This window comes from Gottfriedia sp. OAE603, from assembly GCF_040543965.1.
Lineage (GTDB): Bacteria > Bacillota > Bacilli > Bacillales > Bacillaceae_G > Gottfriedia > Gottfriedia solisilvae.
Map to the genome: position 1 here is coordinate 3,466,413 of NZ_JBEUNN010000001.1, position 57,671 is coordinate 3,524,083.

At 33.7% G+C, this 57,671-nt stretch carries 50 protein-coding genes, 1 rRNA gene and 1 pseudogene (1 of these 52 only partly in view); 16 read left to right on the forward strand and 36 right to left on the reverse strand.

The features are described 5' to 3' along the window. Window positions 1-132: 132 nt before the first annotated feature. Window positions 133-1,682, reverse strand: a 16S ribosomal RNA gene (locus ABID96_RS17720). A gap of 659 nt (window positions 1,683-2,341) precedes the next feature. On the opposite strand from ABID96_RS17720, the gene ABID96_RS17725 reads away from it, so the two are divergent. Then, complete coding sequence (locus ABID96_RS17725; protein ID WP_088002393.1) at window positions 2,342-2,704, forward strand: YgzB family protein; 363 nt, start codon at window positions 2,342-2,344, stop codon at window positions 2,702-2,704. Between the two features lie 34 nt (window positions 2,705-2,738). On the opposite strand, the gene ABID96_RS17730 is transcribed toward ABID96_RS17725, so the two are convergent. The 6 genes from ABID96_RS17730 to ABID96_RS17755 form a co-directional block, all read right to left on the reverse strand. Further along, window positions 2,739-3,176: a Fur family transcriptional regulator gene (locus tag ABID96_RS17730; RefSeq protein ID WP_088002391.1), complete on the reverse strand. Its 438-nt coding sequence runs from the start codon at window positions 3,174-3,176 to the stop codon at window positions 2,739-2,741. A gap of 541 nt (window positions 3,177-3,717) precedes the next feature. Beyond that, the gene (gene bcp, locus ABID96_RS17735; RefSeq protein WP_192603972.1) at window positions 3,718-4,179 is read right to left on the reverse strand and encodes a thioredoxin-dependent thiol peroxidase; all 462 of its coding nucleotides are present in this window, start codon (window positions 4,177-4,179) and stop codon (window positions 3,718-3,720) included. Window positions 4,180-4,205: 26 nt separating this feature from the next. After that, window positions 4,206-4,613, reverse strand: coding sequence for a potassium channel family protein (locus ABID96_RS17740; protein ID WP_192603971.1), 408 nt, complete (start codon window positions 4,611-4,613; stop codon window positions 4,206-4,208). A gap of 54 nt (window positions 4,614-4,667) precedes the next feature. After that, entirely contained in the window at window positions 4,668-5,453 is a 786-nt protein-coding gene (locus ABID96_RS17745; RefSeq protein ID WP_088002385.1) for an ABC transporter permease, read from the reverse strand. Window positions 5,454-5,456: 3 nt separating this feature from the next. After that, window positions 5,457-6,248 (reverse strand): ABC transporter permease, encoded by a 792-nt coding sequence (locus tag ABID96_RS17750; protein WP_192603970.1) that lies wholly within the window; start codon window positions 6,246-6,248, stop codon window positions 5,457-5,459. After that, window positions 6,241-7,254: an ABC transporter ATP-binding protein gene (locus tag ABID96_RS17755; protein ID WP_192603969.1), complete on the reverse strand. Its 1,014-nt coding sequence runs from the start codon at window positions 7,252-7,254 to the stop codon at window positions 6,241-6,243. Before ABID96_RS17755 ends, ABID96_RS17750 begins: the two co-directional genes overlap by 8 nt. A gap of 267 nt (window positions 7,255-7,521) precedes the next feature. On the opposite strand from ABID96_RS17755, the gene ABID96_RS17760 reads away from it, so the two are divergent. The 3 genes from ABID96_RS17760 to ABID96_RS17770 all read left to right on the forward strand — a co-directional run bounded on the left by ABID96_RS17760 (window position 7,522) and on the right by ABID96_RS17770 (window position 14,721). Further along, window positions 7,522-8,823, forward strand: coding sequence for a glutamate-1-semialdehyde 2,1-aminomutase (locus tag ABID96_RS17760; protein ID WP_192603968.1), 1,302 nt, complete (start codon window positions 7,522-7,524; stop codon window positions 8,821-8,823). Window positions 8,824-8,922: 99 nt separating this feature from the next. Next, entirely contained in the window at window positions 8,923-13,323 is a 4,401-nt protein-coding gene (locus tag ABID96_RS17765; RefSeq protein WP_192603967.1) for a glutamate synthase-related protein, read from the forward strand. A 300-nt stretch (window positions 13,324-13,623) separates the two neighbouring features. Beyond that, window positions 13,624-14,721 carry an FUSC family protein gene (locus tag ABID96_RS17770; RefSeq protein WP_192603966.1) on the forward strand — a complete coding sequence of 366 codons (1,098 nt, stop codon included), beginning with the start codon at window positions 13,624-13,626 and terminating at the stop codon, window positions 14,719-14,721. Between the two features lie 39 nt (window positions 14,722-14,760). Here ABID96_RS17770 and ABID96_RS17775 read toward each other — a convergent pair whose 3' ends face one another. From ABID96_RS17775 to ABID96_RS17790, 4 genes and pseudogenes are all read right to left on the reverse strand, one after another. After that, window positions 14,761-16,515 (reverse strand): ABC transporter ATP-binding protein, encoded by a 1,755-nt coding sequence (locus tag ABID96_RS17775; protein ID WP_192603965.1) that lies wholly within the window; start codon window positions 16,513-16,515, stop codon window positions 14,761-14,763. A gap of 96 nt (window positions 16,516-16,611) precedes the next feature. Beyond that, window positions 16,612-17,143 (reverse strand): annotated as a pseudogene (gene ntdP / locus ABID96_RS17780) (nucleoside tri-diphosphate phosphatase). 128 nt (window positions 17,144-17,271) lie between these two features. Then, window positions 17,272-17,529, reverse strand: coding sequence for a YgaB family protein (locus ABID96_RS17785; RefSeq protein ID WP_192603964.1), 258 nt, complete (start codon window positions 17,527-17,529; stop codon window positions 17,272-17,274). A 960-nt stretch (window positions 17,530-18,489) separates the two neighbouring features. Beyond that, window positions 18,490-18,639: a hypothetical protein gene (locus tag ABID96_RS17790; RefSeq protein WP_377897091.1), complete on the reverse strand. Its 150-nt coding sequence runs from the start codon at window positions 18,637-18,639 to the stop codon at window positions 18,490-18,492. Between the two features lie 183 nt (window positions 18,640-18,822). Between ABID96_RS17790 and ABID96_RS17795 the strand changes: the two genes are divergently transcribed. Beyond that, window positions 18,823-19,047, forward strand: a complete 225-nt coding sequence (locus ABID96_RS17795) for a hypothetical protein (protein ID WP_192603962.1) — start codon at window positions 18,823-18,825, stop codon at window positions 19,045-19,047. 18 nt (window positions 19,048-19,065) lie between these two features. Here the strand turns inward: ABID96_RS17795 and mutY are convergent, their stop codons facing one another. Further along, window positions 19,066-20,166 (reverse strand): A/G-specific adenine glycosylase, encoded by a 1,101-nt coding sequence (mutY, locus tag ABID96_RS17800; RefSeq protein ID WP_192603961.1) that lies wholly within the window; start codon window positions 20,164-20,166, stop codon window positions 19,066-19,068. An 88-nt stretch (window positions 20,167-20,254) separates the two neighbouring features. On the opposite strand from mutY, the gene ABID96_RS17805 reads away from it, so the two are divergent. After that, the gene (locus ABID96_RS17805) at window positions 20,255-21,229 is read left to right on the forward strand and encodes a metal-dependent hydrolase (protein ID WP_192603960.1); all 975 of its coding nucleotides are present in this window, start codon (window positions 20,255-20,257) and stop codon (window positions 21,227-21,229) included. 95 nt (window positions 21,230-21,324) lie between these two features. Here ABID96_RS17805 and ABID96_RS17810 read toward each other — a convergent pair whose 3' ends face one another. Next, the gene (locus ABID96_RS17810) at window positions 21,325-21,597 is read right to left on the reverse strand and encodes a YfhJ family protein (RefSeq protein WP_088002355.1); all 273 of its coding nucleotides are present in this window, start codon (window positions 21,595-21,597) and stop codon (window positions 21,325-21,327) included. 119 nt (window positions 21,598-21,716) lie between these two features. On the opposite strand from ABID96_RS17810, the gene sspK reads away from it, so the two are divergent. Continuing rightward, window positions 21,717-21,869 (forward strand): small acid-soluble spore protein K, encoded by a 153-nt coding sequence (gene sspK, locus ABID96_RS17815; protein ID WP_192603959.1) that lies wholly within the window; start codon window positions 21,717-21,719, stop codon window positions 21,867-21,869. A 41-nt stretch (window positions 21,870-21,910) separates the two neighbouring features. Here the strand turns inward: sspK and ABID96_RS17820 are convergent, their stop codons facing one another. Further along, complete coding sequence (locus ABID96_RS17820) at window positions 21,911-22,237, reverse strand: YfhH family protein (RefSeq protein ID WP_192603958.1); 327 nt, start codon at window positions 22,235-22,237, stop codon at window positions 21,911-21,913. Between the two features lie 118 nt (window positions 22,238-22,355). Continuing rightward, window positions 22,356-23,171 (reverse strand): recombination regulator RecX, encoded by an 816-nt coding sequence (gene recX, locus ABID96_RS17825; protein ID WP_192603957.1) that lies wholly within the window; start codon window positions 23,169-23,171, stop codon window positions 22,356-22,358. Between the two features lie 79 nt (window positions 23,172-23,250). Between recX and ABID96_RS17830 the strand changes: the two genes are divergently transcribed. The 4 genes from ABID96_RS17830 (at window position 23,251) to ABID96_RS17845 (ending at window position 26,367) form a co-directional block, all read left to right on the forward strand. After that, window positions 23,251-24,147 carry a TIGR01777 family oxidoreductase gene (locus tag ABID96_RS17830; RefSeq protein WP_192603956.1) on the forward strand — a complete coding sequence of 299 codons (897 nt, stop codon included), beginning with the start codon at window positions 23,251-23,253 and terminating at the stop codon, window positions 24,145-24,147. 16 nt (window positions 24,148-24,163) lie between these two features. Next, entirely contained in the window at window positions 24,164-25,297 is a 1,134-nt protein-coding gene (locus ABID96_RS17835) for an amidohydrolase (protein WP_483301376.1), read from the forward strand. Window positions 25,298-25,609: 312 nt separating this feature from the next. Then, the gene (locus tag ABID96_RS17840) at window positions 25,610-26,170 is read left to right on the forward strand and encodes a GNAT family N-acetyltransferase (protein WP_192603954.1); all 561 of its coding nucleotides are present in this window, start codon (window positions 25,610-25,612) and stop codon (window positions 26,168-26,170) included. 71 nt (window positions 26,171-26,241) lie between these two features. Further along, window positions 26,242-26,367, forward strand: a complete 126-nt coding sequence (locus ABID96_RS17845) for a YfhE family protein (RefSeq protein ID WP_088002340.1) — start codon at window positions 26,242-26,244, stop codon at window positions 26,365-26,367. A 220-nt stretch (window positions 26,368-26,587) separates the two neighbouring features. Here the strand turns inward: ABID96_RS17845 and ABID96_RS17850 are convergent, their stop codons facing one another. The 3 genes from ABID96_RS17850 to pflB form a co-directional block, all read right to left on the reverse strand. Further along, on the reverse strand, window positions 26,588-26,776 hold the full coding sequence (locus ABID96_RS17850; protein ID WP_192603953.1) for a hypothetical protein: 189 nt from the start codon (window positions 26,774-26,776) through the stop codon (window positions 26,588-26,590). A gap of 165 nt (window positions 26,777-26,941) precedes the next feature. Further along, the gene (gene pflA / locus ABID96_RS17855; RefSeq protein ID WP_192603952.1) at window positions 26,942-27,664 is read right to left on the reverse strand and encodes a pyruvate formate-lyase-activating protein; all 723 of its coding nucleotides are present in this window, start codon (window positions 27,662-27,664) and stop codon (window positions 26,942-26,944) included. Between the two features lie 90 nt (window positions 27,665-27,754). Continuing rightward, entirely contained in the window at window positions 27,755-29,980 is a 2,226-nt protein-coding gene (pflB, locus tag ABID96_RS17860; RefSeq protein WP_192603951.1) for a formate C-acetyltransferase, read from the reverse strand. 417 nt (window positions 29,981-30,397) lie between these two features. On the opposite strand from pflB, the gene ABID96_RS17865 reads away from it, so the two are divergent. From ABID96_RS17865 to ABID96_RS17880, 4 genes are all read left to right on the forward strand, one after another. Beyond that, window positions 30,398-31,291 (forward strand): ATP-binding protein, encoded by an 894-nt coding sequence (locus ABID96_RS17865; RefSeq protein ID WP_192603950.1) that lies wholly within the window; start codon window positions 30,398-30,400, stop codon window positions 31,289-31,291. Between the two features lie 15 nt (window positions 31,292-31,306). Further along, window positions 31,307-33,187, forward strand: coding sequence for a vWA domain-containing protein (locus ABID96_RS17870; RefSeq protein WP_192603949.1), 1,881 nt, complete (start codon window positions 31,307-31,309; stop codon window positions 33,185-33,187). A gap of 241 nt (window positions 33,188-33,428) precedes the next feature. Further along, window positions 33,429-35,351, forward strand: a complete 1,923-nt coding sequence (locus ABID96_RS17875) for an LTA synthase family protein (protein ID WP_192603948.1) — start codon at window positions 33,429-33,431, stop codon at window positions 35,349-35,351. A 112-nt stretch (window positions 35,352-35,463) separates the two neighbouring features. Beyond that, window positions 35,464-36,624 (forward strand): AI-2E family transporter, encoded by a 1,161-nt coding sequence (locus tag ABID96_RS17880; RefSeq protein WP_192603947.1) that lies wholly within the window; start codon window positions 35,464-35,466, stop codon window positions 36,622-36,624. A gap of 64 nt (window positions 36,625-36,688) precedes the next feature. Here the strand turns inward: ABID96_RS17880 and ABID96_RS17885 are convergent, their stop codons facing one another. The 12 genes from ABID96_RS17885 to ABID96_RS17940 all read right to left on the reverse strand — a co-directional run bounded on the left by ABID96_RS17885 (window position 36,689) and on the right by ABID96_RS17940 (window position 50,765). Then, complete coding sequence (locus tag ABID96_RS17885) at window positions 36,689-37,153, reverse strand: methylated-DNA--[protein]-cysteine S-methyltransferase (RefSeq protein ID WP_192603946.1); 465 nt, start codon at window positions 37,151-37,153, stop codon at window positions 36,689-36,691. Window positions 37,154-37,349: 196 nt separating this feature from the next. Further along, window positions 37,350-37,841, reverse strand: coding sequence for a DinB family protein (locus ABID96_RS17890; RefSeq protein WP_192603945.1), 492 nt, complete (start codon window positions 37,839-37,841; stop codon window positions 37,350-37,352). A 64-nt stretch (window positions 37,842-37,905) separates the two neighbouring features. Beyond that, entirely contained in the window at window positions 37,906-38,868 is a 963-nt protein-coding gene (locus ABID96_RS17895; protein WP_192603944.1) for a nucleoside hydrolase, read from the reverse strand. 179 nt (window positions 38,869-39,047) lie between these two features. Next, window positions 39,048-39,797: a sulfite exporter TauE/SafE family protein gene (locus ABID96_RS17900; RefSeq protein WP_192603943.1), complete on the reverse strand. Its 750-nt coding sequence runs from the start codon at window positions 39,795-39,797 to the stop codon at window positions 39,048-39,050. 289 nt (window positions 39,798-40,086) lie between these two features. After that, window positions 40,087-41,001, reverse strand: coding sequence for a glutaminase A (glsA, locus tag ABID96_RS17905; protein WP_192603992.1), 915 nt, complete (start codon window positions 40,999-41,001; stop codon window positions 40,087-40,089). Window positions 41,002-41,125: 124 nt separating this feature from the next. Further along, window positions 41,126-42,592 carry a DEAD/DEAH box helicase gene (locus ABID96_RS17910; protein WP_192603942.1) on the reverse strand — a complete coding sequence of 489 codons (1,467 nt, stop codon included), beginning with the start codon at window positions 42,590-42,592 and terminating at the stop codon, window positions 41,126-41,128. A 216-nt stretch (window positions 42,593-42,808) separates the two neighbouring features. Beyond that, window positions 42,809-44,440, reverse strand: a complete 1,632-nt coding sequence (locus ABID96_RS17915) for an N-acetylmuramoyl-L-alanine amidase family protein (protein ID WP_192603941.1) — start codon at window positions 44,438-44,440, stop codon at window positions 42,809-42,811. A gap of 276 nt (window positions 44,441-44,716) precedes the next feature. Continuing rightward, on the reverse strand, window positions 44,717-46,189 hold the full coding sequence (locus tag ABID96_RS17920) for a flavin monoamine oxidase family protein (protein ID WP_192603991.1): 1,473 nt from the start codon (window positions 46,187-46,189) through the stop codon (window positions 44,717-44,719). 196 nt (window positions 46,190-46,385) lie between these two features. Beyond that, entirely contained in the window at window positions 46,386-46,655 is a 270-nt protein-coding gene (locus tag ABID96_RS17925; RefSeq protein ID WP_192603940.1) for a hypothetical protein, read from the reverse strand. Between the two features lie 236 nt (window positions 46,656-46,891). Beyond that, window positions 46,892-48,319, reverse strand: a complete 1,428-nt coding sequence (locus ABID96_RS17930) for an MBOAT family O-acyltransferase (RefSeq protein WP_192603939.1) — start codon at window positions 48,317-48,319, stop codon at window positions 46,892-46,894. A gap of 31 nt (window positions 48,320-48,350) precedes the next feature. Beyond that, entirely contained in the window at window positions 48,351-49,559 is a 1,209-nt protein-coding gene (locus ABID96_RS17935; RefSeq protein ID WP_192603938.1) for a DHHW family protein, read from the reverse strand. A 264-nt stretch (window positions 49,560-49,823) separates the two neighbouring features. Continuing rightward, on the reverse strand, window positions 49,824-50,765 hold the full coding sequence (locus ABID96_RS17940) for a DMT family transporter (RefSeq protein ID WP_192603937.1): 942 nt from the start codon (window positions 50,763-50,765) through the stop codon (window positions 49,824-49,826). 138 nt (window positions 50,766-50,903) lie between these two features. Between ABID96_RS17940 and pdxR the strand changes: the two genes are divergently transcribed. Beyond that, window positions 50,904-52,337: a MocR-like pyridoxine biosynthesis transcription factor PdxR gene (gene pdxR / locus ABID96_RS17945; RefSeq protein ID WP_192603936.1), complete on the forward strand. Its 1,434-nt coding sequence runs from the start codon at window positions 50,904-50,906 to the stop codon at window positions 52,335-52,337. A gap of 91 nt (window positions 52,338-52,428) precedes the next feature. On the opposite strand, the gene ABID96_RS17950 is transcribed toward pdxR, so the two are convergent. The 6 genes from ABID96_RS17950 to ABID96_RS17975 all read right to left on the reverse strand — a co-directional run. Next, window positions 52,429-53,292 (reverse strand): pentapeptide repeat-containing protein, encoded by an 864-nt coding sequence (locus ABID96_RS17950; RefSeq protein WP_192603935.1) that lies wholly within the window; start codon window positions 53,290-53,292, stop codon window positions 52,429-52,431. 140 nt (window positions 53,293-53,432) lie between these two features. Next, complete coding sequence (locus ABID96_RS17955) at window positions 53,433-53,723, reverse strand: LPXTG cell wall anchor domain-containing protein (RefSeq protein WP_192603934.1); 291 nt, start codon at window positions 53,721-53,723, stop codon at window positions 53,433-53,435. Window positions 53,724-53,764: 41 nt separating this feature from the next. Then, complete coding sequence (locus ABID96_RS17960; RefSeq protein WP_192603933.1) at window positions 53,765-55,591, reverse strand: adenylate/guanylate cyclase domain-containing protein; 1,827 nt, start codon at window positions 55,589-55,591, stop codon at window positions 53,765-53,767. A gap of 10 nt (window positions 55,592-55,601) precedes the next feature. Then, entirely contained in the window at window positions 55,602-55,946 is a 345-nt protein-coding gene (locus ABID96_RS17965) for a DUF3307 domain-containing protein (RefSeq protein ID WP_192603932.1), read from the reverse strand. Further along, window positions 55,933-57,090: an HD domain-containing phosphohydrolase gene (locus ABID96_RS17970; protein ID WP_192603931.1), complete on the reverse strand. Its 1,158-nt coding sequence runs from the start codon at window positions 57,088-57,090 to the stop codon at window positions 55,933-55,935. Before ABID96_RS17970 ends, ABID96_RS17965 begins: the two co-directional genes overlap by 14 nt. Before the next feature lie 399 nt (window positions 57,091-57,489). Beyond that, window positions 57,490-57,671: the 3' end of a GNAT family N-acetyltransferase gene (locus ABID96_RS17975; RefSeq protein WP_192603930.1), read on the reverse strand. Its footprint extends 496 nt past the window's final position; the window shows 182 of its 678 coding nt (coding positions 497-678); its start codon lies off the right edge, out of view — the gene reads right to left on this strand; it ends in the stop codon at window positions 57,490-57,492.

The following is a 57,671-nucleotide window of genomic DNA, read 5'->3' on the forward strand; positions in this document are numbered from 1 at the left end:
AACTTACGCAGTTTAATGAATGACATTATCTAGTTTTCAAGGTGCAAATTGAGAGTGAACTCTCAAAACTAAACAAAACAATGAAGAAACATCTTTTCATGCATGAACCAACGGTTCATGATGTCTCCATAGAAAGGAGGTGATCCAGCCGCACCTTCCGATACGGCTACCTTGTTACGACTTCACCCCAATCATCTGTCCCACCTTAGGCGGCTGGCCCCTAAAAGGTTACCCCACCGACTTCGGGTGTTACAAACTCTCGTGGTGTGACGGGCGGTGTGTACAAGGCCCGGGAACGTATTCACCGCGGCATGCTGATCCGCGATTACTAGTGATTCCGGCTTCATGTAGGCGAGTTGCAGCCTACAATCCGAACTGAGAATAGTTTTATGGGATTAGCTCCACCTCGCGGTCTTGCAACCCTTTGTACTATCCATTGTAGCACGTGTGTAGCCCAGGTCATAAGGGGCATGATGATTTGACGTCATCCCCACCTTCCTCCGGTTTGTCACCGGCAGTCACCTTAGAGTGCCCAACTAAATGCTGGCAACTAAGATCAAGGGTTGCGCTCGTTGCGGGACTTAACCCAACATCTCACGACACGAGCTGACGACAACCATGCACCACCTGTCACTCTGTCCCCGAAGGGAACGCCCTATCTCTAGGGTTGTCAGAGGATGTCAAGACCTGGTAAGGTTCTTCGCGTTGCTTCGAATTAAACCACATGCTCCACCACTTGTGCGGGCCCCCGTCAATTCCTTTGAGTTTCAGTCTTGCGACCGTACTCCCCAGGCGGAGTGCTTAATGCGTTAACTTCAGCACTAAAGGGCGGAAACCCTCTAACACTTAGCACTCATCGTTTACAGCGTGGACTACCAGGGTATCTAATCCTGTTTGCTCCCCACGCTTTCGCGCCTCAGCGTCAGTTACAGACCAGAAAGTCGCCTTCGCCACTGGTGTTCCTCCAAATCTCTACGCATTTCACCGCTACACTTGGAATTCCACTTTCCTCTTCTGCACTCAAGTTTCCCAGTTTCCAATGACCCTCCCCGGTTGAGCCGGGGGCTTTCACATCAGACTTAAGAAACCGCCTGCGCGCGCTTTACGCCCAATAATTCCGGACAACGCTTGCCACCTACGTATTACCGCGGCTGCTGGCACGTAGTTAGCCGTGGCTTTCTGGTTAGGTACCGTCAAGGTGCCAGCTTATTTAACTAGCACTTGTTCTTCCCTAACAACAGAACTTTACGACCCGAAGGCCTTCATCGTTCACGCGGCGTTGCTCCGTCAGACTTTCGTCCATTGCGGAAGATTCCCTACTGCTGCCTCCCGTAGGAGTCTGGGCCGTGTCTCAGTCCCAGTGTGGCCGATCACCCTCTCAGGTCGGCTACGCATCGTCGCCTTGGTGAGCCGTTACCTCACCAACTAGCTAATGCGCCGCGGGCCCATCTGTAAGTGATAGCCGAAGCCATCTTTCAATAAAGGAACAGGAGTTCCTTTATGTCATCCGGTATTAGCTCCGGTTTCCCGAAGTTATCCCAGTCTTACAGGTAGGTTGCCCACGTGTTACTCACCCGTCCGCCGCTAACCTGCAGGAGCAAGCTCCTACAAGTCCGCTCGACTTGCATGTATTAGGCACGCCGCCAGCGTTCGTCCTGAGCCAGGATCAAACTCTCCATAATAGTTAAGTTTAAATCTTGTATTGCTCAAAAAACTAATAATTGACGTTTTACTTCATGTTTTGTTTAGTTTTCAAAGTTCACTTTATCGCTCGTAAGCGACTTTTTTATATTAACATTTATCAAAAAACATGTCAATATTTTGTTTAATATTTATTGTTACTTTTTCCCGTTTGTCACCGACTTGTTTTGGCGACATAAATTAATATAACACCACACCCCGTTTCGGTCAACAACTTTTTTGATATTTTTTTAAAAAAGATTTCTTTTAAAATAATAACTTGTACTTTCCCATGTGAATGCATTTCAAATTTGATGTAGCGATTCATGTTACTTCTTATTATATCTTTTATATTCCAATTACAGAAACTGCAACCATTTACTAGAAAATATTAAACCACTAAGCTTCTATAATAAGAAAGGTTAATACAATATAGAAATCACGTCCTGTCGTAACGCATGCATAATCCACATCGTATGGGCCCAGGAGACTCAGCCCCGCCCCATGGAATGCGAGCACCTGAAGTGGAATTCAACACTCTTCTTTAATAAAGAACATTTTACATAAAACTGTATTAGTAAATAAAAATGAAATTCATATTAGTTAGACTACCAGTTCAAATCCCATTTATGCTATATTTACATTGAATGGGGTGGAACTATTGGCAAAAAAGAAAAGTAGTAAAATTAATAATATAAGAACGTTTGCACTTTCATTATTATTTATTGGATTCATCATTATGTATGGCGGTGTCTTCTTCAGAGAGCATAAAATTGTTATGACATTGTTTATGCTTGTTGGATTTTTAGCTATTATTGGAAGTACTGTTGTATACTTTTGGATTGGGATGCTATCAACTAAAACCATTCAAGTTGTCTGTCCAACATGTAATAAAACGACAAAAATGCTTGGGAAAGTAGATATTTGTATGTATTGTAATGAACCACTAACATTAGATGCTTCATTAGAAGGCAAAGAATTCGATGAAAAATACAATAGCAAACGAGAAACAAAAAGAACGTAATAAAAAAAGCACATTACATATGTAATGTGCTTTTTTATGATAAGTTTTTTTCTTTACAATTAGGACAAATACCGTACACTTCCATCCTATGATTTGTTACTTCAAATCCTGTTACGTTCTCAACAAATTGATTGATACCCTCTAATCCATCATAATGAAAATCATTCATATCTCCGCATTTTTCACAAATAATATGATAATGATCTGTAGTTATATAATCAAATCGACTAGAAGAATCACCGAAGTTTAACTCTTTAACCATTCCAACTTCACGTAAAACTCTGAGATTATTGTAAACAGTTGCAACACTCATATTTGGAAATTTACCCTCAAGTGCTTTATAGATTTCATCAGCAGTTGGATGTGTTCCACTTTCAATTAAAAATTCTATAATTGCATGTCGTTGAGGTGTAATACGTACGCCGCTATTCTTTAAATGTGAAATTGCATCTTGAATATTCTCTTTATGCAACGCCGCTCTCCCCGTTTCTTTAAATTAATTCTAAACAACATTCTTATTATTAGTTTATTCAACTCTAAGAATATTTGTCAACTTTTTGAGAATTTCCTAAAAGAATTTATTCTAATGAATAAATTGGGATAGTTGATTACATAAAAAAACGTGCGAGAAATTCTCGCACTTCAATATGCTATCATCTGAGGAGGTATGCCCTATACTTATATATATTCCCTTTAGAAGAAGGCGTATAGACGAAAAGCTCGATTAAGTTGATAAACATTTACTAAATTTCATCCAAATCATAATTGCAAAGTTAAAACGATATAAAGTAGACACTATATTAGTTCGAAAAGGTAAATAAAAAGACGTATTTGAAGTATTACAAAAAATTCAGTGGAATTTATATTTCTATATTAAGGAGAATGATTAGCTAATAGGGTTGGATTTTAATCTCTATTCACTATATAAGGTACATCCAAAAGTTCATGTACTATTTCATCTAAAAATAAAGCTAGTACAAGTCAGAAGCTTATACTAGCTTTACATTATTTCTTTATTGATTTAGAACACTAAATACATTTTCAACATGATTTTTGACTCTTACTTTTTGCCAAACTTTTTCAATCATACCTTCCTCATTTATTAAGAAGGTTGTCCGCTCTATTCCCATGTATTCTTTACCAAAATTCTTTTTTAGTTTCCAGACATCGTATAATTTAGCAACTTCAGTTGTTTCATCTGATAATAAGATGAAAGGTAGGTCGTACTTCTCCACAAACTTTTGGTGTTTTTGAATCGGGTCTGGACTAATTCCAAGTATCGTTGCACCTGCATTTATAAATTTTTCGTACGAATCACGAAAATCACATGCTTCAGTTGTACAACCAGGAGTCATATCTTTTGGATAAAAATATAAAACAACTTTTCTTCCACGATAATTTGATAATGATACTTCCTCCCCATTATTTGCAGGTAATGTAAAGTCAGGTGCTTTAACACCAATATCAACAGTCATTATATATCTCCTTCATTTAAATAATTTTATCGATCTTCTCTAAACACTTGTAATACAAAGGCTGCAGGCATTGTATACCCAATTAGTGCTTCAATCATGGCAACCCATCTTCCTAAACCAACAGGAACAATATCACCATAACCTACAGATAAAAGTGTGATAGCACTAAAATATAAACATAATTCCATTATATGATAATTCGAACCGTCTACAGGAATAGTATGCTCAAGTAATATCGGATGAGGACCTCTTTCAAGTATAAAATAAACTGCACTAAATCCAATTAAAACTGTTCCGTATATTAAAAACAACAAAATGTAATTATTAATTGAAATAAATCCTTTATTCACTTTAGTTGTTGTTGAACTCCATAGATACATTAAACTATATAATATAGAAAAAATGGCAATAAAGAAGAAAAAAGCAGTTCCCATTTCAATCACCTCATTTCAATTTATGAAACAAGCTATCGAAATAGAATAACATGCTTAGTTCCCCGCACCTCTATATTTTTTGACACCAATATTCCAAATACAAACAGCTACTATAAACACAATTAGTCCCATTACTGGTGTGAAAAATGAATACAAATACCATTCGCTTCTACGCAGAAAATAAGCTGCAGGATATACACCTACAAAAGCAAATGGTAAAACCCAGGTTAATACAAATCGAATAATCGGATGATAAATATTAATCGGGTATCTCCCATAATTACCAATATTGTACATTAAAGGCATAATTGACGTTCGTGCATCTGACCAAAAACCAATACTAGCTAAAATAATAAAGATACCTGCGTATACAAGCATTCCACCTAAAGCCATTAAAATAAATAGAATAGGATCATACCACGTTAGTGAAAGACCTAAGTTTGAACCTGCATAAATCATAATGATGAATCCGGTAATTGCGCCTAATAAAGACTCTAATTCCATTTTCTCCAATACTACTTGGAAAAGACTATGAATCGGACGGGTTAAAATGCGATCAAACTCCCCTTTTACAATATAGCGATCATTAAAATCCCATATATTAAAGAATGAAACAAATAATGCAAATGGAACTAAAAAGAAACCATATATAAACACTATTTCATCACGATTCCATCCTTCTATTAAAGAAGTGTGATTAAAAACTAGTAAAATAAAAATTAAATTAACAGCCTGAGCCATTAAATCAGATACAAATGATAAAAAGAAATTTGCTCTATATTGAAATTTTGTTTTTAAATATTGACCTGTGTATTGAAAAAATAAATCTAAATAAAACATTCTTTAACCTCCTTGCACAACAAGCTGTTTTTTAGCCTTGTACCATATAACCGTTATAGGAATACATAGTAAGATGACCCAACCGACTTGAAATAAAAGTGCGTTAAAAAGGGCATCACCTTTAATACCTTCTGCAAAAATCATACTTGGTATATAACTAATTCCTTGGAATGGCAGATACTTCATAACATCTTGTGCCCAAATCGGAAAAAATGTAATAGGTATAGTTAACCCTGAGAACAAATCAATAATAACTCGTTTTGCTTGTATAAACCCCATATTATCGTGAAGAAAGAACGCCATTAAACCAGTTAATATATTAAGCTGTGTGTTGATTGCAAAGCTAAAGATCGATGCTAATAAAAATAATCCCAATGTTGTTATATCAAATGATACTTTTAATTGAAAAATCAACGCAACGATGATAAATCCTGGGATTGAAAAGAAAAAGAATCGAAAAATCCCTTCTCCTAACCCCTGCATAACTTTAGTAAGTAAATAGTTGTAAGGTCTAATCAGTTCAATTGCTACTTTACCTTCTCTTATTTCCTCTGCAATTTCTCTATCTAAATTATTAAAATAAAATGCTCGAGCCATCCAAGCAATTGCAACATAAGTTGTCATTTGAGTAACTGATACACCTTGTATAGAACCTTGACTACCATAAATAGCTTTCCACAAGAAGAAATATGCACCTATATTAATTGTATAAATCACAATCCCAGTGTAGTAATTTGTACGATAAGCGAGCATCATTAAAAAACGGATACGAATGATTTCTAGATACTTACCCATTGCTCATACCCTCTTGATAAATATTTCGAATAATTTCTTCAGTAGAAATCTCTAACATCTTCATATCTTTGACTGGATGTGACTGTACAACTTTTGCAATGATCATAGAAATGGTAGTCTCATCATTTGGAAGAGATACTGTCCAAACATTCTCTCCTTCATCTTTATTCCACTTCACATCTGTTCGACCAACAAGCTCCACCAAGTCTTTTTGTTCGACGTGTTTAATAAATTGAAATTGAATTTCTTTTTCTTCTCCCCATTGACCTTTTAGTTCTTCAAGCTTACCATCATAGATGATTTTTCCTTCATCTAACATGACAACTCGATCACATAATGCCTCAATATCAGAAATATCGTGTGTCGTTAATAGAATCGTCGTACCATATCTTTCATTTAATTCCTTCAAAAACTCTCTGATTTTTAACTTCACTAAAACATCTAAACCAATAGTAGGTTCATCTAAAAACAATAGCGGTGGATTATGAATTAAAGCAGCTGCTAATTCACATCTCATTCTTTGACCAAGAGATAATTTTCTTACTGGCTGATCTAATAATGGTTCTAAATCTAATGTTTTAATGATATAGCCCATATGTTCATCGTATTGTTCATCTGAAACTTGATATACTTTTTTTAATAATCGAAACGATTCTTGAACTGCTATATCCCACCATAGCTGAGACCGCTGCCCAAATACAACTCCGATTGATCTAACAAATTTTTCACGTTCTTTTTGAGGATGAAAACCGTTAACTTTTACATTACCTGCAGTAGGTGTTAAAATTCCTGTTAACATTTTTATTGTTGTAGATTTACCAGCTCCATTCTCGCCGATATACGCCATCATTTCACCTTTTTTTACGGAAAAACTTATATTATTAACTGCTGTTTTAATTTTATAATTCCTTGTGAATAAATCTCTAAATGCTCCTTTTACACCTGAGCGACTAGAGAATGTTTTAAACTCTTTGTGAAGATTTTGAACTTCAATCATATTTTCCATCTAATTGCCTCCATTTTTTATTCCGTCGCTAAGTGTATTTGAAATGCTATATAAGTACAATCAAAAAGTCTTAAGAATATATTTCCAATCCTTAATTTTTCATGATTTACTAATAGATTCTCCAAATGTTCAAATTTCTTTTGAAAATGAAAAGGTTTACATTTACCACGCACAAAAAATTCGTGCTAGAATGTTATTTAACGACATAAATAATGTAAAGATGCAGGTTAAAACTTCTATTTTAATCGCGAATATAGGAGGAACTTCATGAACAATCAAAAATCAATCGAAATACATAATGAAGCTTTAGAGCACATTGTTGGTGGAGTTAATAGTCCATCTAGATCATTTAAAGCCGTTGGTGGCGGCGCTCCAGTTACGATGAAACGTGCTAAAGGAGCTTACTTTTGGGATGTAGATGGAAATCAATATATTGATTATCTAGCTGCTTATGGTCCTATTATTACAGGTCATGCACATCCACATATTACTGCTGCAATTACAAAAGCTGCAGAAAACGGTGTACTATATGGCACACCACATGAACTTGAATTACAATTTGCTAAAATGTTAAAAGAAGCAATCCCTAGTATGGATAAGGTTCGATTTACAAATTCTGGTACTGAATCTGTTATGACAACAATTCGGGTTGCAAGAGCATATACAAATCGTACAAAAATTGTTAAGTTCGCCGGATGCTATCACGGTCATTCAGATTTAGTTTTAGTAGCAGCTGGTTCTGGTCCGTCTACACTTGGAACTCCTGATTCAGCTGGTGTTCCGCAAAGTATTGCAAACGAAGTGATTACTGTTCCATTTAATGATATTGATGCATATGCTGAGACAATGGAAAAATGGGGTCATGAAATTGCAGGTGTTCTTGTTGAACCAATTGTTGGAAACTTCGGTATTGTAGAACCAAAAGAAGGATTCTTAGAAGCTGTTAATGACATTACTCACAACTATGGCGCATTAGTCATTTATGATGAAGTAATTACTGCTTTCCGTTTTATGTACGGTGGCGCACAAAACTTATTAGGCATTGAACCTGACTTAACTGCTTTAGGCAAAATTATTGGCGGCGGTTTACCAATTGGAGCTTATGGTGGTAAGAAAGAAATTATGGAAACTGTGGCACCATTAGGTCCTGCGTATCAAGCTGGTACAATGGCTGGTAACCCAGCATCAATCGCAGCTGGTATTGCTTGTCTTGAAGTTTTAAAACAAGACGGTGTATATGAAGAATTAGATCGATTAGGTACAATACTTGAAGCTGGTATTCAAGAAAAAGCTAACGAGCATAACATTCATATTAAAATTAACCGTCTAAAAGGCGCATTAACTGTTTACTTTAATGTAGATGAAGTAACAAACTATGAAGAAGCTAAACTTTCAGATGGTGAAGTATTTGGTCGATTCTTTAAGCTTTTATTAGAAGAAGGAATTAATCTAGCTCCTTCTAAATATGAAGCATGGTTTTTAACAACTGCCCACACTGAAGATGATGTAAAGCAAACAATTAAAGCAGTTGGAAATGCATTCCAGAAATTAGCTACAATTAAACAATAAACATAATAGAGGTCACTACGAATTACTGAAGTGGCCTCTATTCTTACATAAGTAATTCAGAATAATCAAAATTCTTTATTGTAAATAGGAGGTAATTTCATGAAAAATCAAGCTAAAACACCGTGGTCACCAAGTACATTTAGAGAGTTCCACAATCATGAGCATGACGCTTGTGGGATTGTTGCTTTTGTTAATCGATCTTTATCTCAGACGAGAGAAACTGTAGAAATTGCCGCTGAGAGCCTTAGAAAGATGAATCATCGCGCCGGATTTACAAATGGAGAAGGTGATGGCGTTGGATTACAGACAGATATCCCTACTCTACTTTGGGAAGAAAAACTTGCAAGTGTAGGGATCAGTTCAGAGGTTGTCTCTCACCCATCATTTACAGTTGGACATTTCTTTTTTAATGATAAATCAGATGAACATAAACAAACATTACTTCACCTATTTGAAGAAAATGGTTACGAAACGCTCTATCATAGTCATCATCAAACAAACTCTTTGTCTCTAGGTCCAATTGCAAAAGCCGTAGAACCTGAATTTTTACAAGTAGCATTACTTCCAATTTCTAATCGTACTAATACTTCCCTTTTTGATCTATCAAATATCATTCATGAACAACTGTCTCACGTTACTGTCGTTTCATTAAGCCAATCTACATGCGTTTATAAAGTAATGGGTACAATTGATACATTAATAGCTTATTATTCTGATTTACAACATCCTAATTTCAAATCATCTGTAGTAGTTGGGCATAACCGTTATTCCACAAATACAACATCTTCATTTTCTAGGGTTCAGCCTTTTAGCATACTAGCTCACAATGGAGAAATTAACACAATTGAACAATTGAGAGTAGAAGCTAAACAAATTGGTGCAAGCATAACAATCGGGAATAGCGACTCACAAGATGTGAATATCACGTTGGAAACACTTATTCACAAGCATGGGTATTCATTAAAAGAATCAATGGAATTGTTATTTCCACCAGTACCTGCCGAATTCGAAGCAGACGAAGAATACGCTAAAATTTATCATAAAATCAGAAGCGCTTTTGGACCATATTGCCAAGGACCTGCTGGTGTATTGACAAGAGAAGGTAATGAATTCGTTGCTAGTGTTGATGCATTAGGATTGCGACCTGTTTGGCTATTAGAAACAGAAGATCACTATGTATTTTCATCTGAACAAGGGATTCTTTCTCCTGAATCATTTATAGCTGAACCACACGCACTTTCACCTGGTGAAAAAATTGGAATTAACCTTACTGATCAAACAGCTCAGCTATTAACTCACCAAGAACTTGTAAAGATAGTTACAGAAAAATTAAACGACAAATTAAATTTGAACCTTTCAAATAGCCTTGCGAATATAAACGAAGCTACCCAGGAAGCTCCCCCATCAATTCAACCTTTTGAATATGGTGCTTTTGGTTGGCATAGAGAACAAATACAATTGGTCGAGCAAATGGCTGAAAAAGGCGCTGAGCCAATCCGCTCATTAGGTCACGATGCTCCTTTAGCTTGTTTAGACGAAGGCAGAAGAAATTTAGCCGACTATATGAAAGAAACTGTAGCAGTTGTAACGAATCCAGCAATTGATAGAGACCGAGAAACTGAGCACTTTTCAACTTCTGTATTATTAGGAAAAAGGCCATCTATTATTGAAAAACAATCTGGCTTGGTTCTTCAACTTCCATCTCCAATTATTGGTGATGGTTTCGTAGGTACCACATTAAAGTCAAAACGTAATCAGATTTCATACGAAGAAATTATGAGTCTATATCAATCAAATGCCAAACTTTCGATTATTCATAGTACATTTTCTCATTTACCTTTAGAAGAGACTTTGTCGCAATATAAATTCGAGGCAATTGAAGCCGTTAAAAATGGCGTAGAATGTATTATCATTACCGATGAAGAAGCCCATAAAAATAATCAGTATTGGATTGATCCTGCATTAATTACTAGTACGATTCACAATGGATTAGTTAACGCTCGATTAAGAAGAGACTGCTCGATTGTGTTAAAAACCGCTTCGGTTCGTAATCTACATGATTTAATGGTGATGAAAGGTTTAGGGGCAGATGCGATTAATCCTTACTTCCTATTCGGTACTGTTTCTGAATTAGACGCACCTGAAAAAATTGTAAGTCTTTATGATGTATTAAATAAAGGGATTGAAAAAGTTATATCTACAATTGGTATGCATGAATTAAGAGGCTACGCGAGAATGTTTAGTAGTATTGGATTACACGAGGATGTTGCATCAGCACTTGGAATTGTTAACTTCTTTGGAGATCAAGATACTGCTGGATTTAACACATTAGAAATAGATTCAAAGAAACGTTACGATGATTACACATCGAATAGCTCAGTATTGCATAAACCTTTTCACGTTTTCCCTCGTATTTGGAAAGCAATTGGTGAAACAGCGCAAACTGGAAGCTATGAAAATTATCGACAAAAATTAAATCAAATTGAAGAAGATCGTCCGACGGCAGTACGTCATGCATTGTCTTTCGTTGAAAGTAACCATCCAATTCATTCTGAGCAAGTTTCACTAGAAGTTGGGTCGCATTCATTGCCTTTTATCATTAGTTCGATGTCGTTTGGATCTCAGAATGAAGTCGCATTCCGAGCATACGCTGAAGGTGCAAATCGTCTAAACATGATTAGCTTAAATGGTGAAGGTGGAGAAATCCAAGATATGATTGGTAAATATCCAAACACACGAGGTCAACAAGTTGCTTCAGGTAGATTTGGTGTAAATGCGCATTTGCTTCACTCTTCAAATTTAATAGAGATAAAAATTGGGCAAGGTGCAAAGCCTGGTGAAGGCGGACATCTCCCAGCTTCAAAAGTAACCAAAAAGATTGCAGAAACTAGACATGCAACACTTGGTTCAGATTTAATTTCACCTTCAAATAATCATGATATTTATTCAATTGAAGATTTAGCTCAAATGATTAGTGAAATTAAAGCTGTTAATCCTAATGCCAAAGTAGCTGTAAAAGTTCCTGTTGTGCCAAACATCGGAACAATTGCAGTAGGCATTGCAAAAGCAGGTGCAAATTTTATTAATATTAGTGGCTTTGATGGTGGAACAGGAGCTGCCAGAGTACACGCAATTCAAAACGTAGGTCTCCCAGTCGAAATTGGTGTACGCGCTGCTCACAACGCCCTTTTAGAATCTGGACTTCGTAGCTCCGTAGAAATTTGGGCAGATGGTGGAATGAAAAGTGTAAACGATGTAGTTAAAATGATGATTTTAGGTGCTAACCGCATCGGTTTTGGAACTTTATCTATGATTGCAATTGGATGTACTACTTGTCGTGGCTGTCATTTAGATACATGTCATGTTGGTATTGCTACACAAATTGAGTCAGAAATTGAAGCTGTACGTCATGGTCTTCGAAAATTTACGCCAAGACAATTAGAAACTGCTGTTTCAAATTTAGTACAGTTCTTCACCGCTTTTAAAGATGAGCTAAAAGAAATTGTAGGTGCTTTAGGGGTTAGTAAAGCACAAGACCTTGTAGGAAAAACTGAATATTTAAAACAAACTAGATTTGTCGATACACTAAACTTGAACAATCTTTTATCAACAGTCCAAATTGAAGATAAAGAATATGTTCTGTCGGATGGTGAATCTGCTAAGTCACTACAAAGTAATGGTATTGGTGCATATGCAAAAGTCGATAATGAATATCGTCATGCAGGCAGCTTACTAATTCATGATTTAGTCATTCAAAAACAAACAAATGGTAATACATCACCAGTTGAGCTTAGCTTTGAAGATCAATCGATCCCTGGAAATGGCTTAGGTACTTACACTGTAGAAGATTATTCAGTCTATGTTCAAGGTGGAGCACAAGATGGTGTTGCAAAAACTGCTTTTGGAGGTAAAATTTTTATCAGCAAAGCAAAAGGTGCAAATGGTCAATATTTTGGTGGCTCCGTTGGTAAATGCTTTGCTTATGGTGCTCAAAAAGGACAATTTTTCATCCAAGGAAATGCCGACTCACGAGCTGGTATTCGCCTATCGGGTGCAGATGTAATAATCGGTGGCCGTCATCACGATACTGTATCACCATCTAAAAAAGTAAGACTTGGAGCAAATGCAAACATTAACGGATTCGCATTTGAATATATGACTGGTGGGCGTGCAATAGTGCTTGGAGATCCAGGTCCATGGATGTGTGCTGGTATGACTGGTGGTGTTATCTACGTAAGGAATGCTCCAGAATTAGGACTTACAAAAGAAGCATACCTTAATCGTATGGCGAAAGGTGCAAGTGTAAGTGTCTTATCAATTGATGAAAATAGTAAAAAAGATATTAATGAATTACTTGAACAATATAAAACTCTGCTATCGCAACATAACCAAAGTCATGAAGCACAATTTGTTGAATCATTACTAGAAGATATCTCTCAAAACTTTTTACGAATCGTTCCTAAAAAAGAGCAAGCAGATCCATCTGTTTCAACTGAGTAATACGAAATAAAAAAAGAAGCGTTTATTACTAACGCTTCTTTTCTGTTTGCATAATATTTGTTATTTTTCGCCTTCAAATAAATAACACATTTACTGATAAATTTCTATTGATAAAGCTTATAGTTCATTGTATAGTAACAAGAGCTTACTTTTATGAGAATAAATTCTTTTAATAAAATCAATATATTTTCAGGAAGTTGCCGACATTTAATAATAAGTAGATTCATAGTATGAAAGTTAAATGTCCAATGTTTAAATAATTACAAGTTCTTAGAGCTAGACAAACAAAAGGAGCACACAATGAGATTAGGAGCGCGTGTCATAAAAACTGGTATAGCCATTATGCTCGCCATTTACAGCGCGATATTTTTTGATATAACAGCTGCTTCAATTGCAGGTATCTCAGCTATTTCTGCAATGAAATCCTCTGTTAATCAATCATACAAAACATTAATTGAACAACTTCAAGCAAACATAATTGGTGCGTTTCTTGCCATTATCGCCGTGATAACTTTAGGAAACAATCCGGTTATTATAGGCTTTACTTGTATTATTGTCATTATTATTACTTTGAAGCTAAAGCTTGAAAATACAATTGCCACTGCACTAGTAACGGTTGTAGTAATCATGGAAACTAGCACAATTAATGAAAACTTTGCAGTATTTACATTTGATCGATTTATGGCAGTAATGGTTGGTGTATTTGCAGCTTCATTTGTTAATATCTTTTTAATGCCACCGAACTATGAGAAAAAGTTATCTCGTGGCATGATCTCTATTACAGAACAAACAAATAAATTAATGATGATGGCTTTACACAAAACTGTCAGTCATTCAGGGTTAAAAGAAGATATTTACCAACTAAAAGAAATCATGCGAAATGTTACAAAAATCTATCGATTATATAAAGAAGATCGAATTATCTTTATTGGACGAAAGAAAAAAGAACATGAAAAATCGCGTAAAATTGTATTGTTTAGACAAATGCTTCAAACTGCAGATTGTGCTTTTGATACATTAAAGGCATTCAATCGATTAGAATATGAAATAAATGTCAGTCCTAAGGAATTTCAAGAACTGATGAAAAATGAATTAACATGTTTAATGCAATACCATGAACATGCGCTTATGAAGTTAATCGGAAAAGTGAATTTAGAACAATCTGCTCCGCTTCATAAAGAAGAAAATATCTTGAAAGATAAATTAATGAAGGCATTTTTTGATCATCATGATTTAAATGACCAGGAAACACAGAAAACTTGGTTACATTTATTTCAGATTGTATCTGCCATTCTAGAATATAGTGAGAACGTTGAACACTTAAACACTCTTGTAGATAGTCATCAAACCTATCACAAAGAATATCAATTACAAGTCGAGCAACAAGAGACAATGTAATAACAAAAAGCCTCCAATATTTGGAGGCTTTTCTATTTATTATACTGTGCTACTTTCTAAATTTTGAATCTCAAATAAATGGTAGTATGCTGCTTTTTTCGCCATTAATTCTTCGTGTGAACCAATTTCGACAACATGTCCTTGATCAATATAAACAATTTGGTCTACATGTGTGATTGTTGATAACCTGTGAGCAATAAAGATCGTCGTTCTATTTTTGGCTAGTTCTTGAATCGCATCTTGAATATATTTTTCGTTCTCTAAATCAAGAGCTGATGTTGCCTCATCGAATATTAGTATGGAAGGATTACGTAAAAATACTCTAGCAATTGCAACACGTTGTTTTTGACCACCAGAAAGTTTAACACCTCTCTCACCAACTAATGTGTCATAACCATTAGGTAAGCTCATGATAAAATCATGTGCATTTGCAGCCTTAGCTGCTGCAATAATTTCCTCTTCGCTTGCTGTTGGATCACCGTATTGAATATTCGATTTAACCGTATCACTAAATAAGAAATTGTCTTGTAATACGATCCCAATTTTTTCACGCATACTTTTTAATTCATAATCTCTCACGTCAATACCATCTATTTCAATTGAACCATTGGTTACATCGTAAAATCTAGGTATTAAGCTAACTAATGATGATTTACCACCACCACTTGAGCCTACAAGAGCAATTTTTTGACCAGGTTCAATTTTAAATGATACATCTTGGATAACTTCTTCATCATTTGTATTATAACGAAATGATACGTGATCAAATGAAATTTGCCCTTCCAATTTTTTTGCTTCAATTGGATTCTCTCGATTCACGATATCATATTTTTCATCAAATAATTCAAATACTCGATCCATAGATGCAAACGATTGTGTTAGTGTCGTTGATGAGTTCGCTAATCGTCTTAGTGGATCATATAATCGGTCAATATATCCAATAAAAGCTACCATTTCCCCAAGTGTTAATTGATTGTGAATAACTTGATACGCTGAAAATCCAATAATTAAAAGTGGACCAATATCTGTTAGTGTATTAATAATTGTAAATGTTCTTGCATTCCAGCTAGTATGTTTTAATGCGCGATCTAAAAACTCTCCGTTTTTTTCCTTAAATAGATCACTCTCATATTCTTCTAATGCAAAACTACGTGTCACTTGCATCCCTTGAATTCTCTCAGTTAAAAAACCTTGTACGACAGCTAATGCTTGCGAACGTTGTCTTGTTAATAATCGCAGACGACCAAAGAAGTATCGAACTGCAATTGTGTAAAAAGGTAAAACAATTAATGAGACTAATGTTAACTTCACATCCATTGTCAACATAATAGCGATTGTGATAAGGATCGTAATTAAATCTAACCAAACGTTCATAAGCCCAGTTATGACAAAGTCTTTTGTAGATTCAACATCATTAATAACCCTAGAAATGACTTCACCTGTTTTTGCATTCGCATAATATCTAAGACTAAGTCTTTGCAAATGATTAAACAAATGACCTCTTATATCAAATAAAATCCGGCTGCCAATATACTGTGCAAAGTATTGTCTAAAATACTCAATCGGTGGTCTTAAAATAACAAATACGCCAAAAGCGATCATCATTGCATAAGCAAGGTGGCTACTTTTAGTCGTTAAAGTATCCGAAGTATTAATAATTCCATCAACAACATATTTCAGTAAAAGAGGTAAAATAAGCGGTATCCCAAACTTAATAATTCCAATTCCAATTGTTAAAAAGATATGAAGTCGATAGGGCTTCACAAATTTTAAATAACGTCTTATACTTCCCATACTACTCCCCCATTCAACCTGACAAAAAGAAACTGTTGAGCGAAATAACTTACTTTGAGGTTACCTCAATAGTTATTGTCCGCTCAACAGCTTTAATTAATCACGATACATTAAAGAAACGTTCATACCAATTATCAATAAAATCAGATGCAAACGGTCCTTTTCGTTGATGAATCATTTCCTTTAAATAGCCCAAATTCTTTTTTAAGATTGGGTCAATAATCGGAGGATAATTCATCTCTTGTCGATGATTTTCATATTCATCTTCATCTAACAGCACGTAAGTCATGTCTGGAAATACTTTAATATCAAGATCGTAATCAATATACTTTATGGCACCATCTTCGAAGACAAACGGTGAGCTAACATTACAATAATAATAAACTCCATCTTCTCTAATCATCCCAATGACATTAAACCAATAATCCATATCAAAGTAACAAATTGCAGGCTCTCGTGTAACCCATGTTCTTCCGTCCGATTCAGTTACAAGTGTGCGATCATTTGCGCCAATTACTAACTGCTGCGTCCCTTTTAAAATGGTTGTCTCTTCCCATATACGATGAATATGTCCGTTATGTTTATAGCTATGTATTTGAATTTTTTCTCCCGGCTTGGGAACGTTCATATGTTCTCCCTTCTTTCTAGTGTGGACGCATTTCAACACTTTATTTATACTTTACATCTACTATTATAACTAGTTCTCTTCCATTTTTAAACAAAAGGGAATGCAATTTGGTCATATGGCGCAAAAAATTATTTTAAGGCTAGCTTTTTTTCCTCTGAAAAAGACTTAATAATTTGTTGAGTTTGTAATAAAAAGGTGTTTTGGATTGCTTTTAATTCACTTCTCATTATATGAATTTCATCCTGAATGGAAGACAATTTTGATAAATCCTCTAGTTCAAAAAGCTGATTTTCAATTTCTTGACATCGTTCAATTTCTTCTTGAATCTTAATTAATTGATCCATCGTTTGTAGTTGTCGACTAACCAATTCGTCGAATACTTGCATACCATTCACCATCCTTATTTCATTATTACACTATTTCTTGAAAACTAACATAATCCCTTTGACTACATTTGGCGATATTTGACTTTTATATGAATATTGAATGAATTATTCTTTAAGGAGAGTTTTTTGAGGTAAAAAATACAAAGCTCGCTCATAAAAAAGACACCCTTACATAAAGGGTGGTCTTCAGTTTGTAGACAAAGTACAAAAACTAAGAGAATCAGACTGATTGAAAACGTTTGTCTTTCGAGGCGCAAACCAAATGAGGAGCGGAGTTACCTATAACGGTAATGAGCACCGCAAGCAGGCGAAGCAACGAAGAAAGCGAGCGTTTGTCAACAGTCTGAAGACAAAGTACAAAAACTAAGAGAATCAGACTGATTGAAAACGTTTGTCTTTCGAGGCACAAGCCGAATGAGGAGCGGAGTTACCTATAACGGTAATGAGCACCGCAAGCAGGCGAAGCAACGAAGAAAGCGAGCGTTTGTCAACAGTCTGAAGACAAAGTACAAAAACTAAGAGAATCAGACTGATTGAAAACGTTTGTCTTTCGAGACGCAAGCCGAATGAGGAGCGGAGTTACCTATAACGGTAATGAGCACCGCAAGCAGGCGAAGCAACGAAGAAAGCGAGCGTTTGTCAACAGTCTGAAGACAAAGTACAAAAACTAAGAGAATCAGACTGATTGAAAACGTTTGTCTTTCGAGACGCAAGCCGAATGAGGAGCGGAGTTACCTATAACGGTAATGAGCACCGCAAGCAGGCGAAGCAACGAAGAAAGCGAGCGTTTGTCAACAGTCTGAAGACACCCTTACGTAAAGGGTGTCTTCAATGTCTTCTTAAAGACTTTTTTATTCCACTAGACTGCATGATATCACATCAAGCAGGTAGACAAACTAAAGTAAGATTCTCACACTTACGTTCATTCATCCACAGCGCACCTCTAGTAATTTTCATTCATTATTGTTGGTTTTGTTGCCCAAAGTTTTTAGTAGCAGCTTTTTGAGCAGATTGTTGATTTGCTTCTCTTACTGCTTGTACATCAGTTGCAGATTCGTTAGCAAATTCTTGTCCAAAACCTTGTTGGTTTTGTTGTCTCACTTTTTCCAATGTTAGTTCCAGTTGCAGTTTTACCTGCAGTGAAATTTTGGTTATTATTGTTGTTTGCCATGTTTATCACCTCCACGAATAATATGATTACCAATCCTCAAAGAAATATGTAAAAAATTTACCTTCTTTTTTTGAGTAATGAAATGCTTCCGTGGAAAACTAAAAAAAAATGGGGGTATGAACATGTATGTAGGAAGAGATCTTTCTGAATTATCAATGACTCCAAAAACAGAGTGGAAAGATAGTGAACTTGAATATTTCCATCACTCTTTCCAACAAATTACTGGTTATCTTAGTGTTGAAGGTAATTCAATGCAAAAAGAGATTATTAAAGAAATTGAATCTCGAGGCGGTTTGCACAGAAGTGAAGCAGATTGGGGCCATGGTACTCGCCCTACTTATGATTGACAAAAAAATCCCAGTTCATTAGAACTGGGATTTTTCAATTTGTTGATAAATTTTCTGATGCACGACAGGAAATGGTAGGTTTTTACATTCTTCTAGAGAAACCCACTTGTGAGTTGTTAATGAATTGCTTTCTTTTATGGTATTTCCGACATAAACGTCAATTTTCCATATAAGATGTGTAAATACATGCTCGATACTAAAATGATATGCTAGCTCTTCTACTTCTATCTTATATTCTTCGGTTAAGAAAAATCCTAATGTATCGCCTTTAGAAAGTAAATTTGATTTTAATTCAGCTGTAGGAAATTCCCACATATTCGCTAAAAGCCCCGTTTGCGGTCTTTGCTGTATTAAAAATTTACCGTCATTGTTTTTTATTACACCAACTACAAGTTCAACTTGTTTTGGTGCTTTCTTTTTACTCTTAATTGGTAATTCGTTCACTAATCCACTTTCAAACGCCATACACTGCTCTCTAACTGGACATAATAAACATGCAGGATTCGTTGGTGTGCAAATTAAAGCTCCTAATTCCATCATCCCTTGGTTAAATGCTGACGGATCTTCATGACTAATTAAAGCTCTCACTGCTTGTTCAAATATTTTTCGATTTTTAGGAACGCCTATATCCTCTCGAATTGTTAAAATTCTTGAAAGGACCCTCATTACATTTCCATCTACAGCCGGTTCTGGAATTCCATATGCAATACTTAGGATTGCACCAGCAGTATATGGTCCAACACCTTTTAATTTACTTATTCTTTCAGGTGTATTTGGTACTTGTCCATTGTATACTTCATGAACTTCTCTTACTGCAGATTGTAAATTTCGAGCTCTAGAGTAATACCCTAAACCTTCCCATGCCTTTAATACTTTTTCCTCTTCAGCATTCGCCAAATCTGCAACTGTAGGGAACAGTTGCATAAACTTATTATAAAAAGGGATGACTGTTTCAACTCTCGTTTGTTGGAGCATAATTTCTGAAACCCACACTCTATACGGGTCTTTATTTAATCTCCAAGGTAAATTTCTTTGTTCAGCTAAAAACCAATTAACTAAATTATTCTTAAAATCAATTTTTGGGAAAACTTCTAATGTATGCTGTAAATCACTATTCATATTTTAATACCTTTCTATGACGTCTATATATATTTTAACAGTTGTTTATACTAAAGAAATAACTAAGGTAAGCAAAGGGAGGAACCAAATGGATACTGGCACTCATCTTGTAATGGGTTTTACACTAGGAGGAATAGCAACATTAAGCCCTGTCGTGTTAAATGACCCACACTTAACAAATGCATTATTACTTACAACCATTATTGGATCTCAATTACCTGACAGTGACACAATACTTAAATTAAAAAACAATGCAAAATACTTAAAGCACCATCGTGGAATTACTCATTCAATTCCAGCTGTTATTGGTTGGACTTTAGCGTTATCAATTATAATGACTATATTTAATCACCGTGACCACTTTGGTATCTTCTTATTTTGGTCTTTTATAGCCGTAAGTGTCCATGTGTTTGTCGACTTATTCAATGCATATGGTACCCAAGCCTTAAGGCCATTTTCTAATCGATGGATTGCCTTTGGAATAATCAATACTTTCGATCCATTTATATTCGTTCTTCATTTAATCGGCGTACCGTTTGTAATATTTCATTTTAAAGCTGGCCCAATTTGTATACTATTGTATATTATCATGGTATTTTATTACGCATTTAGATATCGACAAAAACGAATCGTCATACAAACAGTTTACAATAAACTACCTAAAGCGAAGCATGTCTATGTATCGCCTTCTATAAAATACACTCATTATCATATTGTCGCAAGTACAGATACGCATCATTACGTTGGTAAAATTAAACAAAGAAACTTTACAATACACGATGAATTCAAAAGAATTCCATTACCAGTTATTGAAGATGTAAAAGCAGCCTTTAAAGACGAAAACGTCAAATCCTTTTTAGCGTTTTCACCTGTATATATCTGGGAACTAATCGGCCACGATGATCATAAAGAACTTCGACTAATCGACCTAAGATATCGAACCGACACATACTATCCATTTGTAGCCGTCGTAAAATTCGACTATGACCACCACATCATCAGCTCATTTACAGGCTGGATATTCAGCGAAAAAAAACTACAAAAAAAATTGAAAATGGACTGAAAAGTGGAGACGACTGTTTAGCTCCGACAAGCATAAAACTTAAACAAAAAATAAAAAACGTTAGAAAGTCCTACTTAGGAACTCTCTAACGTTTTTTAATGAAGTCGATTATCTTTTGACTCTTCAATATGATAACCAGGTGGCTTCGCAATCTTTAGTTCAGTTTCATGTAGGTATTTTCCGTACTGGTAAATGAACTGAGTAACAACTTTTTTTGACATTTGTTCACCATGATATTCTCCTGCTTTTGCGTATGTTGCTTCAAAATCTTCCCAAAGCCATTCTACCCAAACTTTTGCTTGTGAATATGTTAAATGACTATTTTCTTTTAAAAGTAATTCTGTTAACTGCTCCAAATATTTCTCCATAAATTACACCTTCCAATATTTAAACTTGTGTCATTCGTTTTATATGCACTCATTATGGTCATCATAATGGTGATGGTTCATATCATCGTGTTAGCTTTTATTATTAGGGGGGCTTTACGTTGACAACTAAAAGTGAACAATTTTCAAAACAGAAACATGATATGAAAATTGATGGTGGAATTGATTACAAATCCAAAAATGCATCGATCAGACCAAATGGGACTATTAATACAAATCCACAAGAGCGTATGGCTAAAAGTAATCAAGAGTAATCTTATTTGATTAATTAAAATTAGAAATTGAAAACCAGGGGTTACATTTTCCCTGGTTTCTTTAATAAAGAAATTGGAATTCCTATTTCTTCTTCACTTGTACTTTTATACCCCCATGCAAATATACCGTTCATGTAAGTTATTGCAAATACAACACCAGGTTCTTCTATTAATTCGTATTGTTCACCAGGAATAAATTCACTTGGATCTAATAAATATGATTGAGCCATTGTTTTTTTACGTAAAATTACTTCCAACTCATTGATCATATCCATTTGTTCGGCTTTTCTAGCTTGATTGGTTAAATCATTGATTTCTTGAATCAATTCTTCCTTCGTTAAATCACTATAGCGTTTTGGAATTTGCATTTATTTACTCCTCTGACTAAAATAAGTTAGTTTTATTATACCAATATCATTCTAAAGCAAAAAGAAGAAAGGTCACTTTCATAACGAAAAATTAAATTAATTAACTTTCAGTATTCAATTATTCATTTTCTTCTTCTAAAAATTGCAAAGCCCTTTCAATCAATTCGATTGAGAATCCTTTACGAAATAAGGCTGATTTCATTTTTTGCTTGTATTCCCAATCACTTAAACCGTCGAATTTCCTTTTGGCTTTACGTGCATGAACCAGTAAAGCACTTAATTCTTCATCTTCATCACTCTGATAATTTGTTTCTTCAATCGCAATTGAAATAATTGAAGCAGAAAAACCTTTACGTCTTAACAGGTCTTCAAGTTTTATCTTTTTTTGAGCTGTAGAATATCGATTAAATGATGCAATCTTTTTTTGACAAAGCTGCATTGCATGGTCAACCTGTGATTCCATCGAATATTGCTTCAAACTATTTTCGATTACTGGCTTAGTTATACCTTTTGTTAATAATTCATTTCGAATAATTGTCGGTCCTTTTAATGATGTATTAACTGAAGTTCGTACATAACTATCCGCATATTTTGATTCGTTTATATAACCTTCTTCTTCTAATCTCATAATGGTTGTTTCAATCGTATCGTTAGTATGTTCTTGTTTAAGTAAATATTGTTCAATCTCTTTTTTAGTTCTCATCATTCTAGATAAGTATACAATACTAGCTAAGTACGCTTTTCTTAATTGATCAGCATGTATAATTTCTTCTAACTCAAACTGTTCAAAGGACATACCTTTTTTTAAATTAAACTTCACTAGTGTATCAGCATCAACACTAAATGAATATTCCTCACCTTTTCCGCTATCAGTGTAAATATTAAAACGTTCTTTATTTAGTTTTTGTACTTGGATTTTCGTTATAATAGTCATAAATTACCTCTAAAATTTTTTCGATTTATTATACACATAAAAAAAATAATATCATATGATGAATTAAGGAGATGAATGGATGAATATTCTTCTTACAGGTGGTACAGGTTTTATTGGGTCTCTTTTAGTAAAAGAGTTAATACGAAAAGAATATCATTGTTATGTTGTTACGAGAAGTCATACTGATTCGCTAATCCCACAAGTTACTTTTATTACTTGGGAACAGTTCACTTCAAATTCTTTTGATGAACCAATTAATGTAGTTATTAATTTGGCAGGGGAATCAATTAACAGTGGTAGATGGACGAATTCTGTAAAAGACAAAATTCTACAAAGTCGTATACAATCTACTTCAAAACTAATTACGTGGTTAGAAAGACAAGCCCATCGGCCAAACCTGCTTATTAACGCAAGTGCCATCGGATTTTACGGTACCTCAGAAACTAAAACTTTTACAGAGAATGACAAGCCTACTTCTACTGACTTTTTAGCTACAACTGTTCGCACTTGGGAGAACGTTGCAACAAAAGCAGAAGAATTAGGTATTCGTACTGTTTTAGCTAGATTTGGAATTGTTTTAGGCTTAGAAGGTGGCGCACTTCCCAAAATGATTTTGCCTTATAAGTTGTTTATCGGAGGCCCAATTGGTAGTGGTTCACAATGGATGTCTTGGATCCATCTGAAAGATGTTGTAGGTTTAATAGTTCATTCTATTGAAAACAAAGAAATTCACGGTCCTATGAATTTCGTATCACCAACTCCCGTAACAATGAAAGAGTTCAGCAAAATACTTTCAAAAAGTCTGAATCGACCAAACCTGCTAAAGGTACCTGAATTTGCACTTCAAATGTTACTAGGAGAAATGAGTATGTTGATTTTAGAAGGCCAAAAAGTTTCACCAACAGTAGCAATACAAACTAATTATAACTTTCAATTTACATCTTTAAAAGATGCATTAGATTATACTTTAAAATAGATTTTTGAAAGGATTTATCATGAATTTATTATTTAAAAACGCAACTATTTTTCCTATTACTTCACAGGTTTTGTACAATCATGACCTTTATATTGAAAATGGGAAAATAAAAGAAATTGCACCTGAGATATCTGTTTTAGAAGACCAAACGATTATTATAGAATGTTCGGGAAAGCCACTATTCCCTGGATTTATTGATGTGCACACTCATCTAGGTCTTTACGACGAAGGAACAGGATGGGCTGGTAATGATGCAAACGAAACGATCGACATTCTTACACCACATATTCGTTCTTTAGATGGAATTTTGCCTCTAGATGTAGCATTTAGTGATGCTAGACAACATGGTATTACAACGGCTCACATCATGCCTGGCAGTGGAAATGTCATCGGTGGCACAACTTGTACAATTAAAACATATGGTACTAATATCGATGAAATGATTATCCAAGAGCCTTCGGGACTAAAAATTGCATTTGGGGAAAACCCGAAACGAATTCATAGCAATGGAAATAAAGAATCAATTACTAGAATGGGAATAATGGGGATGCTTCGAGAGGCATTTTATGAAGCGAAAAACACTCATAACCCTGATGATTTTAGATTTTTACCAATTCTTAAGGCGTTAAATAGAGAAATCCCAGTTAGAATACATGCTCACCGAGCCGACGATATATTATCAGCTATTCGTTTAGGTGATGAATTTAATTTAGATATACGAATTGAACATTGTACGGAAGGTCATCTGATTGTTGACCATCTTAAGAATCGTGACCTTCAAGTGTGTGTAGGTCCAACACTAACGAGACGTTCAAAAATCGAATTAAAGAATAAATCCTGGTCTACATACAAAGTTCTTGCTGATGCTGGTGTAAGTGTATCTATTACGACAGATCACCCTTATACACCAATCCAGTATTTAAATGTATGTGCAGCAATTGCAGTTCGAGAAGGTTTATCAGAACAAGAAGCATTAAAAGCCATTACAATAAATCCAGCTAAAAATCTAAATTTATCCCATAGAATTGGTAGTTTAGAAGTAGGAAAAGACGGCGATATTGTACTATGGTCACACCATCCATTTCACTATTTGGCAAAGCCTTTATTAACTGTCATAGATGGTAGAATCGTGTATAAAAACCTCGAATAAAATTTGTTTGCAATTTGAAAAAAATAGTTTATTATATTAAAGTAAGATTTTATGTGATTTATAAAATAGATAGTCTTAACCACTATTCTCATATAGTTTTTTTACGGGAAAGGCAAATGGTGAGCCACCAGTTTTCGCTGGTCCTAGTGGGTTCGATTCCCACCCCGAAATTTTAGGGTGCATTAAAACATTATTTCAAATTTACTCAATATTTTAATGTACTTCAACGGACAAAACGTCAAAAGTTTGTCCTCACAAAAATTTCGCGGGTGGCGTAACCTTTTTTCGCTACCCCTATTAGGAGGAGTAGAGATGCTAAAACAGCGAGATTTACAAGATTGTTCTATACTTTTTGAACTAATGGCGCATCCTGATGTCTTTCCTTTTGTGCGCCATAAAGCGAATTCTTACGAAGAATTTTTATTTATCACAAGGCAAGCCATCGAACTAGAAGAACAAGGTAAAATGATCTCTAGAACGATTATGGATGAATGGGGTAACCCGATTGGAAATATCTCTTTACATGATATTGAAGACGGTTATGGTTTCTTAGGCACATGGTTGGGCAAGCCCTACCATGGAATGGGATATAATAAACCAGCTAAGGATGCATTCTTTCACGAGTTATTTCATGAACAAGGAATAAACTCTATTTTTATGCGCATTCGTAAGGTTAATAAACGCTCTTTTTATGCTGCAAGCAAATTACCATATGCATCATTAGCTAATGAGACACGTTCATGCCTTTATAACGAAATCAATCAAAATGAAGAAATCTATGATTTATTTGAAATTACAAAAGATAACTATTTATTGCATACATTACGTGAAGATTATCAACAGCTTGAAGTTACTCACTTAAAAGAAGCATAATTTTTTTGTATATCCTCCACAAGAAATGGCAAGACTTACTAAGGATTTTATAACTTAGCGAGGTGTTTATTGTGGATAAGAGAAAGCAAGATAAAACTAGAAAATATTTAAGTGCTACACAGGAAGTTTTATATGCAAAAGAATTTAAGAGAGCAGACCGTGCTGCAGGTTATAAATATAATGGTATTGGCAAATAATGTTGAGATGAAGGGCTTCTAAATCCAGAAGCCCTTTTATTATATTTAAATAATGAAAAATAGATCATTTCTACATAAAATCATTCTTAAAAAAACAAAGTTTATCTGAACAATATTATTCTTACATTTGACCCTTTTCATTTCTCTACGTTATCCTTCATGGAAAATATTATATGGTTGAAAACTTGTATTCATTACATCAAATTTGGAAAATAATGAACTAATTCATTTCTACTGTATCTAATATAAAGATCGAGGATTGTCTAACGTTATATTCTTTACTTAACTTCTCTTTAAAAGTAGCTAGTACAACATCAAAATGATCTGGATCTCCTCTAAGTAAAGAGCGTCCCTCTATTCCACCTTTTTCATCGATTAAAATATACCAAGAAACTCGATATTCATTCACCCAATTCACCCTTTTTTCGAATTATTCATATACGATAAAAACTGAATAAGTATTTCCATCAGTATATTCAAGGGGTGTGAATAAATAGTAGTCGATTACCTATATAAAAAGAAAAAGCTAATCATTAAGATTAGCTATCTCAAACTATTTCAGTTATGACATTCTTTATGATAATAATTTATATGCTAATTTTACAGTTTCCTCCGAAGGTGTCTGAATTTCTTCCAATGGATATTTCAGTCCTAAAGCCTTCCATTTATAAACGCCTAATCGATGATACGGTAGTACTTCAATTTTCTCGACATGATTTAGTGTTTTAATAAAGCTTCCTAGATTTTGTAAATCCTCAGGAGTATCCGTAATACCTGGAACAAGTACATGTCTAATCCATATTGGAACTTTTTTCTCATTTAGATATAAAGCAAATTGTTTAATCTGTTCATTAGGTTTACCCGTTAATTTAATGTGTTTTTTTGAATCAAAATGTTTTAAATCTAACAATACTAGGTCAGTATATTTCAATACTTCATCTAATGGATCAAGAAATGAACGATCAAAACTAAAGCAACCACCTGATGTATCAATCGTTGTATGAATTTTTGCTTTTTTACATTCTTTAAGTAACTCTAAAAGAAAATCAAGTTGCAATAATGGCTCTCCGCCACTGATTGTAATCCCTCCACCCGATGCTTTCATGAAGGGAATATACGATTTTACATCCTTCATTAACTCTTCAACAGATACAGCCTTACCCTCACCAATATTCCATGTATCTGCATTATGACAATACTGACATCTTAATAAACAACCTTGCGTAAAAACAACATAACGAATTCCAGGTCCATCAACTGTTCCACAGGTTTCTATTGAATGGATGTTTCCCACCATTTAACCATTCACCTCTTTTGGATCTTTAAGTCTTTACTTTATCTTGTATTATGCTTGTCGGAGCTGAACAGTAGCCTCCACTTTTCTATTTCACATACTGTCATGGAATGTTCGGTTGATGACGTCGATTTGTTGTTCTCTGGTTAATTTTATGAAGTTAACTGCGTATCCAGATACTCTGATTGTTAGTTGTGGATATTCTTCTGGATGTTCCATTGCGTCAAGGAGTGTTTCTCGATTGAATACGTTGACATTGAGATGGTGTCCACCCTTTTCTGTGTATCCATCTAGCATGGCTACTAAGTTGAGGATTCTTGTACTTTCTTCTTTTCCTAAAGCATTTGGTACAATTGAAAATGTATTTGAAATTCCATCTTGTGAATCTTCATAAGGTAACTTTGCAACTGAGCTTAACGATGCTAATGCACCTTTTGTATCTCGGCCATGTAGGGGATTTGCACCTGGAGCGAATGGTTCACCTGCTCTACGACCATCAGGTGTGTTTCCTGTTTTCTTGCCATAAACAACATTAGAAGTAATCGTTAAGACTGAAGTTGTATGAACTGCATTGCGATACGTCTTGTGTTTTCTCACTTTTGCCATAAAGCTTTCTACTAATTCAACCGCAATGTCATCAACGCGATCATCATTGTTTCCATATTTAGGGTAGTCCCCCTCAATTTCAAAATCCACAACGATCCCATTTTCATCACGAATCGTTTTAACTTTTGAGTGTTTAATAGCAGATAATGAATCTGCACAAACTGATAAGCCAGCAATACCCGTTGCCATCGTTCTTTTTACGCCTAAGTCATGTAAAGCCATTTCAATACGTTCGTAACTATATTTATCGTGCATATAGTGAATACAATTTAATGTATTTACATATAAGCCTGCTAACCAATCTAATACAATATCAAACTTAGATTTTACTTCATCGTAGTCAAGATACGCTGTAGAAACAGGGGCGTAAGCTGGCCCAACTTGGACTTTTAATTTCTCATCTAAACCTCCATTAATGGCATATAATAATGCTTTGGCTAAATTTGCTCGAGCACCAAAGAACTGCATCTGCTTCCCAATCGTCATTGCTGAAACACAACAGGCTATTCCATAGTCATCTCCATATTCTGGTCGCATAATATCATCATTTTCATACTGAATTGAGCTTGTTTTTATAGACATCTTTGCACAATATTGTTTAAATCCAACAGGCAAGTTCGTTGACCAAAGTACTGTTAAATTCGGCTCTGGTGCTGGACCAAGATTATCCAATGTATTTAAGAAACGGAATGAATTTTTAGTTACCAGTGGGCGGCCATTAATGCCAACTCCACCAATCGATTCCGTTACCCATGTTGGGTCTCCAGAAAATAATTCATTATAATCTGGTGTTCTAGCAAACTTTACTAATCGTAATTTCATAACAAAATGGTCTACTAATTCCTGAGCTTCGATTTCAGTTAAACTGTTCTCCTCCATATCTCTTTCTATGTAAATATCTAAGAATGAAGAAACCCTACCTAGACTCATCGCGGCACCGTTTTGTTCTTTAATTGCTGCTAAGTAGCCGAAATATAACCATTGAAATGCTTCAATTGCATTTGAAGCTGGTTCTGAAATATCAAATCCGTGTTTTGCAGCCATTTGTTTTAATTCTTTCAAAGCTCGGATTTGCTCATTTACTTCTTCACGTTCTCTTAATAATTCTTCAGACATGACACTACTCGTCATATTCAAAGCATTCGTCTTATCAGCTATTAATCTATCTATTCCATATAATGCAACTCTACGATAGTCTCCTATTATTCTGCCTCTACCATAGGCATCTGGTAAGCCAGTAATAACCCCTGAACGACGTGCCGCTTTCATTTCATTCGTGTACACATCAAATACACCCTGATTATGTGTTTTTCGATATTCAGTAAATATTTTACTTATTTCATCATCAACTTTATAACCATAGGATTCACAAGCTGCTTCTGCCATTCGAATTCCCCCAAATGGTTGTAGAGATCGTTTAAATGGTTCATCTGTTTGAACTCCTACAATTTTTTCTAACTCCTTATTTAAGTAGCCTGGCCCATGCGAAGTAATAGTTGATACAATTTTCGTATCCATATCTAAAACTCCACCCTTTTGGCGCTCTTCTTTTGATAATTGTAGTACCTGATCCCACAGCTCTTTTGTTGCGTGCGTTGGACCAGCTAAAAATGTCTCATCTCCTATATAGGGTTTAATGTTTAATTGAATAAAGTTCCTTACGTCAATCGATTTTTCCCAACGCCCACTTTCAAAATGTCTCCATTGATTCATCGCTTTACTCCTCCTCAGTCGAATTAATACAGAAAGCTCTCAATGTGTATAACAGATTACACACTTAATTTACCATATGATGTTAATTTGCTATCACATAGATTTTGTATATATTGTGAAATATTGAGCAAGTTTATTCGAAACACCTTATACGAAAAGATTTATTCTGCTCCAATCGTTTTTACTAAGAATTACCTTATTTAATTCATTCTCCAAAACTTTAAAGTTCTTACCTAAACTGTTATACTCAAAACATATAATCTGTATTATAAAATAACCCTCTCTTCCATAGACAAGACATTCACAAACAAAATATGTGATAATAATATGGTTAGTATAAAATAACTGAAAGTAGAGAACATTTTGAGGAAGTCAACATCCTTCTTTAACAGTGTCTTTAAATATAAAGGAGTATTTATGAATACACAAATCAATCTTTCTAATTCAATTAACGAGAAATTAAATACTATATATAAAAATCAACTACAAAAAGTATTACAAGATGAGCAATTACTAATTGGTACAAAACAATATGTATCCCAAGACTCTACAATTTTAGAAGATGCAATTACTGCACTATTACTTGGCAAAAATATTTTATTAAAAGGGCCTACTGGAAGTGGAAAAACAGTCTTAGCAGAAACACTTTCAAAATTACTTTATCAACCAATGCACAGTATAAATTGTTCAATTGATTTAGATTTAGAAGGTATCGTTGGTTACAATACGATTACTTCTACACCAAACGGATCTGAAGTTATCTTTATTGACGGTCCACTAATGAAAGCAATGAAAAAAGGACATATGTTATATATAGATGAAATTAATATGGCAAAACCTGAAACTTTACCTCTACTACATGGTGCTTTAGATTACCGTAAAATGATTACTAATCCATTTACACAAGAAGTAGTAAAAGGCGATGAAAACTTCCGCGTTATTGCAGCAATTAATGAAGGATATGTTGGGACAAGTGAATTAAACGAGGCGTTAAAAAATCGTTTTGTCATTATTGATGTGCCATATATTAACGGAGAATCTTTACTTCATCTTCTTAAGGAAGAATCTGAATTGCAAGACATGGATCTATTAAATAAATTTACGAGCTTCTCAAGTGATTTAATCCCGCTTGCTTCTGAAGGAAGAATTAGTGAAGACGCAGCAAGTATCAGAGGAATACTTGACGCATGTGATTTATCAGTCCATATCCCTGTTCTAAGAGCGATTGAACGTACAATTATCGCTAAGCTTAGTGACGATATTGAACGAGAAACTGTACGTGAACTAGCAGAAAGTTATTTTCTTTCTTGAAATGAGTGAAATCAGATGAAACATGTAGTATTTAATAATAAAAAAATAGATGCTTCCACCTTTTTACAAATGGAAAATTTATCGATTTCTCTTTCTAAAGATCCTCATGCTTTTTTGGAATTTGATTTCCAAGCATATTTTGACGACGAAGAACAAAAGTTTACTGTGAGTCATTTTTGGGACAATCAAGAACATCTAACCCAACTAAACGGATTAAAGTCTGATGTGTATTTAAAAGCATTAGGAAACAAACATCATACTGATTTTAAAGAGTTTAAAGATACGTTAAAGGAGTTACACGAGACTCATTTAAAAAGCTTTTTTACACAACTTTACGTGCTCCTTGAAGATATTCGGTTAGAAGAAATTATTGTTCGTCAAAGACCAGGAACAAGACAATTATTTTCTACCCGTAAAAATATATATAGACACTATTTCCAATCTCAATTTAAAGCAAATGAAATGCGTAATTTTCAGCTTGATCAATTATATTGTTTAATCTATTTATCGTTAACTTCAACACAGTTAACATATCAAACAAATGAACAATTAGAAGAAGTTCTACCACTCTTATTCCAAACGTTCGAAGCTAAAAAAACGAGTGATATTTCTTCCATTATATTTCAAGTCCAGCAGAGATTACTTCCTATATATAAGCAAGATATGATTCATACGTATTTTGGTTTTCTTCCATTAAATAAGTTAGCAGATACGACATCATGTAACAGTAAGGCAAAGGAATTACAAAATGATGACGAACAAGAAGGACTTGAAGAACGAAATAGTGAAGACGAAAAATTATCAACTTGGCATAGAGAAAGTAAAAATAATGAAAATGATGATAACTTTTTACGATTCGAAGTTGAGAGTGGAACAAAAACAGCCATAAAAGCAAACTTTGCTAGGGAGCAAGAAAGCCAAGATCAAGCAATTGGAAATGCATTTGGCTCATCCAAGCAAGGTGATCACAGGGACTCGAAGCAAACAGATGCAACTGAAACAGCAAATTCATCTAACAATAGTCACCAAAACCCATTTGGTAAATATAATAGTAATGTTTCAATCCAATATATTTCACCAAAACAGCAAACAATTGATGAAAAGAAACAATATTCCACTTTATCTGCAATTGTGTCAAAAGATGTCAAAGAGTTGCGTAAGACAATTGAAAAGTCATTAGAAAACAAGCAAAATGCTCCCTCTGATAAGTACTACGGTCGTCTAAATAAAAAATGGATCAAATTATTTACTGAAGATAAACCAAAAATGTTTTATAAAAAACAAACTGAGTCAAAAGAATTAGATGCTGTCTTTTATCTATTAGTTGATTGTTCAGGATCAATGTTTAATAAGATGGATGAAGTCAAAAAAAGTGTCATTCTATTCCATGAAACTCTAAAGCAATTAAAGATTTCACACAGTATAAGTGGATTTTGGGAAGATGCATCAAATGCATCAAAAGAAAATAAACCAAATATACTGCATCAGGTTATACCATTTTCACACTCACTATACCCTTCATCAGGACCAAATATCATGCAGTTACATGAGGAAGAGGATAATCGGGATGGATTAATGATTCGAATCGTTTCAGAGGAATTAGCTAAAAGACCTGAGAAGCATAAGTTTTTACTAGTTTTTACAGATGGTGAACCTTCTGCATTAGACTACTTCCAAGATGGAATTATCGATACCCATGAAGCTGTAAAACAAGCTAGAAAATTAGGAATTGAAGTAATTGGGACATTTATTGAAGAAGATGAACATCAAGATGAAACAGTACAATTAATGAAAAATATATATCAACATCACTATTTAATTGCTTCTGGTACGGAGGATTTAAGACTTCAATTAAAGCCTTTATTAAAAAAATTATTATTAAGAAGCATAGATTAAATAAGTTGTCCATAAAATGAAGAAGAAATAGGCATTTGATTTTTAATTGCCTATTTCTTTCATTTTTTGGGAATATTTAAATACTTTGTCGAACGGATTTACAATGTAAAAACGTACTTAGCTATTGATTTTTGATTTTAAAGGGAGTACGATAAATTTTGACGACTTAGAGAGAAGCATATTTTTAATAAAAGCTAGTGTATGACTGCTAGTTTGTTTTGTATTTAAGGGGGATTATAAGATGCCTACTTCATTAAAGGCAACATTTTCACGTGTACGTTTCGTATTACTAGTTGCATTAGTAGTTTGGCTAAAAACGTATTTAGTTACTCTTATTGGATTTGATTTAAAGATTGATACTATTTTCCAAAATGTAATATTATTTATTAGTCCATTAGCATCCTCACTATTTTTAGTAGGGTTTGCACTATTCTTTAAAGGCAATAAACGTAATACAATTGCTCTTTTCATCAATTTTGTACTAACTGCTATTTTATGTGGTAATGTACTGTTCTATGGATTCTTTAATGATTTTGTAACATTGCCTGTGCTATTTCAAACAAGTAATATGGGAGACTTAGGTTCAAGTGTAAAGGAATTAGCGAGTTTTAAAATTTTCTTTATGTTTGCCGATATCGTCATCCTTTATATCTTATTAAAAAAATATCCAAAACTTTCAAATACTGGTCGCGTTCCGGCTTTTATGAAATCAGCTTACTTTTTAGTCACTGTCGCTGTTGCAGTTGTTAACTTAGGTTTAGCAGAAATGGAACGACCTGAATTACTTACACGTTCTTTTGACCGTGAAATGCTTGTAAAAAACCTAGGATTATATGTTTATCAAGGTTATGACTTATCACTTCAGACAAAAACCTCTACACAAAAGGCTTTTGCTGATAGTAGTAAATTAACTGAGATTGAAAACTATGTAAATACTAATGGTGTAAAAACAAATGCCAAACTTTTCGGAAAATATCAAGGTAAAAACGTAATTGTTATTTCTCTTGAATCAATGCAAACCTTTACAATTGGTGCAAAAGTAAATGGTAAAGAAATCACACCGTTTTTAAATCAATACATTAAAGAAAGTTATTATTTTGACCACTTCTATCACCAAACAGGTCAAGGTAAAACATCCGATGCTGAATTTATCATTGATAATTCTTTATATCCTTTAGATCGTGGTGCTGTTTACTTCACTCATGCTAATAATGAGTTTATGGGCACTCCAGAATTATTAAAGGATAAAGGTTATTATTCAGCAGTATTCCATGCAAATAATAAAAGTTTCTGGAATCGAAATGTAATGTACCCTACTCTAGGTTATGATCGTTACTTTAATGAAGTAGATTACGATATTAATGATGAAAATTCTGTTAACTGGGGATTGAAGGATGAGGATTTCTTCCAACAATCATTACCTTTATTAAATCAATTAAAGCAACCGTTTTACTCTCGCTTTTTAACATTGTCTAATCATTATCCGTTTACACTAGATCCTGAAGATCAATATATTGATCAATTCAACTCTGGTGACGAAACATTAGATCGCTACGTAACGACGGTTCGATATATGGATGAATCAATTAAACATTTTATTGATGGATTAAAATCTTCGGGTCTATACGATAATACAATTATTGTCATGTATGGTGACCATTACGGTATATCAGAGAATCATAATAGAGCAATGGCTCAATTCCTTGGTAAAGAAGAGATCACTCCTTATGATCACATGGACTTACAACGTACGCCATTAATTATTCATTTACCAAAACAAGAAACTGGTAAAACAATTTCAAAAATTGCTGGCCAAATCGACGTAAAACCTACTATTCTACATCTACTAGGGGTCGATACTAAAACTGATATTGAATTCGGAAAAGACTTATTTAGTCCAAATCATCCTGAATTTACAGTTTTCAGAGATGGTAGCTTCGTAACAAGTAAATATTATTATGTAGCTGGGTCTACTACCTTCTACGATCGATTTACTGGTGAAAAAGTTGAAGTTGAGGAACAAGAGTCTAAACAATTAATCGACAAAGCGAAAAAAGAATTAACGCTATCTGATAACATTGTATATGGTGACTTATTCAGATTCTATACCAATAACAAATATAAAACTGGTACAATGAAAACAATTACAGAACCAAATGAGTAAGAGGTGCTTTTACAAGCATCTCTTTTTGTTATAATATGGTAGTTATATAGGACATTTAAAATATTATATATATTTGCACTTTATATAAATTTTCGAAAAGGAGGACTTTACATTGTTTAGAAATTCAAAATTATTATTTTGGACGATTGAATTACTATTGTTATTTTTAGTATTATTTGTTGGAACGAAAATAACCTTCTTATTCCAACCAATCGCTATCTTAATTAGTACATTGTTCGCGCCAATACTTGTTTCAGTCTTTCTTTACTTCTTATTCGCTCCAATTATAGATTTCTTAGAGCGAAAAAAAATTCCGAGATCGATTGGTATTATCATTTTATATGTCGCATTGATTTTAATTGCAGTCATATCTACTGTTAATGTATTCCCGACTTTAATGGAACAGTTTAAAGATTTGGTAAATAAAATGCCAAGAATTGTGGATCAAACAACAAATCAACTTGGACTATTAGAAGACTGGTTAGGAAGCCAAAATTACGTCGAGATTAAAGATGTAGAACAAAAGATTGCAGATTATGCTGTTGTCTTTATTGGTGGGATTACAGGTGGAATCGGAGCCATTTTTAGTGTATTAAGTAATGTAACTTTAATTATCTTAACAGTTCCATTCATTTTATTTTACATGTTTAAAGATGGACACAAGTTCCCTAAAGCTATGTCTCGCTTTTTACCACCAAGTTTACGAAATGAAGCAATACATATAGCGAAAGAAACAAGTGAAACACTAGCTTCTTATATTCAGGGGCAAACGCTAGTTTGTATATTTGTAGGAATTGGTACATTTATCGGATATAGTATTATCGGTTTACAAAATGCTTTAATTTTAGGCTTAGTCGCAGCAATCACAAATATTATTCCTTATTTTGGACCATTTATCGGTGGAGCTCCTGCTGTTATTATTGCCGCTCTTATTTCACCAAAATTAGCTTTGCTTGTTGTACTGATTATATTAATCGTTCAACAAATTGACTCAAACTTAATCTCGCCTTATATCATGGGCAAAAAACTAAATATCCACCCTCTTACAATCATTCTTTTATTATTATTTGCAGGCAATTTTGCTGGCGTAATGGGTATGATTCTTGCTGTACCAACATATGCAATCTGTAAAGTAGTCGTCGTCAATATTTCAAGGATTATCCGTTTAAGAAAAAAAGCTAAATTTGCTGATAAAATAATAGATGATGAGATTGAAACAAACATTGAGATTAATATAAACAATGATGATCCTGAACTAAATAAAAAAGATTAATTTGAGCAAAAAAAGCCGGTAACTATGTATTTAAAATACAGCGTTACCGGCTTTTTTATCACTTCTAATTATTCTTCTCTCTGCTCAGCAGCCACTCTTTTCTCCATAATCCACCAGCATATCCTGTTAATTTACCATTGGATCCAATAATACGATGACAAGGCACGACTATACTCAATGGATTCCTAGCATTTGCGTTGGCAACCGCTCTAACTGCCTTTGGATTTCCAATTCGATTTGCAATATCAGCATACGAAGCAGTTTCGCCATATTGTATCTTTAATAATTCACTCCATACCTTTTCTTGAAATACAGTCCCTTTTACTAAAGAGCGTATCGTAAATTCTTTTCGCTTTCCATTAAAATATTCATTCATTTCATTTGCTGCATCTATTAAACTAGAAGGCACTCCCTTATTAGGTATCACTTCGTTTTCTTTCAAAAAATCAATAAATGCAACTCCTTCATTATTTCCAACTATTCTCATCATACCTAGTGGTGTATTTATATAAGCTGTTTCTAACTCCATACTTGCCTCCTTATATTGATGAACTAAGCTTAGCTTGTACTCGTTAAAAATATTATATCAGTTTCATGAAAGTACTCTTTCTTAATTGAAAATAAAAAAGCATTACTTCCCCTAAATTAGGAATCATGCTTCTAAATTGTTACATTCTATTTCGTATTGAACCTATAATGAGATTACTTAGTTCAATTCATTTAAATTAATCATCGGATCCTAAAATATCTGTGTTAGGGGGTTCATATCCCATCATACGTGCCATGGATACAATTTGTCCTTTATGATGATATTCATGTGTGATTGTATGCATCAATAATTTTCGAGGCGTCATAGAAATGACTTCAGTAGCAGCTCTCCAAGGAATTGACTGTTGAATCGGAACATCCATTTGTTCAGAGAATGTTTCGAAAAACTCATTTAAGGTTGCATCTACTTGATCAAAACGTAGCTTAATATCATTTAGACTAACATGAATGACAAATTCCTTTGGCGTAATAGGTTTCGTTGTTTTTTGTAGAATAAAAGAACCAATCCATGCGTGATAACAATCTGCCACGTGTACTAATGTTTCTTTCATACTTTGAAAACCAAATCCATCAATTCTTCGAATAAGATCATTTTCTTCTATTTTACTACAAAAATCTAGCAGTACCTTGCGATTTTGTTTAACCCATTGATACTCTTTTTTATTCATTTTACACCTCTCAAAAAATAATGATTCATTGTGAATGTAGACGACTTTTTTAGGTCATCAAACATTATTTACTAGGAAGAAAACGATTCGTTAAGAATGTATTCATTATATCATTTTTAAATAATTCATAATCAAATTGAAAAGCGACACTATGTGTTTTATATTTTGGGTCTGGTGTAGCTCGCAAATCTGCAATACTTTGACCAAACCCTTCACCTTGGTCGGGAATTACTTTTATAGGCACTTTTGACAGACCTACGGCATTTGGATGCAATAAATACCAAACTGTTAAAAAGTCATGTATAGGACTTCCTTCAATACCTGGATTTGATTTTGAATAAAAATTATAGTAATAATCTAACATTGGTTTAATAATCAACCCTGCTGGATCCTGAGTCACTTGATGAAAATCATTAATTTGATTTACCATTTCTGGCGTAACAATCGCATGTTGAGTTACATTTAATGGAATAATCGTTAAATTTTTTGCGTATTGTACAATTAAATTAGCAGCATAAGGGTCCAAATGAAAGTTTGCTTCAGCTACTGCAGTCACATTTCCAGGGTAAAAGAAAGCACCACCCATGCAAATGTATTCTTTCACATTTTCCATTATTTCTAAATTTAATACGAATGCTGTTGCCAAAGAAGAGAGTCTACCTAGATTAATAATCGTTAAGTTTTCTAAATCAATATTTTTCATATGATACATTTCACTAATAGGATATACAGGATAATTAATTTTTGGAGGAATGATTGGCCCTAATCCTGCTTCCCCATGTACCTCAGGAAAAGTTTCCACACCAATTCCTGTTAATGGGATTGATGCACCAAGAAATACAGGAATCTCTTGTCTACCAGTAATATACTTTAAATAATTGATGTTCCATACAGCCTTATCTCTAGTTACATTACCATAATCGGCCACAATCCCTACTAGTTGTATATCTTTGCGAAAAAGGATATATAACATTGTAAATGCATCATCTATACCTAAATCAGTGAATAGGAGAACTTGTTTAACCATAGAGTTTCCTCCCAACTTCATATAAAAATGATCTCTACCTCTCTTATAAATCTCTACTACTTTATGTTTTGATCCAGATCCTCATTACAAAAATCCGTTTTCAACTCAGTATTTCATTGTTCTTTTAGAATGAACTGACCTTCATTTTTCCAACAAAAAAGGAAGCAACTAAGCTTCCTTTACACAAATAACTTTAGACTAACTTGAACAATCAATAATACTGATACTGAGATTAATAAAATCCTCGCAAGTTTAATTGGTACGTATTCTGCGAACCTTAGACCAACTTGATTTCCGATGATGGATGCAGCTGCCATTGTTATAGCAATTTTCCACTGAAAATGTCCAGTCATATAAAAAATAACGAAAGCTGATAAACAGCTTCCAAAATTCAATACTCTTGCCAATTGAACTGCATTTACATAAGTAAATCCTTTTTTGATAAAATATAAAATTGCAAAGGTAGATGAACCCGGTCCAAAACCACCATCATATATACCAATTCCAGTTTGAATACTCTTATCTACGAATGTTTGATGTTCAAAGTTTTCTTTATTCACAGTTTCGTAGTTCCACTTTTTACTAGCGAACGTTAGCCAGAGTGACCCAGATAATAAAACGAGTGCGACAATATTCATTACATGTTCATCTAACATACTTGTAATATAAGCGCCAATTCCTCCACCAATGATAGAAACAATTATAAATTGAACGATTAAAGAATACTTGAAATCTTTTTTTCGAATTGTATAAAGTATACTACTGAATGATCCTAATCCTGAAGCAAACTTATTAGTAGCAATTCCCGTCTGAATAGGAATTCCTAAAAAAATCATAATTGGCAAGGTTATTAATCCTCCACCACCTGCTAAAGTTCCTACTATAGCTGCACCGATACCAAGAAAAAATAATAAACTTAAATATTCCATTTAACTATCCCCTTTTCTCTCTACCATTACTATACACAATTTCTATGGTAAGTGGGAAAGGAAAAACATCCTATATTATAAGCTATTTAAGTATGAGTTAGTTGATTACAACTCCAGATTGCTCCTTTTTCGTGGGCGTGGGTAGAGAATGGTGGGCATGCTATACCACGACGTCCTGTCATAACGTAACGCATGCATGACTCACATCCTGTTGCTCGTCCTTCCCATCTGCCACAAGAGCCACGCACCTTCCGTTGTAATCAACTACTGTCTTATAAGTAAGCAGCTTTTAAAAAATACTTAAATTATACTTTTGCGCAAGTAATTCTAATAATTTAATACCAGCAATACTATTCCCGATTTCATCAAGTGATGGGCCATATACGCCAATCCCAAAGCGTCGCGGAACCGCCCCCAGCACGCCACCAGAAACGCCACTTTTAGCTGGAATACCTACTTTTATAGCAAATGCACCTGATGCATTATACATTCCGCATGTAACCATAAATGTATTACAAATTTTCGCTATTTTTTCAGGCATAATTTGTGTCTTGGAAACCGGATCATATCCATCTAACGCAAAGATTAGTCCGATTCTTGCCAATTCAACACAATTTACTTCTATCGCACATTGTCTAGTATATAAATCTAATAATAACTCAACATCTTCAGTAATAATCCCGTGCTCCTTCATAAAGTAGCTCAGGGATCTATTTAAGTGAGCCGTTTCAAACTCAGATATTGCTACCTCTTTGGAGTATGATAACTCTTTGTTATCTGTTAATACTCTCATAAAATCGAGTAAACGATTAAATCTGTCTTTAACGCTATGCCCTTTAATCATGCTTGTTACTGCAAGAGCACCGGCATTGATCATTGGATTTAAAGGTTTACCCGCTGAACGCACCTCTAATTTAGCGATTGAATTAAATGGGTCACCCGTTGGCTCCATTCCTACACGCTCAAATACATAATCTTCCCCACGATCCATTAACACTAAAGCTAGTGAAATGACTTTAGATATACTTTGCAAAGTAAAACGTGTAGTAGTATTACCAGCTTCAAAATGTCGTCCGTCTGGTAAAAATACGGATAATGCTAAATCTTTTTTATTCGCTTTAGCAAGCGCAGGAATGTAATTTGCAACTTTGCCATATGGGATAAATTCTTTTGCGTCTTCTATTAATACCATTAACTCTTCCATATGTTTTACTTCATTTTTTTCATCAAATTTATTTTGGCTCATTAGATCACCCTAATTTCTTTATAATCATGAAAACATTACAATTCTTCCTTATCATATGTCAATCAAGAAGAAAAACACCTAGTTATCTAGGTGCTCTTTTAGACTTAGCTTTATTACTACGGCCATTCCTTTGATCTCTTTGTTGACTTGTTCTATCTTGTTTACTATTACTAGTTTTTGAAAAAGACTGCTTTTTTGCAGTTACATCTTTTTTTCTTTTTGAATCTGTAGCTCTAGAGCGAGTTTGATCAGAAGACTGTTCATTTTTCCCTCTTCTTGATTCATTTCTCGTACGGTTTCCTGGTTGTTTTGACTCTTCAGTTCGTTTCTTCTGAGATTCATTAGTTTTCGATTTTGATTCTCTACCTGGAAGTTTTGCTGTTCGAGGAGCTCGATTATCCTCACGATTCATTCGCTCAGATCGTTGTCTTGAATCGTCTTTATCAACTAAATTTATATGTTTGATTTGAAGATTTAGCTCTTTCTCTATCGATCTCATTTCATGAAAGTCTTTTTGAGTAATAAATGTAATTGCAATTCCTGTTTCGCCTGCTCGGCCAGTTCTTCCGATACGATGAACATAGCTTTCAGTATCCATTGGAATATCATAGTTAAATACGTGAGTTACACCTTCAACATCAATTCCCCTTGCAGCTACGTCTGTTGCAACAAGATATTGAATTTTCGCTTCACGAAATAGTTTCATTACTTTCTCACGTTTGCCTTGTGTTAAGTCCCCATGAAGTTCTTCTGATAACAGTCCTTTTCCTTTTAACTGCTCATTTAATTTGTTTGCTCTTCTCTTCGTTCTACAGAAAATGATAGCAAGAAAAGGTTCTGTTTCATTTAATTGTTTTAGTAATGCATTAAACTTTCCACGGTCAGTTGTTTCATATACAACTTGCTCAATTTCATCCAAAGTAATTCGTTTTGCCTTAATACGAATGATTTCAGGCTTTTTCATATAGCGTTTAGCTAGCGATTGAATTTGTTCTGGCATTGTTGCTGAAAATAATAAAGTCTGTCTTGATGCTGGTGTTTGATTAATAATATCTTCTACTTCATGTAGAAAACCAATATGTAGCATTTGATCCGCTTCATCAAGCACTAAGAAATCAATTTTACTTAAGTTTATAGTTCCTCTTCTTAAATGATCCAACAGTCTCCCAGGGGTTGCGATAATTAGATGTGCTCCACCTTTAAGCTTCCTTGCTTGCTGTTCAACATCTTGTCCACCATAAACAGCTAAAACACCAAAATCTTCACTTACAATCCTTCTTGCTTCCGCAGTAATTTGAATAGCTAATTCTCTTGTTGGGGCTACAACTAGTGCTTGTGTATGTGCTAACTCTAAATTTATTTTTTCTAATATCGGAAATAAAAATGCAAAAGTTTTTCCAGTTCCTGTCTGAGCCTGTCCAATTAAATCTTTTCCTTCAAATACAATGGGTATCGCCTGTTCTTGAATTGGAGTCGGCTCATTTATACCTAGCTCTGTTAAATACTCCGTTAATTCTTCACTTAAACCTAGCTTAGAAAATTTACTCATTCATCGGTTACCTAGCTTTCTTTAATCTATATACATTATATTATTTTTTACATTCATTTTCTCATTTTAAGCTTTCTCATTGTATCATAACGATTCATATTCCGCTTTATAATTCATTTTTGTATTTATTTTATACAATTAAGAATCAAACCATTCCAGCTATGAAAATGTAAAGATAAAAAAACTCGTTCTAATATAATAGAACGAGTTTTTTTCTTATAGATAATATGAATCTACGTTATAACCTTGGTATGCTAAATAATCAAGAATACCTAGATATATACCTTTTGCTGCCTCTTTTTGCCATGATGCACTAGCTAACTTCACATTATCTTTAGGATTATCAACAAAACCTAATTCTGTCAAAATTGAAGCCATTGATGATTCGCGTATAACATGGAAATTACCACTTTTTGTACCACGATCATCTAGCTTAAGCTTTTCAACTAATCTTGTTTGCACGAAGTCTGCAAATGCCATACTATCTTGTAGTTTCTCTTTACTTGCAGCTGTTGCTTTTGCTGCAGCTTCTCCATAGTAATATGTCTCAGTTCCATCACCTGTATGTGAAGGAGTTGAATTAATATGAATACTAATAAATGCATCTGCTTTTTTAGACTCTGCAAAAGAAACACGCTGTGTTAATGTTGGGTATACATCTGTCTCACGTGTGAAGTAAGAGTTTATCGGTAAGTTCTTTAAATATGTTTTTAAATATTTCGATACACTCAAAACGATTACACTTTCTTTTAGTGTTACACCACTACTTGTTTTAAAAGATGTGCCAGGGTCAGATCCTCCATGTCCTGGATCAATTACAAGTGTAAAGTCCCCAAGTTCCGCATCTTGCTGATCAACTATTTTGATGTAAGATTTACTCACCCAGCCAGTAATTGTTCCAACAACAATTTGATACCAACCATTGTTTTCACCTTTTAGCTCTACAATTGTACCACTCGATATTGCTTTAATCGTTGCATACTCGGTACCTGGACCTTTTCTTACATTTAACGATGATGAAGTTACTTTACCAAACTTGTCTTTAATTGGAATGGTTGGTGTTGTTGGGCCTCCACCCTCTGTTGGTGGTGTTGTTGAATTTGTCGTTTTAACGTAGCTTGACATAACCCAACCGTAACCCTTGCTTGTTTTGATTTTATACCATAAGTTGATTTTCTCAACAATTGATACTTTTCCACCCTTACTTAAAGTAACAAATACACTACTAGTATTTTTGGGCTCTTTTCTGACGTTAATTTTTGTTGCTGTAATTGTACCTGTGTCGATTACAGGTAATACTTCTGTATTTGTCTGACTCACATACTTTGACATGACCCATCCGTAGCCCTTACTAGTTTTAATTTTGTACCAAAGACTGTTTTTCTCAACGATTGATACTTTTGCACCTTTACTAAGGGTTACAAAAATTTTACTAGTATTTTCTGGACTAGTTCTCACATTAATCTTCGTAGCTGTTACATTTCCTGTAAATAAAACTGGTAGTGCCGAGGCTTGATTTACATAATTCGACATAACCCAACCATACCCCTGGCTTGTCTTAATTTTATACCAGGGACCACTTGTTTCAACTATTGATACCTTTGCTCCCTTACTAAGTGTTACAAAAATTTTACTTGTAGTAACAGGACTAGTACGAACATTAAGTTTTGTCGCTGTTACATTTCCTGTAAATAAAACTGGAATTGCGGTCGAGGTATTGATTTGACCAACTTGATTAGTAGCTGCATAACTTTTATTTACATGAGGAGATGAGATAAATAGACTACTAGCCGCGATTGAAGTAGCTAGTACAAAACTTGATAGTTTTCTTGTTGATTTTTTATTCATTACTAAACCCCTTACTATTGAGTTCTCTGTATAAGTATAACATCTAATATATTAACAATTAAGTAACAATTTGACTAAAAGTACAACATTTTAACGAAAATTGTAAAAAAATATAAGTAATACTTGACTATTAAAATTTAAAAATCTTTTATAAAATAGTACTTCTGTCACAAGGTATTAGGAATATCTACTAATTTATTCCATCTTCAATCTAATAGTTTAGTATGGAGATTAATAGAATTAAAAAACTCTACCTATGAATAAAAGGCAGAGTTTTTATCCTAAGGATTGATTAATTTCAAACGCAACGCGAATTCCTGACTCGATTGCACCTTGTATCCATGCTGTGGCACTTGAAGTGTGTTCTCCTGCGAAATGAATCCGACCTTCAGGTGTACCAATATCCTTACCAAAATCCCTTTGTTGCTCAGGTTTAAATATTACAAAAGCCCCTCCAGAATACAGGTTATTTGACCAACTAATTGAGGAACCAATCAGAAATTCTTTATATACAATATCGCCATATATCGTTGCAAGATTATTTAAAGCGGCACTTATTCGTTGATTTTCAGACAATCTATTCCATATAAATGCATCATCCCCCCAAGTATAACTTGCAAGAACAATACCCGTTGTATTCATTCCCATCTGGTGACTAGGTAAATAAGAAAATTTAATTGGAAGATCCGTTGTAATTTTCCCACCAAAAAAACCTAATTTTTCCCAAAATCTCGTCCTGAACTGTAATCCTGTTTTCACTGAATCTGTATAATGTAACTCCCGTATCGCTTTCCATTTAGCGTAAGAAATGGATTCAATTGGGTAGATTTCAACGAAATTTAAAACAGTAAAAGGTATTGTACAAATGACTAAGTCACAAGTAACACGATGTTTTGTTAAGGTTTTAGTGTGCTCCGTATACAATGTAACATATTGTTCATTTTGAACAATTTTTGTTAGTTTTTGATGTAAAATAATATCATTCTTTAATTGTGGTAAAAACGCATTAGGTAGTAAATCAGTTCCGCCAGTAATTTCATATAATTTTAGATCCTTTGAAAATAGCACATAAATTTCCATGAGAATTGATGTAAACGATAATTCTGGAAACCCTTCTATACCTATTATTGCTTTAATCAAATCAATAGCTCCTGTAGATAAAGATAATCCAACTGGATTATATCGTAAAAAGTAATCCATTGAATATTGATCATACTTTTCAATCACAATTTCTAAATTACGAACAGGATCTTGATTGATAAATTCTAATACTGGACCTAATGAAAGTAGTAATAATTCTTCAGCCGTTTTACCTTTTTCATTGGGAGCAACAGGAAAATTTAAAATATCTGGATTTTGCATATAATCTTTTAAAGTTGTAAGGACATTATTAACATAGATCAGATCATTTGGTGTGCTATTGATAAATTCATTTAATGGTAATTTAAACTTACGAATATATTCAAGCGTTAAATGGTGAATAGAAGGAATTCTCATTGCACCTAATTCTAAGTACTGGTTATTTAAAAACGGATATCTTTTTGTAAGTATTCTTCCACCAATTCGGTCATTTGCCTCAATAATTGTAATTTTGTGGCCTGCTTCTTTTAGCAATGATCCTGCAACCAAACCTGCCATACCAGCACCAATAATCATTATATTCTTTGGAGCTGCTGTTTTTATTAATCCATCTCGAATAATTGAGAGCATTTGATCATTTGAAAGATATAAAGGGTTAATATGAATCATCCCTTTCAATTTTCATCATCTACCATCTATTTTTATTCAATTTAAAAATATTTAGAATAAATCCATTCTTTTCGAAATATCATTCAAATGGTAATTAATTAATTAATTAATTAATCATCGCAAGAATGAAAAATTAAATAAAAAATAAAACCCTGTGATTTCAATACTGAAATCATAGGGTTACTATTTTATCACCTTATAAAAAAATACCAATAAACCATAAAATCAAACCGACATAACAAGCAACTTTTTTTACATCTTTATTGTTTACAGAAGAACGATTGACCAAAAACATTGCAATAATAAAGCCAAGTGGTATTGGAAATTGATTGATTGAGAAGTTAATAACACTTAAAAAATAATATCCAAAAATATGGAGTGCTAATGATTCAGAGCTTGCTTTTATTTCTTTTTTAGCTCCAGAATATAGAATAAAATACGTTAATACAAATAGGATTAGCCACATATATTTATCTCCTTTTTTTGGACTTGGATACTCTCTACAATCATTATATGATAGAATCTTTAACTCATGAGAAAATACACTTACTTCTTTTCTAGAAGATTTTCGGAAAGAGAACATCCTGGAGTTGTATTCAAATAACGCATTAATAAAAACAATGTATATGAAAACAGTCATAAAAAAAAGACTATGTGTTGGAATGTTTATACAACTCCTACACATCGTCTCTTCCAAACTTATTAAAACTTGAAATAGATAAACGGATTAAATGTACTAGCTACAACGTATGATAATGAAATTAGGAGTAGTAAGCAATACCATCCTGCTTCACCAAGTTGGAAACCAAAATAAGTTATTCTATTTTTGGAAATTAACCAATCTCCTATTTTATGAGCAACAATTTTACCGATCGGTGTTGCTGCAATTACTGCAATGATAAATAGAATGCCATATTCAGATACATAGAAATTATTTGATGCATTCCATAGACCTGTGCCATTAAAGGCAAACATCGTCTTTATATAATCAAATGCATATGTGAAAGTTTCAGATCTGAAAAATACCCAACCTACTATCACGATAATTAAAGCATAAGCATGCTGTATGATTTTAGGTAAAGCACTAATTAACTTACCAAATCCAGCTCGTTCAACCGCGATCCAAAATCCATAATATAATCCCCATGCAATAAAGGTCCAGCTTGCCCCATGCCAAATTCCTGTAGCTAACCAAACAATAAATAGGTTTCGGTATGTCTCGTAATTTGACCCTCTATTTCCACCTAATGGAATATATAAATAATCTCTAAACCAAGTACCTAATGAAATATGCCATCTTCTCCAAAACTCTGCTACCGAACGAGAAATATATGGATAATTAAAGTTCTCAAGGAAGTGGAAACCAAACATTTTTCCTAACCCGATTGCCATGTCTGAGTAACCTGCAAAATCGAAGAAAATTTGTAATGAATATGACAGAATTCCAATCCATGCCATACCTGTTGTCATTTGATCTGGAGATTGAGCAAAAATTTGGTCTGCAATTAAGCCAAAATTATTTGCTAGAAGCATTTTTTTCGCTAGTCCAATAATAAAACGCTTAATCCCATAAAAAACTAACTCTAAACTTTCTGTGCGTTTATTTAATTCATTTGCAACTGTTTGATATCTTACAATAGGTCCTGCAACTAATTGTGGGAACATTGTAATATACAATGCTAAATTTAACGGATTCTTTTGTACTTTTCTCTCTCCACGATAAACATCAATTACATAACTAAGTGCATGGAATGTAAAAAATGAAATACCAATTGGTAAAGGAATAACCGGCACATCAATTGTTAATCCTGTTAGCCTCTCTATATTCTCTGCGATGAAATTCGTATATTTAAAAATTCCTAGAATAAAAAGATTGCTACATACCATTGCAACCATGATCCATTTAATCTTTGCTTTTTTCTCTCTATTTTTATCAACTGCTAATCCAAAAAAGTAGTTCATAATAATTGAGAAAATCATTAACCATACATAAGTAGGCTCTCCCCATGCATAGAAAAACAAACTAGCTACTAGTAACCATAAGTTCTTTATAGAACGTGGAATTATAAAATAAACCAATAAAACGATTGGTAAAAACCAAAACATAAATACCGTCGAACTAAAAACCATTCCCTTTTAATCCTTTCCAAAACAGAATCGATTACTGTATATATTCCGTAATATTTTTTTCTACTGCAGTCGTATTCGTGATAAAAATAACAGCATCGGGCTTCTCTTCTTCTATAAACTTAACAGCTGAACTATTTTTAAAATTTGCATCTTCTCCGAAATATCGTGTATCAAGTACATCTACTTCTTTAAAATGTTTTGTTAAAAATGGGATAATCGGTTTTGCATATGAATCCTTTAAAATGACTAATTTTTTTTGAGAAATAGGATCTGAGTTTTTGTATCGTATTAACGCTTGATTTAATCCGAAATAAACAAAACGATCTGTATATGGATTAACTTCAGTTAGCTTCTCAGGGAAAAATACAGGATCATCACACTTGTTATCTTTATCAATACACGCTTTAACGGTTGGCGATATGATATCGTTTGTTGGAACGATCATTTGATCAGATTCCGTAACAAATGATAAAGTCGTTGATCGTGCATATGACCCATTAAATGCTAGTCCTTTTTTTTCAAATTTAAAAGTATCCTTCGAAATTGGATCACCAATTTCCGGTAAGGTTTTATTCAATTCCGAAACAATTTTTTGGTAACCAATGAATGCACCTTTCGTATTCCAATGATGATCCGTTTTAAAATAAATCTCTTCTTTGGGCTGTTTACGAAGTTCTTTTTCAACATCAATCAAATGTAGAGAAGGTACCGATTCTAAACCATCTCGTAATTTCTTAACACTTTCCTTTCCATAACTAGGAAGATATGTAGGTAACTCAGTTTCAAAAAATACAGACTTATGTGGGATAATGCTATAAAATACTGGAATATTCTTTTTAGATAGTTCACTAGTTAATCCCTTTAGCTCGTTTACTAAAGTAGTAGGATTTTGATTTGAATTTTGTTGAATGATAAAGCCATTATTTGAACGGTAATATTTCTTTGGACCAATCTCAGCTATTTTTTGATCAATCATCTTATATTTAAATAGTCCGTTGATTTCTAGCATTTTATTTCTTAATGGATATTGATCACTATGGTACGTTTCATATTCATCAAAGTATTTCCCGCTCTTAAATGATTCGCCAGTTAATACTGGTTTTGTTGCTAAGCTTCTATTTTCAATGACAGAAACCTTCCTATCGGGTAGTACCATTGTTAAAAAGAAACTACCGAATAGAATCCCAAAAAAGAATAACGAAATGATGATATTACTAAAATTCAATTTAGAATGTTTCATTATAGATGCTTTACCTTTTTATTTATTTTTAGGATTAGCAAATCTAGTTCGTAAAGCAACACCCCTCCTATTTCTTAACTAGAGTTACTATTTAACGATTAAAGGCATATTACAATTGGAAAAATAAGCATTTTTTATGTCATAACCTATTTATTTTATAAGAGCGCAGGTATGTTAGTAAAGTAAATTTGCGGCATAAAACATCATTTTTCGATTAATTTTTAGTTTTCCCTTAATCTCCAATAATAAAAAAAGAAATCATATTTATATGATTTCTTCTTTATGTTCCTTTATCTCTTTTTTCAAGAATTTACCCTGTCTTCTATATAACGCAAAAGTAGACCAATTAGCGATAAACACCCCAACTAAAATTAGAACGCCACCAATTGCCATGATTGCTTTGATTGGTTCATCCATTACGAAATAGCCTAATACGCTTGCAATGAGTGGTGATACGTAAAGCCATGTTGAAGGAAATACAGGATTTGTTTTTGATAATAGCCATGTGTATAATCCGTGTCCTCCAATTGAACCGATAAAGACTAAATATAAGATTGGCCATACTGCATCCCATGAATACAAAGTTTGAATGGGTGGTTTTTCAAACAGTAACGAGATAATAAGAAGAAATACGCCGCCATATAACATTTGCACAGCATTTATTAAAAATGGAGAGACTTCTTCAAAATCCGTCAGAAATTCCTTTGAATAGACTGAACCAAATCCATAGAATACTTCACCGATTAATACCGCTAAACAGGCTGCAATCCATAAATATGTCACATGTTGACTCATTCCTGGTAAACAAACACATATAACACCTGAAAATGCCATTAATAAAGCAATAAACTGTTTCTTTTCAATTCTTTTTTTACTTCGTTTCAGTTGCAGTAATAAAATCATCATCGGACCAGTTGCTGAAAGAACAGCTGCTAACCCTGAAGTTATGTACTGCTCTGCCCAGTACAGAGTCGAAAACGTCATGAAAGTTAAACAAAATCCGATAAACATGATTCTCTTTGAAAAAATAAAGGAAGAAACTTTTTCTCCTTTACTTAAAAAATATAAAATAACCAGAATACCAGCTAAAGAGAATCTTAATCCTGCTGAAAATAATGGCGGCACTCCAGATACAATCCCAAACTTTATTGCTAGAAATGTCGTTCCAAAGATTATACAAATAAGAATATAATTAATAATAATCACTTTATCACTCCTTCGTTAAACGTATTATATGAAGTTAGGTGTATAACAGTATAGGAGACTATATAACAGTTGAATATTTTTGATTGACTATTATCCTTTTTTTAACTAACGTTAAATCAAAAAGCATATGGTGAGTGTATGAAAATTCATATTCATAAACAATCTACAATTCCATTTTATCTCCAAATTAGTAATCAAATAGCCCAACGAATTCATAGTGGCCTTCTTTTAGAAAATGAACAATTACCTTCATTACGAATTTTAGCGGACGAATTATCGATCAGTGTATTAACCATTAGAAAAGCATACAAATGGCTCGAGAAAAATGGGTTAGTTTGGGTTAAACCGGGAAAAGGTGTTTTTGTATTAAAAAAAACGAATAGATTACAAGAAAAAAAGGATCACTCTAATTGGCAGCAAACACTTGGAATTAATGTAGTACGTTCCCAGTACTTAATGAATAAAGAATCCGTTACGTATAATTTTTCGAAAGCAGTAGTTTATCCACGCCTTCTTCCAAATAAATTTTTAGCAGAAGAAACACAAAAATTATTAAAAGAAGATGCTTCAATCCTGACGACATATGGATCTGTTCAAGGTGATGAGGAGCTAAGAATCGAAATTTCAAAACATTTATTGGAATTTCAAAAAATTCGTTCGAACCACGAAAATATCATTATTACAAGTGGCGTCCAACAAGGCATTGATTTAGTTTCTCAGGCTGTACTGAAACCTGGAGATTCAGTTATTGTTGAAAGTCCTTGTTACGGGGGAGCATTAGATATATTTATTAACAAGGATATACACATTATCCCTATAGAAATGGATGATGAGGGAATCAGGTCTGATTTGATTGAAGATGTGTTTCATAAATTTAAACCAAAATTATTATATGTGAATCCGTCATTTCAAAATCCGACTGGAATATCTATGAGTAGTGCCCGCCGCAAAGAATTAATTGACCTTGCCGAACGATACAATTTTTTTATTTTGGAAGATGATTCATTTGGTGACATATATTTCGAGCAATCGGTAAGACAGCATCCAATTAAGTATTATGATCGTAATCATCATGTTATCTACATTAAAGGTTTTAGTAAAACTTTGGCACCAGGAGTTCGTATTGCTGCAATGCTAGCATATGGTCCGGTATTTGATTGGTTATTTGCTGTAAAAGCATCAATGGATGTTGGTAGTCCTTTACTGACTCAAAAAGCTATTCTGCCATTTCTTCGGACAGACCGAATGAGAAATCATGTTGAAAAACTAAGGATTGCATTACAGCTCAGACGTGATACAACTGTCGACATCCTTTCAAATGAAACAAATCGCTTACAATTTCAAATTCCAAACGGTGGATTTAATTTGTGGTTATCAATTAATGAGCCTGCCATGGATATATTTGATTTACTAAAAAAAGCCAATGAGAAAGACATCTCTTTTTTACCAGGTGTTGCTTGTTACAACAATAAAACGAATGAACCATCATTTCGAATTAGCTATTCACTTGTTAGCGAGGATGAATTATCGATTGGTTTAGTAGAGTTATGTAAAATCATTAACCAATTTTAAAAGATAATCTTTTATAAACCGATATTTTACTATAATCAGTATAAAAAAAGAGACTTGCATTTTAAATGCTTGTCTCTTTTAAATTCATGATTTATTTTGTCCAATGTAAGGGACGATTTAATCTTGATGTAATTTTCGTATGATTGTCGCCTTTTGTTGCATTTAACTGTGCTTGAGTTAAGAAAATACTATCTGTTAAGTCTGCTCCACTTATATCAGCATCACGAAAATCTGCTCCAATTAAATCTGCTTTTCGCAAATCCGCTCCTCTTAAATTTGCTGCTATTAGATAAGCACCTCTTAAGTTGGCTCCTCTAAGATTAGCTTCTTTTAAATTCGCTCCAATTAAATCTGCTCCTCGACCAATGTTTTTATGACGTTTCTTACCGATTCCTTGAAGATGAATTGCTTCAGATCTTACAAGTTCACTAGTTTGCAAAAGTATGTCATTTACATACGCTCGATGTGCTGCCACATCTAAATCAAGCAGTTTATCTGATGGTAAATAAGTAAGTCGTTCTGTTTCAGCGAAAGCACATTTTATCTCAGAATGAATTTTTGGATTTAGATTTAATGTGAATGCCTCATTTAAATACCAAAGCATTTCTTGTAGTTGACGCATAATTGGAAACACATCAAACATTTCCTTCGCAGACTCAGGAACTGATTTCCAATCTTTTCCTTTGTAGGTATACTGTGAAACCTTTTGACCGGCACCAAAGCAATCAAATACTGTACATCCTTGAAAGCCAATTTGTCTTAAATTGTTATGCACGCCACAACGAAAATCAGATTGTAAATTACTACAAGGACTTCCAGCTTCTTTATCTAACGCAAAGTCTGCTGAAGCCGCGAAGGGAAGTGCCACACAACATAGACCAAAGCATTTCTCACAATCTGCTTTTAATTCTCCTAAATTTTGATCAGATTCTGTATGACTTTGATTTTTCAACATACATTTTCCTCCCTTCGCTTATGTAAATAAATAGATTTCACTATTTATCGTATCATCGAACATTTTACTGGTCAATTTAACCGTAATCTGATTAGAACAAAAAAAGCATCCTAAACTCTAAGCTAAAATGCTTCTTTCTACTAATTTAATTTTTTACGAAGTGCTACACCCGATGCAGCTAGTAGTAATCCAAATAATGCCCACTCTCTTGTATGTGAATCTGTTTTTGGTAACTTCCCACCATTTTCAATCATTCCTATATCATGTTTACTATTCAAAATAGGATCTTCATCTTCTTCATGGTAACCACGTAGTGATTCAGTAAGAATCATCATCACAAGTAATAAATTACCTTTATCATTAATCACTTTAACAAATAAATTTTCAACTATAACCGGTTGCTGTATTGAAACGATTCTAAGAAGAATCATTCCTAAAAAAATAGGACTGTTAAAACAGTCCTATTTTGCAACTAATGTAACTTTATTTTTACTAAATCGATGTTTTCTTCTATCCCTTTTAGGTTTGCTTTAAAGTCTTGAAGCTCAATGCTTTGATCATTAAGAAGTTCAATTATTTTTTTATTCTCCATGTATTCCTTGCTAAATACTATATCGTTACCGATACTTTGACCTTGAATTCTAGCAGCAATATTAACCGTTCTACCAAAATAATCTAAGCGATCATTCGAATTAACCGCTATTGCTGGACCGCTATATAATCCTATTTTTAGTGTAATATGTTCCTTGCCATTTTCCCTTAATTCAGATATATGTTTTTGGATTTGAAGTGCCGCATTTACACCATCTTCTGACAAGTAGAATACTGCCATTACTGCATCTCCAATTGTTTTTACTACACTTCCCGAATTTTTTTTGATCCATTTTGATAGATAATCAAAATGCTCTCTTACTTGGCTATAAGCATTTGCATCACCTAAAGATTCGTATAGTGAAGTGGACCCTTGTAAATCACTAAATAAAATTGTTACATTTTCAATACCTACTTTTTGACCAGGCGATAGTATTTCTTCTGAAAATAGGTCTCTAAATTCTTGCATCGAAGTGACCTGCGCTGCGGTGATTACTTCCTTGCTCCACTCCGCTTTTTCAAATACAAATAACATATCCCTTGGGCTATTGTTAGTAATGTGAATTGTAGAATTCTTAGCAATATCAATCCTTGTTTTCTCCCAACCTTCATTTGTATAAGAAATCGATTGATTAAGTTGTACTAATTTATCGTTAATGTTCAATGTAACAATATGATTTGCTTGTAAAACGCGTAATCTCATTCCCGATGGATCAGATATATCTAACTTGCGCGATTCTCCTCGCTTTACGATTTGTTGTATTTTTACATGTGGCGTAATCTTCGGACCACTAACACAATAAGTCTGATCAAAAGCGCGACGAATCGATGGATGTACTGAAAAATCTAATTCTACGTATTTTCCAAAGCTCGCATTGTAGGTAATGCCACATAAGTCACAATGAAATTCTTCTTCTAACTGTGATAAATTTGTGTAATTTACTTTAGATACTCGACAATTGGGACAAATCAAATTCCAATCTAAATTTAATATGCCTATTTTGGTTGCATATAAAAATAAACGAAGCACTTCATGTGGATCTGCATTCCATTCCTTTGCTACGCTTTTAGGATTGATTTTTGCAACATCACTTTCATCTCCATACACTAATAAATCATGCAGATAATCAATATACTCTTTATGAATTGGCATTTCTTTTAACTTTTTTTCTAATCTGTTTAATTCACTAACATTAGTATTTCGTTTAATTTTCACATTAGAAGGACTTTCGTTTTCTACAGATTTTACAATTGAATCTAAATAGTTTATTGTATTTTTCATCGAATTTAAGCCTGTAATAGGAATGGCTAGCACTCCAAGAATATTACGTGGAGTGAACTCAGCAAATAAACGAACCTTTGTACCAACAGTTCCATCAGGTAGTTTCATATTTGCATCCTCTAATTCAATTCCCCCAATGAAACTTTTTAAAGGTCCACCTTCATATTGTCTTTCAACCATGTAATCTTCATATTCATTCCACTCAAAAGGATATTCCTTCCAAAAGATTGGAACAATACCTGCAACTTTTGCTAACGCTTCTCTATAAAAAATCGATCCTTCACTATTTTTAGCTATTGAAAACTTTACTGAAAACAAACCGATCAATCTATTCAGTCGGTCTGTGTCACTTAGTAATTTCCAAACAGCTTCCCTAGATAAAGGATATTCCCGCTCGAGTACATATTTCTTTGCTGAAAATCGCATTGCTTCCCCCCTAGGATATACAAACTGCAATTGCTAATATGATAATGTGAAAAATTTGGTCTGCAACGATTGATAACCAACCTTTATTTTTTACGTCAGCCATTTGAATTGTTCTCACCCAAAAGGCCACGAATTTCTGACGATCTAAAAATATATGTCCTATACATATCAAAAATATTGCTGAAATTGATAATCCACCTGAAATCCATCCCATTATAAACACTACAGCAGTATAAACTGATACGTGCGTTAGAAGTGGAATCCATTTTGTCGATTTATTTCTAGCCATCCAGTTTGTTTGAAATAAAAAATCACCTATTAAATGACCTATTAACAAATATTCAAACTGATTCATTTGGCTGTACCTCAATTGATTTAGTACATTTTCTTTTTAAATGCTTTCTTTCTTCTAAAGATCTAATAAAAGAGTGAACAATATGCTCATCAAACAAAGTATTTTTACATCGTTCTAGCTCATTGATCCCTTCCTCAAATGATAAACCTTTATGATAGGGTCGATCTGTTGTCATCGCATCAAAAGTATCGGCTACACCAACGATTTTAGCGAAAATTGGGATTTCATCTCCAACGAGTCTATCTGGATAACCACTGCCATCTAACCTTTCATGGTGGAATTTTGCAGTTTCTATTAAACTTGTTATTTTACCTTTTGAATTAATTTCTGATAGAATCTCTGCCCCAATGATTGGGTGAGTTTTAATAACGTTATACTCTTCATTGGTTAATCTACTCGTTTTTCTCAAGATTTCATCAGGAATTCCAATTTTACCGATATCGTGTAATAATGCAGCTTTATACAATTCTTCAATCGCCTTAGCATCCATTTCCATATTTTCTGCAATCCAACGAGAATACTTTGCTACTCTCTCTGAATGGCCAGAAGTATAAGGATCCCTCGCATCTAAAACCTTTGCAAGTGTACGAATAACATTTAAATTCATCCTAGCTAATTCATCATAAATTTGACTATTATGTAAAGCTAGTGCTGCCTGATTCGCTAATAATACTGAAAGTTTCAGGTCATCCCTTGTAAAGAGCAAATTATTTTTCTTATTTAATAATTGTAGAGCTCCGATTACCTTTTCTTTTGCTATTAATGGCACTGTCATCATCGATTTTGTCGTAAAGCCACTTTGTTGATCCACTCTAGTCGCCCAAGATGCATCTTCCATTACATTCTCAATTAAATGTGGTTCACTAGAAGAAATAACCTTCCCTACAATACCTTCATTTAATTTCAACTTTATATTGATTATGTTTGAAGAATTCGACCCGTAAACTGCACTAGCTTCTATCATTTGTTCTTCATCATTAACGACCCATAATGTACCAGCTTCTGCATCAACTAAATTAACCATTTGGAGAATAATATTTTGAAAGACTTCATTTATTTCAATATTAGAATTCAAATGTTTAAACGCTTCTAACAGACTTAATAGTTCAGTTTCTTTGTATGTAGATTCTTCAGCTTTCCCCATTTTATACTCCCTTTCCGATGATCAATAATAGTGAATTAGTACTATTTCCCATCCGATTATTCCTACAAATTTCTGCATTGAAAAATTCAATAAATATTTGATTGCTCCTTTATTTCCAACTTCCTTCTTCAGGATTCTACAATTAGAATTGATATGTATTATATCGAATCAAAATATGTTCCTCTGAAGTATATAGAGTAAAAATACCTATTAAATTTGCTAAAACAATTTCTTATTTTCGAAAACTAGCTAATCTGTAGTAGACATATTTCTGTTTCTTGGTTGTCATTAAGGGGCTCAAATTCCTTATTGTTAAGAAGTTAGTTATATATTTTAACGCACTGAAACTAACAAAAAGAATCCAAAATACTAAAAAGTATTTTGGATTATCACATAAATTCAACTAAAGTTGATATCAGTTCCATACTGTATTAAATTTAGTTTTTTTGCCACAGATTGAGATGAAAAATTATCCCATGAGGTGCTATATAAAGCTATACGTCCTTGACTCTGTATGTCCATGGCCCAAGCATTTGAAACGTCTAATCCGTATCCTTTCCCACGAAACTCTTCAAGTGTAT

Bases quoted from the DNA above. Each gene is read 5' to 3' on its own strand.
- ABID96_RS17765 (WP_192603967.1), top strand. From the start codon at position 8,923: ATGAAAAATCAAGCTAAAACACCGTGGTCACCAAGTACATTTAGAGAG.
- ABID96_RS17750 (WP_192603970.1), bottom strand. From the start codon at position 6,248: ATGGGTAAGTATCTAGAAATCATTCGTATCCGTTTTTTAATGATGCTC.
- ABID96_RS17755 (WP_192603969.1), bottom strand. From the start codon at position 7,254: ATGGAAAATATGATTGAAGTTCAAAATCTTCACAAAGAGTTTAAAACA.
- ABID96_RS17840 (WP_192603954.1), top strand. From the start codon at position 25,610: ATGCTAAAACAGCGAGATTTACAAGATTGTTCTATACTTTTTGAACTA.
- ABID96_RS17920 (WP_192603991.1), bottom strand. From the start codon at position 46,189: ATGATTCATATTAACCCTTTATATCTTTCAAATGATCAAATGCTCTCA.
- pflB (WP_192603951.1), bottom strand. From the start codon at position 29,980: ATGAATCAATGGAGACATTTTGAAAGTGGGCGTTGGGAAAAATCGATT.
- ABID96_RS17930 (WP_192603939.1), bottom strand. From the start codon at position 48,319: ATGGTTTTTAGTTCGACGGTATTTATGTTTTGGTTTTTACCAATCGTT.
- ABID96_RS17805 (WP_192603960.1), top strand. From the start codon at position 20,255: ATGGATACTGGCACTCATCTTGTAATGGGTTTTACACTAGGAGGAATA.
- ABID96_RS17830 (WP_192603956.1), top strand. From the start codon at position 23,251: ATGAATATTCTTCTTACAGGTGGTACAGGTTTTATTGGGTCTCTTTTA.
- recX (WP_192603957.1), bottom strand. From the start codon at position 23,171: ATGACTATTATAACGAAAATCCAAGTACAAAAACTAAATAAAGAACGT.
- ABID96_RS17935 (WP_192603938.1), bottom strand. From the start codon at position 49,559: ATGAAACATTCTAAATTGAATTTTAGTAATATCATCATTTCGTTATTC.
- ABID96_RS17965 (WP_192603932.1), bottom strand. From the start codon at position 55,946: ATGAATCAGTTTGAATATTTGTTAATAGGTCATTTAATAGGTGATTTT.
- pdxR (WP_192603936.1), top strand. From the start codon at position 50,904: ATGAAAATTCATATTCATAAACAATCTACAATTCCATTTTATCTCCAA.
- ABID96_RS17740 (WP_192603971.1), bottom strand. From the start codon at position 4,613: ATGGGAACTGCTTTTTTCTTCTTTATTGCCATTTTTTCTATATTATAT.
- ABID96_RS17955 (WP_192603934.1), bottom strand. From the start codon at position 53,723: ATGATTCTTCTTAGAATCGTTTCAATACAGCAACCGGTTATAGTTGAA.
- ABID96_RS17915 (WP_192603941.1), bottom strand. From the start codon at position 44,440: ATGAATAAAAAATCAACAAGAAAACTATCAAGTTTTGTACTAGCTACT.
- ABID96_RS17775 (WP_192603965.1), bottom strand. From the start codon at position 16,515: ATGGGAAGTATAAGACGTTATTTAAAATTTGTGAAGCCCTATCGACTT.
- ABID96_RS17875 (WP_192603948.1), top strand. From the start codon at position 33,429: ATGCCTACTTCATTAAAGGCAACATTTTCACGTGTACGTTTCGTATTA.
- ABID96_RS17900 (WP_192603943.1), bottom strand. From the start codon at position 39,797: ATGGAATATTTAAGTTTATTATTTTTTCTTGGTATCGGTGCAGCTATA.
- ABID96_RS17925 (WP_192603940.1), bottom strand. From the start codon at position 46,655: ATGTGGCTAATCCTATTTGTATTAACGTATTTTATTCTATATTCTGGA.
- ABID96_RS17820 (WP_192603958.1), bottom strand. From the start codon at position 22,237: ATGCAAATTCCAAAACGCTATAGTGATTTAACGAAGGAAGAATTGATT.
- ABID96_RS17960 (WP_192603933.1), bottom strand. From the start codon at position 55,591: ATGCGATTTTCAGCAAAGAAATATGTACTCGAGCGGGAATATCCTTTA.
- bcp (WP_192603972.1), bottom strand. From the start codon at position 4,179: ATGACTGTTGATATTGGTGTTAAAGCACCTGACTTTACATTACCTGCA.
- glsA (WP_192603992.1), bottom strand. From the start codon at position 41,001: ATGGAAGAGTTAATGGTATTAATAGAAGACGCAAAAGAATTTATCCCA.
- ABID96_RS17770 (WP_192603966.1), top strand. From the start codon at position 13,624: ATGAGATTAGGAGCGCGTGTCATAAAAACTGGTATAGCCATTATGCTC.
- ABID96_RS17870 (WP_192603949.1), top strand. From the start codon at position 31,307: ATGAAACATGTAGTATTTAATAATAAAAAAATAGATGCTTCCACCTTT.
- mutY (WP_192603961.1), bottom strand. From the start codon at position 20,166: ATGAATAGTGATTTACAGCATACATTAGAAGTTTTCCCAAAAATTGAT.
- ABID96_RS17910 (WP_192603942.1), bottom strand. From the start codon at position 42,592: ATGAGTAAATTTTCTAAGCTAGGTTTAAGTGAAGAATTAACGGAGTAT.
- ABID96_RS17760 (WP_192603968.1), top strand. From the start codon at position 7,522: ATGAACAATCAAAAATCAATCGAAATACATAATGAAGCTTTAGAGCAC.
- ABID96_RS17970 (WP_192603931.1), bottom strand. From the start codon at position 57,090: ATGGGGAAAGCTGAAGAATCTACATACAAAGAAACTGAACTATTAAGT.
- ABID96_RS17890 (WP_192603945.1), bottom strand. From the start codon at position 37,841: ATGAATAAAAAAGAGTATCAATGGGTTAAACAAAATCGCAAGGTACTG.
- ABID96_RS17795 (WP_192603962.1), top strand. From the start codon at position 18,823: ATGTATGTAGGAAGAGATCTTTCTGAATTATCAATGACTCCAAAAACA.
- ABID96_RS17865 (WP_192603950.1), top strand. From the start codon at position 30,398: ATGAATACACAAATCAATCTTTCTAATTCAATTAACGAGAAATTAAAT.
- ABID96_RS17810 (WP_088002355.1), bottom strand. From the start codon at position 21,597: ATGGAGAAATATTTGGAGCAGTTAACAGAATTACTTTTAAAAGAAAAT.
- ABID96_RS17950 (WP_192603935.1), bottom strand. From the start codon at position 53,292: ATGTTGAAAAATCAAAGTCATACAGAATCTGATCAAAATTTAGGAGAA.
- pflA (WP_192603952.1), bottom strand. From the start codon at position 27,664: ATGGTGGGAAACATCCATTCAATAGAAACCTGTGGAACAGTTGATGGA.
- ABID96_RS17885 (WP_192603946.1), bottom strand. From the start codon at position 37,153: ATGGAGTTAGAAACAGCTTATATAAATACACCACTAGGTATGATGAGA.
- ABID96_RS17745 (WP_088002385.1), bottom strand. From the start codon at position 5,453: ATGTTTTATTTAGATTTATTTTTTCAATACACAGGTCAATATTTAAAA.
- ABID96_RS17895 (WP_192603944.1), bottom strand. From the start codon at position 38,868: ATGGTTAAACAAGTTCTCCTATTCACTGATTTAGGTATAGATGATGCA.
- ABID96_RS17785 (WP_192603964.1), bottom strand. From the start codon at position 17,529: ATGCAAGTATTCGACGAATTGGTTAGTCGACAACTACAAACGATGGAT.